This window comes from Ralstonia sp. ASV6, from assembly GCF_016429285.1.
Lineage (GTDB): Bacteria > Pseudomonadota > Gammaproteobacteria > Burkholderiales > Burkholderiaceae > Ralstonia > Ralstonia flaminis.
In genome coordinates this window covers 1-54,426 of record NZ_JAELUI010000017.1, presented here as the reverse complement: position 1 = coordinate 54,426, position 54,426 = coordinate 1, and the positions used below count along the sequence as shown (strand labels likewise).

Below are 54,426 nucleotides of genomic sequence, written 5' to 3'. Positions count from 1 at the left end.
CCGCCAGCCTTGTCTGCGGCAGCGCGCAGTGCATCGGCCAGGCTGGTCACGTCACGCGTGTCGAGCACTTGTTTGTCCACAGAGTAGACGCCGTTGGCGGTGACGGACACGACGATCTGTCCTGGGCGCTCGGTTGCCTTTTCGGCGTCGGCAGTCGGCAGGTTGACCTTTAGTTCGGTATAGCGGGAATACGTGGTCGTGATCATCAGGAAGATGAGGATCACGAGCAGCACGTCGATCAGCGGGATCAGGTTGATCTCCGGCTCTTCGCGAGCGTGGCGCGGGCGGAAGCGCATGGCGTTCTCAGGAATGCGTTGCCCGGATCAACCGCGCCGCGGCGGCAGGATCGCGTCAAGGTACATGGTCGACAAGTGTTCCAGCTCGGCCACGTAGTTATCCACCACGCCACGGAAGTAGCGCCAGAAGATCAGCGTCGGGATGGCTACGACCAGGCCCAGCGCCGTGTTGTACAGGGCCACCGAGATACCGTGTGCCAGCGTTTGCGGATTGGTGCCCGCAGCGCTCTGGCTGCCGAAGATCTCGATCATGCCGACCACGGTGCCGAACAGGCCCATCAGCGGCGCCACCGAGGCGATGGTGCCGAGCGCGTTCAGGTAGCGCTCCAGGCGATGGGCGACATTCTGGCCGGCTTCTTCCACCACTTCCTTGGCGGCATCGCGCGTGGTGTTGGGGTGCAGCACCACGTGACGCAGCGCGGCAGCCAGCAGGCGGCCCAGCGGCGAGCCCTGTTCCAGCGTGTTCACCACTTCCGGTGTGGCCTTGCGTTGGTGCGCGACGGCCAGCGCCTCGTCATAGACCTTGGGCGGAATGATCTTCTTGCGCTGCAAGGCGACGAAGCGTTCGATGATGAGCGCGAGGGCGAGCACCGAGGCGATCAACAGCGGCCAGATCGGCCAGCCGGCGGCTTGAATGATGGAAAACACTGGACAACCCGTTTTGTCGTTGTGGAAGGAATTTGATTCAGGACGCCGATTCGCGGTGCATTTGGCGCCCTGACTGCCGTTCATGCCGTCCGCGTCCCCGAACGCGGTCCGTTGCGGCAAAAACAGGCGCCACTCTAGCGCGTCGGACCTGCCTCGGCAACACGATGGCGTACCGTAGCGACAGGCGCCTCTGACAGTCAAAGGGTCGTCACAGAATTCAGTGCGCGGACAATCCACAACGAAGCGGGACAGTCTTGTGGACGGGTTGTGGACAGTGTCAGAACAAGCAAGCTAAGTGCTTGATGTGAAAGGATGTTCGGTGCTCTGCTTAAAAAACATGCAATGGGTGTTTCTGTGGCCAATTCATGCGCAAAACGTCTGACGGCCCTTGAAACTGGCGAGTAATCCACACCGCGGTGGGACAGTTGTGTGGACGGGTTGTGGACATTCCCAGAACAAGCGCGCTAAGTATTTGATATGAAAGGGCGTCCGATGCCGTGCTCAAGAATTGTGCAGCCGGGGTTTCTGTGCGGATTTTGGGAAAATTCCGGGCGTGGCCCGCAAAACCGGCGGGAAATCCACAACGAAGCGGGACAGTCTTGTGGACGGGTTGTGGACATTGCTCGGACAAGCACCTTAAGTGACTGATTAAAAAGGGTGTTCGGTGCGCCGCTTAAAAAATGGGCAGTAAGGTTTTCCACGAAAGAACAGGGGTGCAAGCGCCGGACATGTGAGAATCGGCGGCCGATTTATCCACTGCCCAGGCGTCACATTCGGGTTTTCCAGCGCAGCTGTGGATAACTTTGTGAACATCCTCGGGAGCCCTGCGCTAAATGCTTGACGCAGAACGAAATTACTTGCGCTGCTGAATTTTTAACGCGGGCAGATTTTTCATAAAAATCAAAGGGTTGCGTCAAAATGCCGAGAACGCGTCACGTAACGTCTGTCAAGCTTGACAAGGGCGTTATGCTGTGGACAGGTAGCCCGATAGACGCGAAATCCCTCCCTCATTCAAGGTAGAAGTTGCCCCGAAGCCCCATCGCATTGCGCCGCCACGACCACTTATGACCACGCCACCGTCTTCCCGCCGACCTTTCTGGATGGATGCTCCGGCCGCTGCGCCGAGTGCATCAAAGGCCACTCAAGAGACTCCGGCATCGCCTGCGCCGGCGCGGAGCGGGCAGGATGTATTGACCGTCAGCGAGGTCAACCGGCGGATTGCCGGGTTGCTTGAACGCAACTTTCCGCTGGGCTGGGTGCGCGGTGAAATCTCCAACTTCACGCGCGCGGCCAGCGGCCACTGGTATTTCTCGCTCAAGGATGCCGGCGCGCAGATCCGCTGCGTGATGTTCAAAGGCCGAAACCAGTACGCCGATTTCACCCCGCGCGAAGGCGAGGCCGTGGAGGTGCGCGCGCTGGTCACGATGTACGAGGCGCGCGGTGAGCTGCAACTGAGCGTAGAGGGCATCCGTCGTGCCGGGCTGGGCAATCTGTACGAAGCCTTCCTGCGACTGAAGGCCGCGCTGGAGGCGCAAGGCTTATTTGACCCCGAGCGCAAGCGGCCGCTCCCGCGCCACCCCCGCGCGATCGGTGTTGTGACGTCGTTGCAGGCGGCAGCCTTGCGCGATGTGCTGACCACGCTGCGCCGTCGCGCGCCACATGTGCCCGTGATCGTCTATCCGGTGCCGGTGCAGGGTGCAGGCGCCTCCGAGCGCATAGCCGCCATGCTCGATACGGTCAATGCCCGCGCAGAAGTCGATGTCGTCATCCTGTGCCGGGGCGGCGGCGGCATTGAAGACCTGTGGGCCTTCAACGAAGAGCTGGTCGCACGCGCGGTGGCCGCTTCCGGGATTCCTATCGTGGCGGGCGTCGGGCACGAGACGGATGTGACGATCGTCGATTTTGTGGCCGATGTGCGCGCACCCACGCCCACCGGTGCCGCAGAACTCGTCAGCCCCGACCGTGCTCGCATGCTGCGCGACGTGGTGCGTGACTGGGATGCGCTCTCAGCGCAGTTTCGTCGCCAGCTTGACCGCCGCGCCCAGACCGTCGATTGGCTCGCGCGCCGCCTGCGTAGCCCGCAGGCGCAGATGCGCGAGCGCCGCACGCAGCTGTCGCATCTGGAGGGGCGCCTGCGCTTTGCCCTGACCGGCCGCGTGCAGCGTGCCGAGCACGTGCAGCGCCTGCTCGCCATGCGCCTGGCGGCCGCCCGCCCAGACGTCTCCCGCCAGCGCGCTGTGCTGCAACAGGCCGAAGCTGCGCTGGCACGCGCCATGCGTGACACGTTGGCCCGGTCGCAGGAGCGCTTGGCGCGGCAGCACACCGGCCTGGAGCTGCTGGCACCGCAGCGCACACTGGAGCGCGGCTACGCGGTGCTGCTCGACGCGAAGGGCCACGCCATCCGTGATCCGAACGCGTTGCATGCCCGGGCACGCATCGAGGCACGGTTGGCGCAGGGCGCGGTCGACATCGAGATCGCCCAGGTGCAGCCCAAGCTCGATATGTGACCGGCGCATGTCCACATAACGGTCATTGCTGCGATTCCGCACGTGTTTCGCGGGTATTCCGAGTATTTGGCACGCTGTTTGCGCCGGTTTTGCAACTCTCCTACAATCGTCGCTCCCGACTCACGCAACCCCGCACACAACCCACAGAAGGGAAAAACACATGGCCCACACGCTCCCCCCGCTGCCGTACGCACTCGACGCCCTGGCGCCGACCATCTCCAAGGAAACCCTGGAGTTCCACTACGGTAAGCACCACCAAACCTACGTCACGAACCTGAACAACCTGATCCCGGGTACCGAGTTCGAGAACCTGAGCCTGGAAGACATCGTCAAGAAGTCCTCGGGCGGCATCTTCAACAACGCCGCACAGGTGTGGAACCACACGTTCTACTGGAACGGCCTGAAGCCGAACGGCGGCGGCGCTCCGACCGGTGCCCTGGCTGACGCCATCAACGCCAAGTGGGGCAGCTTCGACAAGTTCAAGGAAGAGTTCACGAAGACGGCCGTTGGCACCTTCGGTTCGGGCTGGGCCTGGCTGGTGAAGAAGGCTGACGGCTCGCTGGACCTGGTGTCCACCTCGAACGCCGCTACGCCGCTGACCACCGATGCCAAGCCGCTGCTGACCTGCGACGTGTGGGAACACGCCTACTACATCGACTACCGGAACGCTCGTCCGAAGTACGTCGAGGCGTTCTGGAGCCTGGTCAACTGGGACTTCGTCGCTGCGAACTTCGCATAAAGCGAAACCAAGCAAGCACAGTACCAAGAAAAAACCTCCGCGCTTGGACTTATACCGTAACCGTACATAGTTCGTGGGTGGGTATCGCGGAAGGCTTCATTTGTAAGGCTTCTGTGTCCCAAGGCTTTCGATGTATGGATACATCCCATTGCATCGTATCTATTGGCGCCGACGATTTTTTGTCGGCGCCTTTTCATTGTGTTGGTCAATCACCTAGCACTTTGCGAATCGCACGCGCGAATCCCACCTCGAAGATGGTTCGCCCCCGCTCATTCACGATTTCGCCGTGGCTACCCTCCCGGAGCCCACGTTCTTCGAGGTAAGGTGTCGATACAGCCTTTTGCAATGCTTGGCGCTCCGAAGGCGTGAACTGGGCGGCCATGGCGAGCACGGCGACCGAACCAGGTGCGGCGACATCCGCGCCAAGTGGCCGCCGGTCCACGGTCACTTGCACGTTAGCTTTCAACACGTTGAGTTGCGCCTTGAGCTTGTCGCGTTCCGCAACGATGGCCTGCATGATAGAGCGGATAGCGGGGTCTTCGATGCGCATGAGGTAGTCATGGCTCGCCAGCGTCCTTGGCGCTTTCGGTGAAGGCGGTCCAGCATAGGCTGACCAGGCCAGAATGAGTTCGCGGTAGTCCGCAGACTGAGCGTTATAGAGGGCTCGGCCTTTCATAATGCCCTCGGCTTCGGCCAGCCGGCCAACAGAGGGCAGCGAGAAGTCGCGCCCGCCTGTCTCATGCTGCCGACGGCAAAGTTCGTGCATTCTCGCGAGATTTGCGCGCCGGTGCGAGCGTCCGCCCTTGGCGAGCAGTGATTCAAGGACTGCGTCCGGGTGGATGTCCGTCCTCATATTCATGCTTCGACCTCCACGAGGAACCGATGCGCAGCAGGTAACGATTGGCTGCGAGTTGTTTTAGGCAGCAGCGAGGTGAGGTCCACGTCGAAGTGCCGACCAAGGCTCGCACCCGCGTCCATCAAGCTAATCACTTGGCGCTGGCCGAGCGCGGGATTCGCTGGGTTCATCTGCTCGGCCAAGCGGCGCATGAAGGCGTTGCCGGCGAGGAGTTGCTCCTGTTCACTCAACAGCATGAACACAGGTGGCAGGTCTTCGTTGAAGAGGACCGCATCGAGCAACTGGCTGCGGCGGAATATGGCCTTGCCTGGTTCGAGGTCGGGGTAGACCTCGACGCTCTCACACACGCCGGTGAGTTGCAGCAATTCTGACTCTGTTTCCTCGAAGCCGACATGGACGTCTCGCACCGTGCCGGCGGCCACCAATTGCGTGCCGTCGCCCTGCGGGGCTTCCAGCGCGACCTTGCAACGTTCGATGAGCCGCCAACAGGCCACCAGGTCTTCGGCAAGGTCGCTGAATCGCTTCATGGCACTCTCCCACACCCGTTCCGCCTGCCGGTAGGCGTCCAGTCCGGTGAACGGCCGACCGGCGTCTTCCGCATCAGCTTTCTGCTTCTTCAGGTCTTGAAGCTCGTTTTCCCGAATGAGACAGGAGTTTCGCGCCTCGTCGAAGCAATAGGCGAGCGTGTTGAAGTGGGCGGCCAGCGCCGGCAGGTGGTGCGGCTCCGTCACGAACCAGCGACAGCGGACGCAGTTACGGCTGCCGCCCGGAACGGGTCCGTGCCTGGGGGCTGAAGCTGAGCCGATGTTTGGACCGCCGTTGTAGCAACCTCCCACCGCGCCGTTTTCCTCGACCTCGCTGGTGCTGCCGCCGACAAGACACAGGCCGTGGTGCATCGGCATCCAGCCTGCCGGATTGCGCGCGGCCGGATGCTGTGGGATGCAGGCGGCGAGGCTCGGCACGCTGTTACAGATGGCATTCTGCAGGAGTTCGTCATGCTCGGTGTCGAGTAGGAAGTTCTGGATGCTCACCTCCTTGTTCGCCTCGAGCCGCTCCGCCGCGCCATGGAGCACTTCGCGGATGCGCGACGCGCCGGGCTTCGTGTAGTACAAGGTCATTAGCAGGCGACTGTGGCCGACAAGTTTTTGCAGGACGGGGAATGGTACTTGGCCTTCAAGTGCCAACGCAGTGATAAGGGAGACACGTAGGCTGTGCAGGGGGAAGAGAGTTGTCGTTCCATTATTGTCCTCCTCCGGCGGCGGGAGGAAGCGAATTGGCGTGCCGTTGCGATGAGTCTCGCCCCGGGCTGCTAGCCGCAGCTCCAGTGCGTCTAGCAGGCGGAACCAGCAACTATCCAGCCCCCTGTTTCGGATAGGAAGATGGCGCTCTCCTTCGACGGCCTCTGGCGCTCTAAAGAGGAAGCACGTGTCCGGATATTCAGCCAATTGCACGGCGCTCTTCGCCTGCATATGGCGGCCATCCAGTTCTGTCCAGGCAGTACGCCTCCCGACGGCGTTGTACTTTGCTTGCCAGTCGCGGAGTTTTTCAAGCCAGTAGAAGACGTCCTGATGTACCGGTCCGCCAAAGGACCACGGCAACACGTACCCCTTCTCCGGCCCGGACTTTGCGATGTCGGCGGTCTTATTGGTGTTGATGTAGAGCACGGTCGAGACCGCCTCGCCTTCGACTAGCGAGGCGCTGCGGCGGAACACGCCCTGTTGCAAGGGCCGGCGTTCGCTACCCTGTGCGAGCTGGCTTAGGCTCAGCGTCCATTTCCCCGCCGTGTAGCGCCAAGTATCGGCTTCGCCCGAGTCGAGCATGCGAACCTGAAACGTACGGAGTGGCAGGATGAGCTTCACGAGCAGAGCCACCCAACGAACTGGGCTCCACATCTCCAAGCGCGTTCCATTCGCCATTGGTCGCTCGCGCCATACGCAGTCCGGGTCGTGCCGGTCAATCTGCTCTTCGCTTACCTCGAACCAGTCGGGCCCACCAGGCCCGCGCTGACCGATTTCGGCTCCCAACGCACTCTGCGCCCACTGCCAATCGCGGAAGTGAGGCCCAGCAGCGAGCATCTGCCGTAATTCGTCAATGTAGCCGTATGGAAGCGGCGAATGCACGCTCTCGTCGCGACGAGGCAGGCCGCTCTTGGACATCCGGGGCACGGGGTTGCGAAACGCCGGCGAGACTACCAGTTGGCCGTCGTCGGCGGCGTGGCTGAACTCGTGCAGTAGCACGAAGTTCAGAAAGGCGTGGATGATATTGTTGTATTCGATGCCTTGCCTTGAATCTGGGCAGGTCGTTCGATAGAAGTCGGGCAGAATTGCGTCGCGTTTCAACAATGCTGCCAGGTCGAGCGGCAGACCTTGCTGGATTAGATAGCGAACGAAGAATATCCCTAAGGCTTGGAGTCTTGGAGCAATACCTCGCGTTTCACCCTTGAGCCACGACACAGCCAACTCACGCCAAGCAGCGAGTTGCGGATAGTCGCGCTTGACCCAACCGAGGGTAGTATCCGTTTCTCGCCTCACCCCTTTCTCCTTTGGAGGAGCTTCAATGACGGACGTCTTGTGCATTTTCGTTATGTTCTTTTCTGGCATGAGATTACTCCGTCGTAGTTTTGATATTGCTCAGCACTAGGCCCCCCCACTGCCTTGTCCCGCAATCGCAGCGCGGCAACTTCGAGCGCCACCAGAGCCTCACGGTTGTTCGATTGCGTGTAGACCTCCTGGCTCTCCAGCGAGCCGTGATGCATGAAGCGCCGGATATTCGCCTTGTCGACACCAGCATTTCTAAGGCGCCGGCCATAGGCGTGGCGGTGACCGTGCGGTGTAGTCCCGAGCGCCTTGCCAACCTTGAGCCCGATGCGCTCACAGGCAGCTGCATGCGCCTTGTTGTATTGGGCCAGCTTGTACATAGCGCCAACGGGCTCACGGCCTAGGTTTATGAAGGCGAACGGATGGCTGCGGTCAACACGGGCCACCTGTTCGAGATAACGGTGCCAGAGCTGTAGGAACCACTCTCCATACTCGGGTAGGAACCAGTACGCCTGCTTGTAGTACGCCGCATCGTGCGTGCCGCCTTTCCAGCCTGCTTGTTGGCGGCTCAGCAATTCGGTGCGGGGCGCGAGGCCGAACTGATGCGCGAGGTATTCCGTCCGATTGCCCTTGCGCGGCCGGCCCTTTTCGTCACGCCAGTCAGCCGGCGCTGCGCCATAGCTGGGATGGTGGATGTGGACTCTAGCTTGGCGCGGGTTGGCCGGGTCCGGGAACACGTCCGAGATGAAGAGATGGAAGGGTTCCGATTCGCGGAAGCCTGCGCCGTGCAATAGCAGGGTGATAAGCATGCCGCGGTAGTCATGGCGCCCAGCTGCGCAGAACCCCTTGACAAGCAACTCCTCGAATCGCTCCTCCGGGAAGGCCGGAGGCTCGCCTTTCTCGACTTTCGGCAGACGCCGACCTCGGACACGGTGCCCGGTTTCGGCGGGGGATGCGTTCGCCGCCCAGGTGTGTCCGAGGAAGGCCTTGTTGCGTCGATACTGGTAAGCAGTCTCGTCAGTCTGCCGGTCGAAGGCGCCGCCCGCATAACGCGGGTTCACTTTAGCGGCTTCAGGGCGCATTTCTCCAAGCCAGTCGAAGAAGTCGGAGAGGTTCGTGATGATGAGCTCAGCGTCATGGGGTGACATCGGCGCCCAGCACAAGCCACTGGGGTCAAGCCCAGTATTTCGGTCGAAGGTTCCGGTGTAGAGGCGCTGAGCGAAGTTCTGAAAGAGCTGGTAGGTATCGCGCTCAGCCGGATTTGCTTGCAGATATTCGAGGAACATCCTCACCGCCCGCGTGACCTTCCCCATCCATGCCAGGCTGCGGTCATGGCTGCGGGACAGGCAATAGTCGAGCAAGGGCTCGAGCACGCCAGCAGGGGTCAACAGCGCCGGTATCTCTGTATGGACGCCGGTCGCATCTGTGAATACTTTGCTTCGAACAGTAACGAACATCAGACGCCCCGCGCGTGGAGCAATCCGATTGCTTCGTTGAAGCTCAGGCGATACAGATGGATGGCGAGGTCAATAGCACCCCCGCCGCCGGCTTGTGCCCGGGTATCGAAGAATTTCGGCCCGTTCAGCAGTAGCTCGAAGTGCAGAGTGCCAGCGGTCGCGTGCCAGCGCTGTGTGCCTGCAGATTTCGTTGGGGTGAATGTAGAGTCGCGCTTGGCATGTGTAGCAAGGGCCAAGAGCGCGGTGACAGCTTGAACGTCGCGTAAGCGAGCGAGTTCTTCAGACGATGGACGAGCCACGGCGAATCTCCTTGATTGAGACTTAAGTCAAAGGGATTCGCCTGGCTTGAAGCCGCCCGGGTTCGAGTTGCGGGCGCAAGTCAGACGGGTACTGCGGTGCAAATGAGCAGGACTACTAAGGATTCCTCACCGTACTCTCAGAAGAGAGCTTCGAACAGTGCTGAAGGCCTCCCAGCCCAACTGCGGGTGCCGATAGTACGCCGCCTTGCCAGAATTTGTAAACAGGCGCCGTTACGAACGCGGTAGCAGGTGTGTTGCGGAAAAGCTGCTACTCGTCTTTCAAAGAAAGACTGCTACTCAACTACATCGGCATGCATACGATGTGGCGTTAGGGGATAACTTGTAAATTCAACGCAAAGAAAACGCCCCTGATGTAGGGGCGTGAGACATCGATTTCCACCTCTCCGGCTCTGCTTCACCTCAATCTATGTATCTGTGCTTGGGGTAAAGAACATTTGCGGAGGTTTTTTTATGCGCGCACGCTGCCCAGCATGTCGTGCAGCTCGTGGCTCATCATCGCCAGGAAGACGACCAGGCCGATGTAGTACACGGTGTAGGTCAGGCGCGACTCGTTGGAGATGCTGTAGTACGCGCGGTTTTCCGGCGCGTCCGGATCGTAGCGCCATGCCTTCATCAACTGCGGCACGGCCAGCACGGCGATCAGGATCAGGATCGGGCTCGGTTGCCACATGAACAGCGCCACCAGCACTGGCACCCCCAGAAACCAGATGCGCGGCGACAGCACCGCCGTGATGCGCCCGCCGTCAAACGGCGACATCGGGATCAGGTTGAACAGGTTCAGGAAGCAGCCGGCGTAGGCCAAGGCGAGCAGCAACTGGCTATCGGTATAGCGCGCGAGACCGTAGCAGAGCATTGCCCCGACTGTGCCCGCGACGGGGCCTGCCAGGCCGATGTAGGCCTCGGTCTCGACATCCATCGGTTGCTCTTTGAGGTCGATCCACGCGCCCACGAACGGGATGAAGGTAGGTGCACCTACCGCCAGCCCGCGTTGGCGTGCCGCCATGAAATGCCCCATCTCGTGGATGAACAGCAGCACCACGAAACCCACCGCATAGCGCCAGCCGAACGCAAAGGCATACACCACCACCGACAGCAGCATCGTGCCGCCGGTGGTCAGCAGCTTGCCGAACTTGAGCCCCGAGAACAGCAGGATCAGCAGCTTGGCCATGATGTCCGTGCTCGCCTGATCAGGCGCTCGGCTTGCGCTTGAAGAACTTGGCAATCGCTGCGCCAAAGCCCGCCACGGCAAGGATCGCCACCTTGGCAAACTTGGCCAGGAAAGCGGCAATCACGGCAAACAGGCCGAGCTTCTTGGCGGCGATGCCACCGACCAGCGCAGCCAGGCCGTACTCGGCCACCTTGTCGGTCTTGGCGTTGAAGTCGGTGTAGCGCTTGCCGTCCTTGAAGTCGAGGTCGGCCAGGAGCTTCTGCACGGCGGGCTTGTCGGCGGCCACGTGGTCGCTTGCGGTGATCAGGTTCAGGCTGATGTAGCCGTCGCGGCCCAGTGCGTAGGTGTTGTAGTTGACCGATTCCGGCTCGTTGGCGGGCTGGCCCTTGGAGCGCGCGGCCATCGACCAGATCAGGCGGTGCGTGGCGGCGTCATAGTGCGGGCGCTCAACCCAGCCCTGGATCTCCAGCGCGGGGATGCCACGCTTCTCGCGCTCTTCGTTGGCGGCAGCGGTGCCTTCCTTGAGCGACTTGAACAGGTCGTCGACGTTCCAGTCTTTGGCGTCGTCGTCCTTGATATAGCCCGACGCCTCGTACTCGGCGATCACCATCCAGTCGCTCTCTTCGTCGGTGGGCATGACCAGGCCGAGCAAGTCCTGGCTGTTGCCGTTGCCCATGGCGTGCATGAGCTGGCCGGCGGCCGGCTGCGGGATGAAGACTTCGTTCGCGCCGATCTTGAGCGTGGCCTGGTCACGCAGTGCAACCGACGTGGGCCCCGCCTTTGCACTGGCCTTGGCGGCAGCCCAGGCCTGCTTGATTTCCTGTTCCGGATTGCTGGCCTGTTGCGCGTGGGCAGCCGTGGCGCTCATCAACCCCATGACCGACATGCAGGCAAGTGCGCCTGCCCAGGCGCGCAGTGCGCCCTGAAACCCCATTCCCATGTGCTTCTCCTGAAGACGTTTTGTTGTATTCGCTGGCTCGTTTCTTCTATCGCTCTGGCAGCCGCTAAGCGGCTTGCAAGCTGGGGCGAAGCATAGCGGGAGTGGGGTGCAAGCTTGTTAAAGGGCGTTAATAGATTCGTGCGAATTCAGGGCTGCAATCCCATCTGTCCAAGCAGCGTCTGGTTGTCTTCCAGGTGCCAGTTTTCTGCGATCTTGCCGTCGGCCACGCGGTACAAATCGAATGCCTGGAAGTCGATTGGCTGGTTCTGTCCGTGCGTGTGCCCGAACTCGCCGGTGAAATGTCCGCGAAAGCGCAGATGCACGGCTACACGGTTGCCGGCCACAACCATGTCTTCGATTTCCACACGCATGTCGGGTACAGCGGCGCGGAAGGCCTTGGAAGCGTCAAGCGGGCCTTGCGGACCTTGCACGCGCCCTGCCGGCAGCGTGCGGTCGGCAAAGTCGGTCGACAGCGCCTGCGTGGCATAGCGCGCATCGCCGGTATGCCAGAAGGTGGCGTAGCGGCGCGCCGCCAGCACGGCGGCGGCAGCCTGCGGTGTGTCCGGGGCAGCCAGATGTTGCGGGCGGACCAGCTCGTCGTCTGCGGCGAATGCCGGTAGCGCGGCAAGCAGCGCCAGCGCGGTGGTGGCCAGCAGGGCGGGGCGGAGGACGGGGTGAGTGGGCATGGAAAGCTCCGGTGGGTTGAGATGCGCCGCACTGTAGGCTTCTATCCGGAGGCGATAAACGGGTTGTGAGTCGATCTGGTTTCAACTCGCATTTGATGATCGACGCGTGCGTCGGTCCATCCTGCAAATGCAATGCCGCGCACGTGATAGTCGGTATGCCGCGCCTGACCGCGTTCAAACGGTCCGCGCTGCGCCGCGTTTTTCTAGACTGACCCTTCATCGAACAGACACATAAAAAAAGGGAGGGGAACGATGGACCTGAGCCATATCCTGTCGCGCACCGAGCGCGGCACGCAGGAGCTGCAGACGCGCAGTGGGCATGTCACGCATCGCCAGCGCGCGATCCTGCTGCTGGTCAACGGCGAGCGGTCAGCCGCGGAGATCCTGGCGCAGTTGAGCAGCGCCGGCCCGGACATGGAAGATCTCATGCGCCTGGCTGCCGACGGCTACGTGGTCGGACGTGCGCCCGTTAAGGTGGCACCGAAGCCCAAGGCGCCGCCCAAGCCGGTGGTCACCACGCAGGTGGCAACGCGCCATGTGCGGCAGGCCTCGATTGCCGACTGGCGCCTGAGCCAGGCGGGTGCGTTCTCGGCGTTGCAGCGCTACCTTGCCGAGGGGCCGGAAGCGCCGCTCGATTTTCTCAACGGCCTGGCCGCGCCCTTGTACGCCGCGCTGGCCACGTGCCGCAGCGAGGCATCCGCCCACGCTGTCGTCGCGTTCCTGGAAGCACGCTTGGACGAAGACAGCTGGAATGTGACCGAGACGTCCTAGGTGTAAGTACTGAATTTGCGTGCTTTTCTCATCCAACGGGAATTGCGCGTTGATGATTTGAGAAAACCGTCGCATTCTCCGTTGCATTCCACGCCACGGAGCTTTTGCGATGGCCGAGCCCGGTTCCCCACAACTTGCAGCACAACCCACCGCCGGTGCGGACCGTGTGCTGATGGTGCTCGCCACCATCGCACGCTACGGCCGGCCGGTCGCGGCGCGTGAACTGGTTGAGCTGACCGGCCTGCCGCAGAGCACGCTGTACCGCCAAGTGGCGATGCTCAAGCGCTGGGGCTTCGTGCTCGAATCGTCCGGCACCTACGCGCCGGGTCCGATCAGTCTGCAGCTCGCACTTGGCTTCGACCACGCGTCGCACCTCGTGCAGGAAGCGCGCATCGGCATGGCCAAGCTCGTCGCCGAGTCGGGTGAATCGGTCGGGCTGGTGGTGGCCGTCAAGGACCAGGCTGTCTGTCTGGAAATGGTCGAGAGCCAGCAGTCGCTGCGCTGCTCGTTCGAGAAGGGGCGCGGTGTGCCACTGCTGGCCGGCGCCTCGGCAAAATCGTTGCTCGCGTTCATGCCGCCGACAGCAGCGCGCGCCATCCTCGCTGACTTGCTGGCCATCGATACGGACCAGCAAGCGCAACTGCAAACCGAACTTACCGACATTCGCGCCGCGGGCTACGCGCTGTCCGAAGGTGAAGTCGACCCCGGCGTCTGGGGCGTGAGTGCACCGGTGTTCCGGATGCCCGGCCACGCGCTCGGCTCCATTACGTTGATGGCGCCTGCCACGCGTGTGCGCGGCAAGGAGCAGCGCCTGATCGACATGACCGTTGCTGCCGCTGCGTCCATTTCGGCGCGGCTGCAGGACAGTTGAATCTTCGAATTCTTCAAGTCGCCCGAATTGTTTTTTCCACCCCACATGCACATTAGGAGACCACTCATGGGGAATCGCCGTCGTTTTATGCTGGCTTGTGCCGTGGCGTTGTCCGCTGCGGCGTCCTTCGCTACTGCTGCGCACGCTGCGGGCGAACCGCTGCGCGTGGCCACCGATGCCACCTTCGCGCCGATGGAGTTTGTCGAGAACGGCAAGCGCACCGGCTTTGATGTGGACCTGATCGAGGCGCTGGCCCGCACCATGGGCCGCCCGGTCGAGTGGACCGACATCGACTTCAAGGGCCTCGTGCCGGGCCTGATCTCGCGCCGCTTCGACGTGGCCATCTCGGGCATCTACATCACCGAGGAGCGCAAGAAGGTCGTGGACTTCACGGTGCCGTACTACCACGGTGGTCTGGTTGCACTGGTCAAGCAGGGCAACACGACGGTCAAGACGCCGGCCGACCTGAACGGCAAGAAGGTGAGCGTGCAGGTGGGCACCAAGTCGGTCAACTACCTGCGCGAGAACTACCCGAAGGTCGATCGCGTGGAAGTCGAGAAGAACAACGAGATGTTCAACCTGGTCGAGATCGGCCGCGCTGACGCTGCGGTCACGGGCCGCCCGGCTGCCGCGTACTACGTCAAGGCACGCCCGGGCCTGCGCATCGTCGAGCCGGCGCTGACGACCGAGGAATACGGCATCGCCGTGCGTCGCGATCAGCCTGAACTCACCAAGGCGCTGAATGCTGCGCTGGAGAAGATCAAGGCCGACGGCACGTACGACCAGATCCTCAAGAAGTGGTTTGGCGCTGCTGCCAAGTAACGACAAACGGACACGCTGATGGAATTGGATTTTTCTCCTGTCTGGGCGGGATGGACGGACATCCTCCACGGTGCGCTGGTCACTGTGGAGGTGACGGCTGTCGCGTTGATGCTCGGCTGTGTGCTGGGCCTGCTGGTCGGCATCGGTCGGCTGAACCCGCGCCGGCGTTTTGTCTACGGCATCTGCACGGTGTACGTGACGTTCATCCGTGGCACACCGCTGCTGGTGCAGCTCTTCCTGCTGTTCTTCGGGCTGCCGCAGTTCGACATCCTGCTGCCGGCCTTCGTGTGCGGCGTGCTGGGGCTGGGCGTGTATTCGGGCGCCTATGTGTCGGAAATCGTGCGCGGTGCGATCCAGTCGGTCGATCGTGGGCAGATGGAAGCGGCGCGCTCGATCGGCATGTCGTCGGCGCAGTCGATGCGCGCCATCATCCTGCCGCAGGCCGTAGTGCGGATGATCCCGCCGCTGGGCAACGAGTTCATTGCACTGATCAAGAACTCGGCGCTGGTGTCGCTGCTGACTATTCACGACCTGATGCACGAAGGGCAGAAGATCATCAGCGTGTCGTACCGCTCGCTGGAGGTGTACCTGGCGATTGCACTGGTGTATCTGGTGCTCACCAGCGCCGCGAGCTATTTGCTGCATCGGCTTGAACGCAACATCCGTGCGGGAGGCATGGTGCAATGAACATGGCAAACGCAAATCCGCAAACGCTCAAATCCGCACTGGATGTGCCGATGATCCAGATCCGCGGCCTGACCAAATCGTACGGCGATCACACCGTGCTCAAGGGCATCGACTTCGAGGTCGACGCCTCGCAGGTGGTGGTGGTGATCGGCCCAAGCGGCTCGGGCAAGAGCACCTTCCTGCGCTGCTGCAACGGGCTGGAAGTGCCCGAAGGCGGCACCATCGACATCTGCGGCAAGCGGCTGATCGACAACGGCACGATGCTGCCCGAGAACGACCTGAACCACCTGCGCCAGCAGGTCGGCATGGTGTTCCAGTCGTTCAACCTGTTTCCGCACCTTTCGGTGCTGCACAACGTCACCATCGGCCCGCGCATGCTGCGCAACAAGTCGAAGAGCGAAGCAGAAGCCGAAGCGCGCGAGCTGCTGCAGAAGGTGGGCCTGGCACACAAGGCTGATGCGATGCCAGCGAGCCTCTCCGGTGGCCAGAAGCAGCGTGTGGCGATTGCCCGTGCGCTGGCGATGCGGCCGAAGGTGATGCTGTTTGATGAGCCGACGTCTGCACTGGACCCGGAACTCGTCGGCGAGGTGTTGCAGGTGATGAAGCTGCTCGCCAAGGAAGGCATGACGATGCTGGTCGTCACGCACGAGATGGGCTTTGCGCGAGAAGTGGCCGACGTGGTGGTGGTGATGGATGGTGGCGGCATCGTCGAGGCCGGACCGCCGTCGGTCATCTTTGGCGAGCCCAAGGAAGCGCGTACGCGATCGTTCCTGCAAGCGGTGCTCACGCGTTCATGACCATGATGTTCGATGCTTCCATCTGGCAGGGTCGACAGGACAGCGGCGAGCGCGGCGACGTGACGCGCCTGTTCCAGATCGCACAGCCTGCCGGTGCGATGAACTTGTCGGGCGTGGCTGCCGTGCTCGGCTTTGCCTGCGATGCAGGCGTGGTGCGCAATCACGGGCGCGCCGGTGCGGCGCAGGGGCCGCGCGAGATTCGCCGCGCGCTGGCCAATGTGCCGGCACACGGCCTCGCGCGCCTGGCCGATGCCGGTGATGTGACCTGCGACGACGGCGATCTCGAACGCGCGCAGACCGCGCTCGGTGAGGCTGTCTCCGGCCTGCTCGATGCCGGCGCGCGTCCGGTGGTGCTGGGTGGTGGCCACGAGGTTGCGTTTGGCACGTACCAGGGCCTGCGCAAGCATTGGCAGCAACAGGGCTGGTGCGGGCGCCTGGCCATCGTCAACTTTGATGCGCATTTCGATCTGCGCACGAGCCGCCCTGGCAACTCCGGCACGCCGTTCGACCAGATTGCTGAAGACTGTGCAGCGCACGGTATCGACCTGACGTATTGCTGTCTGGGCGTGAGCCGCTTGTCCAACACGCCTGCACTGTTCGATCGTGCCGATGCGCTGCATGCGCACTATGCGGAAGACACCGACGTGCAGGAGCGCCACCTCGACGCGCGCATGGCCGATCTGGATACGTGGCTGGCCGATGTCGATCACGTCTACTTGACCATCGACATGGACGTGCTGGCCGCCGCAGTCGCACCCGGTGTGTCCGCGCCCGCCGCATATGGCATCACGCTGCCAGTGCTCGAAGCGCTCGTGCAGCATGTGTGCGCCACGGGCAAGGTGCGCGTAGCGGACATCGCCGAGACCAACCCTGAATACGACCAGGACCGCCGCACCGTGCGTGTGGCAGCGCGCCTGGCGTATCACCTGCTGCGCCGCCAATGAAGCTGATTCCTGCAGACGCAATGCGCCGCATGCCGTGGAAGAACGGCGGCGGCGTCACCACCGAAATCGCCATCGCACCCGAAGGTGCCACGCTCGACAACTTCGACTGGCGCATCAGCACTGCGCAGGTCGATGCTGCAGGGCCGTTCTCGCGTTTTACCGGGTTTGACCGCTCGCTGGCTGTGATCGCGGGTGGTCGGCTGACGATGCACCGCGCAGACGGCAACGTCATCTCGCTCGCACCGGGCGAGGCCCCCGTGCGCTTTCCGGGCGAAGTGGACATTCACGCGACAGTGGATGCGCCGTTGTCAGACTTCAACGTGATGACGCGCCGCGACACCTGGGTGCATCACGCCGAGCCGATCACGCTGGCCGCCGGTGAACGCCGGTCGCTGCCGACTACGCGCGCACGCATGCAGTGGGTGGTCTATTGCGTGCATGGCGCGCTGTCGCTCGATGGCGCGGATGTGTCGCTGTCGCAAGGTGCGGCGGTGTGGTTGGATGCGCCGTCGGGCAACGATACGCTGGTCGCGCGAGTTGGGTCAGTCGGCTATCTGGTGGCGCTCTGGCCAGTCGCCTGATCTTTTCGCGCAGGCAAAAAGCAGGCAAAAGAAAAGGGACCCAACAGGGTCCCTTGCAAGTCTCCCGGCTCCGTAGAGCGCGGCAGAAGACTCTTACTTCTTCTTGTTCACGGCGTCCTTGAAGCCCTTGCCAGCCGTGAACTTCACGGTCTTGGTTGCCGGGATCTTGATGGCTTCGCCGGTGCGCGGGTTGCGGCCGGTGCGTGCAGCACGCTTGCCCGACGAGAACGAACCGAAGCCAACCAGCGTGATGGTGCCGCCCTTGGCGACGGTCTTCTTGATGTTTTCCAGCGCGGAGTTCAGCGCGCGCTCGGCGGCGGCGTTGCTCAGTTCTGCGTCTTTTGCAATGGCGGCTACGAGTTCGGATTTGGTCGTCATGTCAGTTCCCCACATCAGGTTTGTTGGACAGCGTTGTACTGCGACCCGTTTTATATCACCGTTGCGCAGGGTTGCACATCCCCTCCCTGCAAGGCTTTGCGGGCCGTTGCTCGTAACCGACACTTGTCCCGTCTACGTTTGCGGGGCGGGCATACGGGAAACACCTGATATCGACGGGGTTTGTTTGCATTTCCGTCAGCCTTGCTCGCACCCGGAATGCACCGAAAGCGCGCAAGCCCGGCACCGGAAATTGGTGCGAAAGCCGCCGTACACTGTGTATTCGCAGCCCATGCAAACCTTATGGAGAACATCATGTCGAGTTCGCAAACGCCTGTCGCACAAGGCTTCGCGGGCGATGGCGATGCCGCCGAACAGCCACGCGGACCAGCCGTGCTTGTCGCTGGCGCCAACGGATTGGTGGGCCGCGCGGTGGTGCGCCGCTTGGTCGCCCAGACCTGGGCCGGTAGCGTAACGGCGTTGGTGCGCCGCCAAGGGGCCTTGACAGCAGGGCAGGCAATGCCCGGCAGGTTGCGTGAACGCGTGGTCGATTTCGATCGGTTGGATGCACCCGAAGCGCGCGCCGCCTTGGCTGCAAATATCGTGATTTGCGCGCTGGGCACGACCATTCGGCAGGCCGGTTCGCAGGCGGCATTCCGGCGCGTTGATGTTGAGTATCCGGCGGAACTGGCGCGGCGCGCGTTCGCAGCCGGGGCGCATCATTTCTTGCTGGTCAGCGCGCTGGGCGCCGATGTGCGCTCGGGTGTTTTTTACAATCGGTGCAAGGGTGAGGTGGAAGCGGACATCCTGTCGATCGGCTTTCCATCGGTCACGATCGTGCGGCCATCGCTGTTGCTCGGCAAGCGCAGCGAATTCCGCTTCGGCGAACGCATTGCGCAAAATCTGTCGCACGCAATCGGATGGATGGTGCCGACCGCGTGGCGGCCCGTGCCGGCGGAGTCGGTGGCGGCGGCGCTGGTGAGCGCCGCACGTGTGGATGCACCCGGCGTGCGTGTGTTGGAGAACGGCGCATTGCTGGCCGCAAAAGACGAACGGCCGGTGGGTTGAGCCACCGGCCGTTGCCGAGTCGAGTGATTTCCGTTGCTTACTTCTCGATCGGCTTGCCTGTGCGATCGTGCATCAGCGACAGTGCACACACGCTGATGATGGCCGCGACCATCACGTAATACGACGGCGCCAGCTTGCTGCCCGTGCTGGCGATCAACCACGTCACGATCAGCGGAGCAAAGCCGCCGAAGATCGTCACCGCCAGATTGTACGAAATGGACAGGCCGGTGGAGCGCACCGCCGTCGGGAACTGCTCAGCCAGTACGGCCGGTGCCGGGCCGGTGAACGCTGCCAGCAGCACACCCAGGATCACCTGCACCTGCAGCAGCGTCTGCACGGTCGGGTTGACGTTCAGCCAGTGGAAGAGCGGATACGCAGCGGCAGCGATGATGAGTGCCACGGTGCCCAGCATGCGCTTGCGCCCGATGCGGTCAGACAGCGTACCCATGATCGGGCACAGCACGAAGATGATCGCGCCGCACAGTGCCGTCGACTGGAACGTTGCACCCAGCGGCAGGCCGAGTTGCTGCTTGGCGTACGTCGGCATGTAGAACACCAGCGTGTACGTGCAGACCGTCCAGAGGATGGTCACCCCCAGGCCGCCGAGCACTTCACGCGGATGGTCGCGCAGCACCTGCGAGAGCGGCGCGAGGCGCGACTCCTTCGCGGCCTTGGTCTTCTGCTCTTCAAATGCGGGCGGCTCGTGCAGGTGCGAACGGATGTACATGCCGACCGGGCCGATCAGCAGGCCGAACAAGAACGGAATGCGCCAGCCCCAGGCGTCGATCTGCTCGGGCGACAGGCCGTTGGTGACGATCGCACCCATGGCTGCACCGAGGATGAACGAAATGCCCTGGCTTGCCTGCTGCCAGCTGGCGAAGTAGCCGCGGCGCTCGTCCGGCGAATACTCGATCAGGAAGGCCGTGGCACCGCCGACTTCACCGCCGGCAGAGAAGCCCTGGATGAGCCGTGCGATCACGATCAGAATCGGCGCGCCGATGCCGATTTGCGAATACGTCGGTGCCAGCCCGATGATGGCCGTGCCCAGCGCCATCAGCATGATGGTGAGCGTGAGCGCTGCCTTGCGACCCACGCGGTCGGCGTAGACGCCGAGCACCACGGCGCCGACCGGCCGCATGAAGAAGCCCACGCCAAACGTGGCGACCGTCAGCATGAACGAGGTGAAGTCATTGCCGGTGGGAAAGAACAGCCTGGCGATGATGACGGCAAAGAAGCTGTAGACCGTGAAGTCGAACCACTCGAGGCCGTTGCCGATGGTGGCGGCAATGATGGCCTTGCGTCGGGTAGCTGCGGAGATGGCCTGGGCCGGTGCACGATTGCCCTGGGCGGGCGCAGTCGTGGCTTCGGTGGCTTGCATGGATGTGTCCTCCAATATATGTGTGGATATCGTCCGCCGCGCTTTCTCCCCCGAGCTCCCCCGCGCAGCAGCGAAGCGGCCATGGTAAGTGATTCAGCAGCGATTGGCAGCGCCAGTATCAGAAGTCCTTGGAATCGAATGGGCCAAACGCTGTCCAATGCATATGCACATGCATCTGACGGAGCACATCATGGACCCGACATCGCAACGCGCCCGGCTGAGTGCCATCCTGCCCGGTGCGCTGGCCGTGTGCGCAGCGGCCCTGCTGAGCGGCTGCGTGGTCGCGCCGTACTACGACGCCTATGGCAATCCGATTGCCCCGGCGGCGGTTGCGCCGGTACCGGTCGCCTCATACCCGGCCTACCCGGCCTACCCGTACGACCCTTACTACTACTATGGTCCTGCGTTCTATCCAGCCCCCGTGTTTGGCAGCGTGTGGATTGGCGGCGGCGGATGCTGGGGCTGCCATCGCGGCTGGGGCGGCCGGGGCTGGGGACGTGGCGGCTGGGGCCATCGTCACTGATCTGTCACATCTGTCTCACGAAGACGCACGTCTGGCGCGGCGCAACGCCAGTTCTGCCGACAGTTCAATACGCGTGATTGCGTAACGGAATCTGCTGCATTGCGACATACAATCCTTCGCTCCCAAGAACCTGTTTCCGGTGTCGTTTGCTGCGGATCGGGCAGGTTCAAAAAAGAAGAATGCGAGGAGATTGTTCATGTCCGTCATCATCGTGCTGGCTGCGCTGGCATTTCTGATGTTCGCCGCATACCGTGGCTATAGCGTCATCCTGTTTGCACCGCTGGCCGCCTTGGGCGCGGTGCTCCTGACGGACCCTTCGGCCGTGGCACCGGTGTTCTCCGGCATCTTCATGGAGAAGATGGTCGGCTTCGTCAAACTGTATTTCCCGGTGTTCCTGCTCGGCGCCGTGTTCGGCAAGGTGATCGAGCTGTCTGGCTTTTCGCGCTCGATCGTGGCGTCGGTCATCCGCGTGGTGGGTGCCAAGCGTGCGATGCTGTCCATCGTGCTGGTTTGTGCGCTGCTGACGTACGGTGGTGTATCGCTGTTCGTTGTGGTGTTTGCGGTGTACCCGTTTGCGGCGGAGATGTTCCGCCAGGGCAATATCCCCAAGCGCTTGATCCCGGGCACGATCGCGCTGGGCGCGTTCTCGTTCACGATGGATTCACTGCCGGGCACGCCGCAGATCCAGAACATCATCCCGACCACGTTTTTCCACACGACCTCGTGGGCCGCGCCGTGGCTCGGCACGATCGGTGCGCTGTTCATCATCGTGGTGGGCATGGCCTATCTGGAGTGGCGCCGCCGCGTAGCACTGCGCAATGGCCACGGTTATGACCATGGCCTCACCAAGCTGGTGAACGAGCCGGAAACGGCCGAAACCGGCACGCTGGCGCATCCGCTGATTGCGCTGTCGCCGCTGGTGCTGGTGGGCGTGATGAACCTGCTGTTCACGCGCTGGATTCCGACGTGGTACGGCAAGGTCGTCACCGTTGCGCTGCCGGGCCTGCCCAAGCCGCTGACGGTCGAGGCTGACAAGCTGACCGCGATCTGGGCCGTGGAGGCCGCATTGCTGATCGGCATCATCGTGGTGTTGGTATTCGGCTTCCGCGCCGTAAAGGGCCGCTTTGCAGAAGGCAGCAAGTCGGCCGTGTCCGGCGCCCTGCTGGCTGCAATGAACACTGCATCGGAATACGGCTTTGGGGGCGTGATTGCCGCGCTGCCGGGCTTCCTGGTGCTGGCCGACGGGCTGCGCGCGATTCCGAACCCGCTCGTCAACGAAGCGGTGACGGTGAGCACGCTGGCGGGTATCACTGGGTCTGCGTCGGGCGGCATGAGCATTGCACTGGCGGCGATGGCGGATCAGTTCGTGCAGGCTGCGCAGGCGACGGGCATTCCGATGGAGGTACTGCACCGCGTGGCGGCGATGGCCTCGGGTGGCATGGACACGCTGCCGCATAACGGCGCCGTCATCACGCTGCTGGCCGTGACCGGGCTTACGCACCGCGAGGCGTATCGCGATGTGTTTTGCGTCACGATCATCAAGACGCTGGCTGTGTTCTTCGTGATTGCTGTGTTTTACGCGACGGGTATTGTTTGATTGGTTTGGTGTGAGTTCTGGTGCAGCAGGGAATGGGCCTTTGTGGTGCGTTCCCTGTTTTTTTTGGGGGGGGTGGTCCATCCCTTGTTTCATCCCCTGCCGGGGCTGACTCACTTTTCTTTGTCTTGCCAAAGAAAAGTAAGCAAAAGAAAGGCGCGCCCGAGATGGCGACTTCCCCTTGGATTTTTGTAACCGGGCGGAGATGGGGAAAACTCGCTTCGCTCAGACAGTTCCCCATCTTTTTTCCGCCCGCTCACAAAAATCCAAGGCGCCATCAAGGGCCTAACGTCAAAAGAAAAAGGCCAACCCCTCGCGAGGTTGGCCTTTGTCGTTCTGGCTGGCATCCAGATGGTTTGTCTTTTTGCCTTTGACTTTCCCTGCCCTATGCGGCGCCTTGAATTTTTGTGAGCGGGCGGAAAAAGGAAGGAGGCTTGTTTGAGCGTAGCGAGTTTGCCTCCTTCCCCGCACGGTCACGGAAATTCAAGGAGTCTTTCGCCGCATCGGGCGCGCCTTTCTTTGCTTACTTTCTTTGGCAAGACAAAGAAAGTGAGTCGGTCCCGGCAGGGAACGAAAGGGAGGTGGACCACCCAGTCCAAAATCAAGGCTCAAGCACGCACAAACAACCAAACCGTCAACACAACCCCAACCACCACCACAAAGCCGCGCAGCACCTTCTCCGGCAACCGGTGCAGCAGCCACGCCCCTGCAAACCCGCCCGCGATGCCGCCAATGCCCAGGGCCAGCACCGCCAGCCAGTTCACCTGCGGCGAGAAGGCAAACACCGCCACCGCAGACGCGTTCATCGTCATGGCGAGCACGTTCTTGGTGGCCACCGCCATGCGTACCTGCTGTCCTGCTACGGTGAGTGCCGCCAGCATCAGAAACCCGATCCCGCCGCCGAAGTAGCCGCCGTAGATGGCAATCGCAAACTGGATCGTCGCCAACGTCGTGCTCGACAGGCCGGTGGCGGCATGCAGCGGCTTGCGCCGGAAGCTTCCCCACGCAAACACGCTGGTGGCAAACAGCACAAGGTACGGCACCAGCTTGGCGAAGAATGACGGCGGCGTCGCCAGCAGCAACAGCGCGCCGAGCACGCCGCCAATCAGGCTGATGATGATGAGCGTCTTGAGCGAGAGGTGGTGCTCGCCGGCATCCACGCCACCAGCCAGTTTGCGCCCGGCTACCGACGTGGTGATCTGGCTGGGGAACAGCGCGATCGTCGAGGTCATGTTGGCGGCCAGCGGGTTGAGCCCCGCCAACAGCAACGCCGGAAATGTGATGAACGATCCGCCGCCGGCTATGGCATTCTGCGCACCGGCATAGACGCCGGCCGCTGCAACGAGCAGGGCGGTGGAGAGCGAAAGCGTGGACATGAGCGGGGAGGCGAGCGATCGAATGGTCCGCGCATGGTAATGGAACGTCCGCGCTCGCGCTTGCTACCGATTGGGGGGGGTGCCCCCATGCCGGCGCAGCTGCCATTCGATGACCTCGAATACCCCCTGCACGAGCAGCGCCAGGATGGCAGCAGGGATGGCGCCAGCCAGCAGCGTTGCGCTGTCGTTGAGTGCAAGCCCGGTCGCAATGCGCTCACCATAGCCGCCTGCGCCGATGAACGCGGCGATGGTCGCGGTGCCCACGCTGATGACGGCGGCCGTCTTGATGCCGGCCAGGATGACCGGTAGCGCCAGCGGCAGATCCACCACGCGCGTGCGCTGCGCGGGCGTGAAACCGAGTGCCAGTGCCGCATCACGCAGGCCATCGGGCACCTGTTCCAGGCCGACGATGGTGTTGCGCACGATGGGCAGCAGCGCATACAGCGCCAGTGCGATCAGCGCCGGCACCACGCCGATCGACCCGACAATGGGGATCAACATGGCCAGCAGCGCCAGCGATGGAATCGTCTGCAGCACGCCCACCACGGCAAGGATCGGCTGCTTGATCCGCTGCCGTGCGGCAGCCAGACCCAGCGGCACGCCAAGCAATACCGCAACGCCCGTTGAGATGCCGACCAGCATGAGGTGCCGTTGCGTCAATCGCCACAGGCCATCGGTCAGTTGTGCGAAGAACGCCCGGGCCGGCGTGGCGGCCGGCGCATTGTGCTGCCCGGCGACAAACTGGCGCGCGACCTGCGAGAACGATTGGCCCTCCAGCTCGACCGCTGCGTTCATCGCCACCATGTCGTCTCGCTGGATACGGCCGGTGAGTGCCGAGATGGCCTGCCATTGCGCCGCGTGTTTCTGCGCAACGTCGCTGCGGTAGAGCAGCACCGCGTCGTAGCGCGGGAAGACGTGCGCGGTGTCGTCGAGCACGCGCAGATGCTCGCGGCGGATCTTGGCGTCGGTGGAGTAGATGTCGATCACGTCGATTTGCCTGGCACGCAGCGCGTCATAGGCAACGCCATGGTCGAGGCCGGTTGGATGTTGTGGCAGCGCGTAGTGTGCTGCGATGGCCGGCCAGCCGTCGGTGCGGCCGAGAAATTCGTGCGACAGGCCGAGGCGCAGCGCCGGGTGGGTCGCCAGATCGGCGAGCGTGCGGATGTGCTCGCGTTCGGCATCGGCCTCGCGCATGGCGAGTGCGTAGGTATCTTCAAAACCGAGCGGCACGCCCGCAGCCAGGCCCATGGGGCCAAGCGCACGGTTCACGTCGGCCAGCAGTGCGGTCTGATCTGGGTTGGCAGCTTGTGCCTGCGGCAGGTGGAGGATCTCGGCGGCGATGGTGCCGAGGTAGTCGGGGTAGGCGTCAATGCTGCCGTTCTGGAGCGCCGCGAAGACGATGGCGGTGTTGCCCAGGCCGGGTACGTGTTCGGCGGGGCCGACTTGGCCGGCGGTTTGCGTCAGGATTTCGCCCAGTACGTACGACTCGGTGAAGCGCTTGGAGCCGATGCGCAGCGCAGGCTCTGCAATCGCCGATGCGCTGTACGCCAGCCAGCCCAACGCGAGCCACACGAGGCAACGCCGGAGGGGAAAACTACAGGTCAGTCGCCGTGTATCCAAAGTTCGTTGAGGTCGGTCAGGCCCCAGTCGCTGGGTTCTTCTCGTGAAACGATCTGGTCGCCGGTGTGCGCCAGGTCGATGAGCTCGGGCGCAATCCGCGTGCCCGACGATATGGAGAAGAATACCTTGACCGTGGGCGTGAGCAACGCGCCCGGCGTGTGTTGCATGACCACAGCCAGCCTGCCCGAGCGCAATCGCACCAGTGAGCCCACCGGATAGATGCCCACGCTTTTGACGAAGGCGTTGAACACCATCGGGTCGAAATGGTTGCCGCGCCATTCGACCATGCGCTGGATCGCGTAGGCAGCCTCCCATGCCTTCTTGTAGGGGCGGTCGGAGGTGACCGCGTCATACACATCGCAGATGGCGCCCATGCGCGCAAACAACGAGATGCCCTCGCCGGCCAGCTTGTGCGGATAGCCCGTGCCGTCCATGCGCTCGTGGTGGTGCAGGCAGACGTCCAGCGCGATATCGCGCATCTGGGTGTCGCCCACCAGGATGTCGTGCCCGGCCTGCGGATGAACGATCACGGTACGGAACTCATCGGCGGTGAGCGCGCCCGGTTTGTTCAGCACCTCGGGCGGAATGGCGATCTTGCCGATGTCGTGCAGCAGGCCGGCCAGGCCCGCGTCACGGACTTCATCATCGGACAGGCCGAGCTGGCGGCCGAGCGACACCATCAGTGCGCACACGGCCACGGAATGCAGAAACGTATAGCGATCTTTCGTCTTCAGGCGCGCGAGGCTGATCAGCGCGCTCGGGTGGCGGTCGACCGAGCCGGAGATCGCCTCGACCAGGGGCAACGCGTCGCGCGCCTCGATGGTGCGGCCCATGCGGGCGTCGGAGAACATCGCCTTGACGGCAACTTCTGCCTTGCTGATCAGTCGTCCGGCGCGGCGCATCTCCTCCGCGTAGGTGATCGGGCGCGGCATGATGCCGGCGTCCGGCTGTGCGGACGGCGGGCTGGGTGGTGCGGGTGGCGCAGCGTTGGCTGCTGCCACATCGGTGCCGCGCGCGGTATCGATCCAGACTTCTCGGATGCCGCTGGCACGCAGGCGTTGCAACTGGGCGGAATCTTCAACGCGAAAGCGGGCCCGCCAGAACGGGTGGTCCAGCCACGAGCCGACAAATTCCTCCAGATACATTCCCACCCGCAGGTGTTCGATGGCGATGCGCTTGCGCATGTTGGTGTCTAGACAATCGGATGCCTTGGCAGGGCACGTCCTATGCAGCGGGCGCAAGGGGGCGCTGCTGTGCCAATGGTTGCCATTCATCTTATCGGACGTAGCGGGCGCGGCTTGAGGGGGGGAAAGCCCGGTAATACCGGGTACGACCGCGTGAGGCGAGGCGGTGTGGCGAACACGCCTTGCTATGTATGCGTGGCGCAGCAAAGATGGCGCCACACGCATGCTGTCGCCGGTAACGGCGCGGCAAAAAATAAGGCGGCCGGAAAGGGCCGCCTCAGCAAACCGGCACCGGCGCCGCTTGGGCGCCCGGCATCGGGGAGGGAGATGAATCAGGGGTGATGCAGATGTGCTTACAGACCGTCGGTGAACGGGTCGCGCTTGCCGGCCAGGGCGCCATCGGTGTACGGGTCTGCCTTGCGCAGGGCGCCATCGGTGTACGGATCGGCCTTGCGCAGTGCGCCGTCGGTGTACGGGTCAGCCTTGCGGGCACCATCGGTGTACGGGTCGCCCTTGGTCACGGCTTGGCCATTGGTGTACGGGTCTTTGCTCTGCACGCCGGCTGCGAAAGCGGGCACAGCAGCAATAGCGATCAGCGAGGCGATAAGCAGGTTCTTGGTCTTCATAATGGACTCCACAACAGGGGGGTGAGCATTGCTACAGGGCAGATTCGCTGCAGTGCAGTAACGCGATGGCATAAGCTTAGTCGTTGCTTGGGCGGGTAAAAAGCAGTTCTCTTAAACTCTTTGTTCAAAAAACACGAACAATTGTGACCCCTCAGGCACCGCAATCTGCACATAAGTCATTGATATGACACATGAATATGAGATGCGGGATAACCCTTACAGCGAACATCTGACGGTGGCATCCAGCAAAAAATTCCGTCCAAGGGTGCGACAGATTGTTGCGTCGCATTACAGACCTGGGGATTCCCCCTCCCTCCAGTAAGGCGGTACGCCACTAAACATTCCACGCGAACGGTCGTTGAAGCAGGTGAGGGGCGACGCTTTCCGCCCCTGCTGCAAGGAAGACCATCATGACCATCACCACTGCGTCCATCGCCCGTTTCGAGATTGACGGCGTTGCCTACCAGGCGAGGCTGTTTGCCATGCCGTTTCACGTGCCGGAAAACGGCCGCGTGCGCGCGCATGCGATCGGGCGCCCGGAGATGCCGTTCAGTGGTGTGCATGTGCTCGCCCGGTGGCTGGAGGCGCGTGTGCTGCCCGAGGGCGTGGGCTTGGTGATGGCCGATCGCCTGTTCTCGCATGGCGCGGTGGAGCAATGGTCTGGCGCCGACGGCGCGCGCGCGGCCAAGGTGCTGTCGCAGGTGGCGTTGGGCAGCAAGAGCAGCCACCGCCTGTGGCGCAACACGGCGGCGGGCGGGTTTCGTGATGAGACCGCGTTCTTCCTGGGCGCTGCCTTTGTGCAGACGGATACCGCTGTCGACGACGTCCGCCTGCTGGGCGATCTGATTCCTGCCGCCGAGTGGTCGGGCGTGGCCGATGCTGCATCCACCATGATGGGCCTGCACCTGTATCGTCCGGACGAGCCCGAAACGCTGGTCGATTGCGCGCTGCTGGCGCCGTCTTGGACGGAAGCCGCGGTGGAACGTGCCGACGGCTATCGCGCGCTCACCCTGCTGCATTCCTTTACTGAAGACGACGAGGACATCCACGTCGACATTGAACTGCTGCCGCCGGGTCAGGTCGTGCTGCAGGTGGAGTCGTGCTCGACGCGCTTTTCTGCGCGCTTCGACCCTGCACTGCTGGGCCGTGACATGACCGATGCGCTGCTGCGCGACGCACTCGCCCTGCAGCACGGCCTCCCCGCCAACCTGCACTGACCTGAGCGGACGCTGAACCCGCCGGCAAGCTTGCGCTTGCCTTGCGCACCCGCCGTACCCGCTGCACAGCGCCACCGCTTGGGCGCATCATCGCGACTTTCTTTCCTCATGCGCCGCCGCCCGCCTGGGCCTGCGGCGTGTTCGCATGCCTGCCTTTGCCGTCATTCTTTCCACGTTGGCGCTCGATGCCATGGGCGTCGGGCTCATCATGCCCATCCTGCCGAGCCTGCTGCGCGAGCTCGATCACACCGGTGACATCGCATTCGAATTCGGCCTGCTGATCGCCGCCTATGCGGCCATGCAGTTCCTGTTCGCGCCGATCCTGGGGGCGCTGGCGGATCGGTTCGGGCGCCGGCCGGTGCTGCTGGTGTCGTTGGCAGGCGCGGCAATCGACTATCTGGTGATGGCGCTGTCGCCGCATGCGTGGGTGTTGTACCTGGGGCGTGTGGTGGCGGGCATCACGGGGGCCAACTACGCCGTGGGCACGGCCTATATCGCCGACATCACCGCACCGGCGGACCGCGCACGCCGTTATGGGCTGATGAATGCGTGCTTTGGTCTGGGCTTCATCGCCGGGCCCGCACTGGGCGGCCTGCTGGGTGACTGGTGGCTGCGCGCGCCGTTTCTGCTGGCGGCGGTGCTCAACGGCGTCAATTTCCTGATCGCATGCGTGGCGCTGCCGGAATCGCGCCGTACCGAGCGCGCGCCGTTTGCCTGGCGCACGTTGCTGCCGGTGCAGTCTCTGCGGCGCATGGCGCGTGTGCCGACGCTGCTGCCTTTCCTGATCGTGCTGGCCATCATCGAGATCGTCGGGCAGATTCCGCAGACGCTATGGGTGATCCACGGTGAAGCGCGCTTCGGCTGGGACACGCGTGCGGCCGGCCTGTCACTGGCCGCCTACGGATTGATGCATGCGCTGTCGCAGGCGTTCTTGACCGGGCCGATTGCACGCGCCGTGGGTGAGCGCCGCGCCGTAGTGTTGAGCGTGATGATGGACATGGCCGGCTTTGCAGCAATGGCGTGGATCAGCGCCGGCTGGATGGTCTACCCGACCATGGTGCTGCTGTGTATGGCCGAGATCGGCATGCCCGCCATGCAGGCGATGTTGTCGCGCCAGGTGAGTGAGCACGAGCAGGGCGAACTGCAGGGCGCGTTGGCCAGCATGGCCAGTGTCGCCGCCATGATCGGGCCGCTGGCAGCAACCGCAGTCTATGCGGCCACCGCGCAGTTCTGGTCCGGCACGGTTTGGCTGATGGGCGCTGTGCTCAATGGCGTCTGCCTCATCGTGCTGATGCAGCGTGCGGCCCGGCGTGCGGTTGAGGCGTAGCGCGCCGGAGCCGGCGGGACTTGGCTTACTTGGCGACCGGCGCGTTCCACGGGTAGGTCAGCCACGCATCAAAGCGCTTGGCAAACTCTCCGCTTTCCATGGTCTGCCGCAGCCATTGGTCGACGAAGTTCTTGAACACCACGTCGCGCGGCAGCAGGTAGGCCTTCTCCGAGAAATCAAACGGCGCCTCTGGGTGCACGGCGCACAGTTCCGGGTGTAGCTTCTGCTGCAGCTTGGTTTCCACCGCGTCGGTCATCATCAGGTCCGCACGGCCGGCAACGATCTCGTTGAAGATCGTCACGTTGTCCGGATACACGCGGATCTGCGCCTGCTTCAGATTCGCGCGCGCGAACTTCTCGTTGGTACCGCCCGGGTTGACGATGGCGCGCACGTTCGGCTGGTCGATCTGCGCCAGCGTTTGGAACTTGGCCTGGTTCTCGCAGCGCGTGATCGGCGTCTTGCCGTCGCGCTGATACGGGATCGAGTAGAACGCTTTCTTCTGACGATCCAGCGTCACCGATACGCCGCTCATGGCGATGTCGTAGCGGTCCGCCGCAAAGTCCTGCATCAGGGTCGACCACGTGGTTGGTACCACCTCCAGCTTCACGCCGAGCGCGCGGGCCAGGCGCTCGCCCATCTCCACGTCCAGGCCGATGAAGTGGCCGTCGGCGGGGTTCTTGTAGCTGAAGGGCTTGTAGTCGCCGGTGGTGCCCACGCGCAACGTACCGCGGGCAATGATCTCGTCGAGGCGGTTGGCGGCTTGCGTGGTTTGGGCCAGGGCAGGCACAGCCAAGGCGGCGCACAGCACGAATGCGCTGGTGCGGATGAAGCGGTTAAGCATGAAAGTCCCCATCTGAAAGACAAGCAAAAAGGCGCGGCCGCCGTGGCGCCGCGCCTTGCGTTGGCGATTCGCCGATTATTGTCCGGCCGCGGGTCCGGTGGTCTTGTTCCACTGCAATGCATTGAGCACCGCCAGCGACATCGCCGTCACGCCCGTCTTGATGGAAGGCTCCGGCACCGGCGCAAACAGCGGCGAGTGGTTGGTCGGCAGCGGCTTGGCACCCGGCTTGAGCGAGGCAAAGAAGGTTTGCGGATCATTCACGCCGATGAAGAAAAACATCGACGGAATGCCCGCGTCAACAAATGCCGAGAAATCTTCGCTGGCCGTGATCGGCGGCACGCGCAGCACGCGGTCGTTACCGAAGGCGGTCTTGAACATCGCCTCGGTGCGTGCCACCACGGTCGGGTCGTTGTTGACGGCCTTGCCACCCTCCGTGATCTTGATCTCGGCGTCCGGCGCACCCGACATCTCGGTGACCGCCTTGGCCGTGCGGCGGATGCCGTCGAGCATCTTCTGGCGTACCGCCGGCTTGTACGAGCGGATCGTGCCTCGCAGCAGCACGCTGTCGGGGATGATGTTCTCCGCGCTGCCGCCCTGGATGGCGCCGATGCTCACCACGCCAAACTCTTGCGGGTCTTTCTCACGGCTGATCACGCTTTGCAAGTCCACCACGAAGCGCGCTGCCATCATCACCGGGTCGATGGTCTTGTCAGGTGCGGAGCCGTGGCCGCCGCGGCCCTTGAAGGTGATCTCCAGCCCATCGGAGTTGGACGTGATCGGGCCGCTGTTGAAGACGATCGAACCGTACGGCCCTGGGCCGGTGTGCAGCGCAAACGCATAGTCCGGTTTCGGGAAGCGCTTGAAGAAGCCATCGTCGATCATGCTCTGCGCGCCCGACACGGTTTCTTCGGCCGGTTGCGCCACGAACACCAGCGTGCCGTGCCAGCGGTCCTTGAGCGACACCAGCGTCTTGGCTGTGCCCACCCACGATGCCATGTGGAGGTCGTGCCCGCAGCTATGCGCCACCCCCACGTCTTCGCCACGCCATTTGGTGTGCACGTGGCTGGCGTAGGGCAAGCCGGTCTTCTCTTCCATCGGCAGCGCGTCGAGCTCGGTGCGCACCAGGATCGTCGGCCCCGGGCCATTGCGATACACCGCCACCACGCCGGTCTTGCCCACGTGCTCCGTCACGTCAAAGCCGATCTTGCGCATCTCTTCGGCCAGCTTGGCGGCCGTGCGCGTTTCCTGGAAGGCCAGTTCCGGATGTGCGTGGATGTCTTTGTAGAGCGAGTCGAGCTGGCCGTATTCGGCATTGACCGCGGCGTCTACCGCCGGCTTGATCTGCGCCACGTCGATTCCGCCACCTGCAGCAACCGACGCCTGTGCCGGCGCAGATGCACTGCCGGCGGGGCTGAACGGAATCTGCGCAAAGGCTGGCAGTACGGTCCCGGCCATCAACCAGGCGAGGGCTGTCCGTCTCAGGCGCTTCTGGCGGTGGGTCATGGGCATCTCCTTGTTGGCATGTCGTAGTGGGCAAAGTCGTTGCTTCGTCAATCGATTCGATTATGCAGGGGGATGCCGCTGTGCGCACCCGGGGTATCCCCAAGTCGACGGCAACGTGCCTGTGTGGGCCATCACGCTTGGCACTCGATAGGCGTTTTCCTAGACTGGGTTGGGTGTGCCGTTCCAGAGATCGAAACGCGGATGAATCCGACGTCCTGTCTACAGCTTGCGTTTCGCGACGCCCCGCCCGGTGAAACGGCGATTCGTGCGGCATTGGAAGCCGCGCAGCGGGTGCTTGAGCGCAGCGGCGTGTCGCCGCGCGACGCCTACGAAGCCTATCAAGCCTTTGCCACCGGGGCTGGCAGCCCCGATGTGCTGGCGCTGACCTTTGCCCGCGCTGAAGCCGAGGCGATGGACACGCTGGCCGCACACGGCTACGCCCGTTACGGCACGATCAGCCTTGCCGTTCTATAGCCCGTTCGATCGCCTGTTGGCCGATTTCGGCCCCGCGTCAGATTTCAGCTGTTTTTCCACCCAGCCGCCGGGCCGTTTCCGATACGTGACGATGGATGCGTGCGAGGAAATCGATCTCTGCGGCGCGCGTGGGCGAATGCCCCAGTGCTTGCGACAAATGTGTCGCCACGAACGACGATTGTGGCGCCAGCATGCTGATCAGGCGCAGGAGTTCACGCCGGGCCTGGGCCGCGTCGTAGCCGAGGTGATCGGCCAGGGCCAGCAGGGCATCCTGATCGATGGCGTCGTAGCGGGCTTGCGCATCGGGGGTGCGTTCGCCGTCGAGCGACAGCGCATTGGCATCCCACTCGTTGGCGTAGACGGCGGCGCAGAACAGGTGATCGTGTGCGGCCAGGCGGACGCCATCCGGGCCGATATGAAAATGCAGCGTGCCGGCAGAGGCGTTGCGCCCGCCGATCAGCAGGCAGAACACCATCCAGCGGAACAGCGATGCCGTGGCGGCTGTCGGGTCGGCGCACATGCGTGCGCATTGCGCGACCTGCTCAACGGTGATCGGCAGGAAGCGATGCTCGGGTGAGAGCCCGAGCAACTGCACAGCGGACACGACATAGCGGGCTTGCACGAGCGCGGTGTCGTCGCTCTTGCAGCGCAGGGTGCGATCCAGGCGCTGCACGACGGCGGCGGTTTCCGGAAACTGCCGCAGGCCGAGGAAGGGCGTTTCCAGCCCGATGCTGCGGCCGAGCAGCGTGGCCCAGCAGTGGTTGATGGTGGCGTAGGGCAGGTTGCTGCCTTCGCCCAGATCCAATCGCACAAAATGGCTGGATTGCGCAGCGTTGGCTGGCGCGGCAAAGCGGCCCAGCCACATCGACACCGGCAAGCCATTGGAGGCCAGGAAGGGCAGGCTGATCTCGCTGGATTCCGGCGCGGCACTCACGCCGTAGTGCGCGCGCGGCTCGGCCACGCGCAGCGGTGTGGGCTGGCGTGGGCGCCCAACGCTTTGCTGGAACTGCAGGACCAGATCGCGCTCGGACAGGCCATCTGCTCGGCCGTTGCATGGCTTGAGGCCGGTGGGCACCAGCGATAGCGGGCCATCCAGATGCGGCGCAGCCTGTGCGAGATGCTCCAGCGCGGCCGCCGCGGCCTTCGGGGCAACGCGTGCCGACTCAGGCAGCAGATATTCAAAGAAGTGACGTACCGGCTGCGCCTTCGCCGTATCGGCAATGTTGCCTGCGGCGCGCGGCAGATGCGGGCTCAGGTCAAAACCCTGCGAGGAGGTCCGCCACCGCGAATCGTATTCGAACGCCCAACCGCTGCGGTCGCACGACAGTTGACCGATCAGATGCTTGTTCAGGTAGACGTCCAGCATGCGCGTATCCAACGTATTTGACTGGAGCGTGCGCGGTTGGCCGCGTAGCGGAGGATCCGCCAGCCACCGGGAATTGCCATGCGCAAATGCGATTGCGCGATTCCCTTGCACGCCCCTCTTCGACCGAGGCCCGAGCATAGCAAAGAAAATCTACGCAACAATCGGAAAAACCCGATTTCGGTGTTGCAGTTTTCTGAAATCGGATTATCGAATGGTTAAGATCGATTGCGCAAAATTAGATGTTTATGGCGTCTATCTCAGTTTTTAGAATTTTTAAGTTCTGGCTGTAGAACCTTTGCTGAGGCCATGGAAGAAGTTTCTATGACGACTGGATGGCAAGGTATTTATTGCAAAGCGAGGATTTATCGCATTCGTGTCAGCAATTTGTCGCGGTGCACGAATTGGTGCCAAAGCGCCCCCACAATGTGAAGGCCAACGATGAAATACACCGCATTGCCGACAAACTCATGTGCCGATTTAAGTGTCGACTTCAAATCGGGGTTTTCTGCCACAAATCGGGGTAGCGTCCACGTGAGGAAGGTGACGTCCTTGCCGGCGGCCTGCACGAACAGGATGCCGCTGATGGGCATGGCAAACATGATGGCGTACAGCACCCAGTGCACCAGTTTGGCGCTGGCGATCTGCCAGGCTGCGCCGATGTTTGCCGGCGCGGTGTAACGCCAGCGCGCCCAGACGCGTACGCAGGCGAAGAGCAGGATGCACTGTCCCAGCATCATGTGGATGGAGGTGAACAGTGCGCGACCGGCGGAGCCCTTGGGCAGCGTGCCCTTGTATTCGATGGCCGCCAGCGCACCCGCAAACAGCAGGAACATCAGCCAATGCAGGACGACGGAAGGGCGGGCGTAGCGCTCTGGGGAAGGGGGCATGGTGACGTCTTCTCTAGTGAGGAAACGTCACCCTAACGCACGCGCCGGTCAAACAGATTGATCTCGCCCGGCTGGGCGGGCGAGATTTCACAAAAAGAACATCATCAGCGGCCCGAACGCGAAAGCGAATCCTTCTCGTTGGCAGTACTCGCCTTTTTGCCCAGCGCCAGTACGCCAGTCGACAGCGACGTGCCAAGCAGGATCACCGCGCAGCCCAACACCATGTTGAGCGTGAGTTGTTCGCCAAGGAACAGGATGCCCCACAGCACGCCAAACACCGGGATCAGGAAGGTGACCGATACCGCGCGCATCGGCCCCACGTGGGCCACCAGGCGGAAGAACAGGATGTAGGCGATGCCTGTGCAGGCAATGCCCAAGGCAATCACGTGCAGCCACACGCTGCCGGTGGGCGTATGCGCGGGCCATAGCCACACCGCCAGTGGTGCCAGCACGATGGTTGCCGCCAATTGGCTGCCGGTGGCGACAGCCAGCGGGGGCACACCGGTCAGGAAGCGCTTGGTGTAGCTGCTGGCCACGCCATACAGCACCGTGGCTGAGAGCGCCGCTGCCACCGCCACGCCGCCCTGCGTAGCATCGATGGCGGACGACCCACCCACCAGCACGATCACGCCGACAAAGCCAATGGCCAGCCCCAGCACACGCAGCGACGAGATGCGCTCGCCCAGCCACGCAAACGCAACGATGGCTGCGAACAGCGGCGCTGCGGCGTTCAGTACCGACGTGAAGCCGGCCGTGAGCGTCAGCTCAGCATAGGCGAACAGGCAGAACGGAATGGCCGAGTTCAGTACCCCAACGGCCAGCAGATGCGGCCAGTGCGCACGCAGCGCACCCATGCCTCCGCGCCAGGTCAGCACTGGCACCAGGAAGCACGAGGCGATGGCCACGCGCAGCGCGATCAGCGCAACCGGTCCGAACTGCGGCGCAGCAACACGCATGAATAGGAAGGAGCCGCCCCAGAGGGCAGCAAGCGTCAGGAGTTCCAGCACATCGGAGCGGCGCATGGGGTTGTCTCGTTATCGTTGTCGGGTGAGTGAAATCGGGAGGGGGCGGACGCCATTGTCCGCGCTTCAATCGTTTTACGCTGATACCAGATCCAGCGTGCCCTGGCGGTTGTCGTCAAGCATCGGCAGCCGTTCACCCACCTGCGCGGGGTGGCCTTCGAGCCGCAGCAGCGCGGCCTTGCGCGGCAGGCCGCCGGCATACCCGGTGAGGGCGCCGTCGGCACCCACTACGCGGTGGCAGGGGATGGCGATCGAGATCGGGTTGCGCCCCACCGCCGTGCCCACGGCACGTGCGTGCTCGCGCGTGAGGCCCAGGTGCGCTGTGATCTGGCCATAAGTGCTGCGCTGGCCGAAGCCAATCTCGCACAGCAGGCGCCAGACATCCTGCTGGAACGAGGTGCCCGTAGGTGCCATCGGCAGATCGAAGACGTGCAGCTTGCCGGCAAAGTACGCCTCGAACTGCGCCTGCGCTTCACGGATGATCGATAAGTCAGCGCCCGGTGCCATGCACGCGGCGTTCACGGGAATCGTCTTCTGGCCGGTGAAGAACGCGCCGGTCAGATGCGTGCCCGTGGCAGTCAACAGCAGATCGCCCAGTGGGCAGGGGAAGGTGTGGCGGTACATGGCGGTCAGCTCGTCACGGCAACGGGTGCGTCGGCTGGCTCAGGGTGGAGCGCATCGTCGCGGTGCCAGAGATGCATGGCGGCGTAAGCGCGCCACGGGGCCCACGGTTCGGCGCGCTCGATCATGGCGCGGCGCGTGGGTAAGGCGCCATCGCCGTTGGCCAGGCGCTTGCGCAGCACGTAGTCGCCCAGCGGAAACGCGTTGGGCCAGCCGAGCGCACGCATGGCGACGTACTGCGCGGTCCATTCGCCGATACCGGGCAACGCCTGCAGTGCGGCCAGCGTGGGGGCGAGCGGCACCAGCGGCTCCAGCCGCAACTGGCTGCTATCGATGGCGCGGGCAAGTTCAACCACCGCAGCGGCGCGGCTGGCCTGCAGGCCGGTTTCGACAGACAGCGCGTGCGGGTCGACCCGTGCCAGCGTGGCAGGGGATGGAAATGTCATCGAGAGACTCTCGCGCGGTTGCGCCAACGCGGTGCCATGCGCAGCCGTCATGCGTGCCAGGATGCGCCGCGCCTGCGCCAGTGAAATCACCTGCCCCGCGATGGCGCGCACCGCAATCTCGAAGCCGTCCACTGCACCGGGCACGCGCAGGCCCGGCATGTCGTCCGCCAGCGCGCCAAGATGCGCGTCCACCATGTCAGGCCGGCAATCCAGATCGAACAGGCGCCGTGCGCGGGCCAGCACGGGTGGCATGGCGTGCAGCAGGCTGGCCGACAGGGTGAGTGCGATGGCATGGCGTTGCGGCACGTTGCGCGCATGCAGCCAGCCGGTATGCCGTGCACCGGCATAGTCGACGGTGATCGTGCGTGCGTAGCTGTCGGCATCGGCCACCTCCACGCCATCGACCGCACGGGCGCGCAGGAAGTCGAGCAGTGCGTGCCACGCGAACGGTGGGCGGTAGCCGAGCATGAGCGTGGGGCCGTCATCCGTGGCCGCTGCAACGGCAGTGCGGGTGCGCAGGCGCGTTGGGGCAAAGCCGTAGTGTTCGGCAAACCCGCTGTTCAGGCGCCGCACGCTGCCAAAACCGGCGGCAAAGGCTACGTCGCCGACGGGCAGGGTCGTATCCGTCAGCAGTTGCTTGGCGAGCAGCAGGCGCTGCGTTTGCGCATATTCAATGGGGGAGACGTCGAACTCCGCGCGGAAGATGCGTCGCAGATGGCGATCCGTCACGCCCACGGCAGCCGCCAGTGCCGCCAAGTCGTGCTCTTGCAGGAAACCCTCGTCGATCATGCGGGCGGCCGCGCGCGCGAGATTGGACGACATCTCGCCCAGGCTGTGCCCTGGTGCCAGCTCCGGCCTGCAGCGCAGGCACGGGCGAAAGCCCGCGCGCTCGGCCGCGGCGGCTGCGATGAAGAAGCGGCAGTTCTTCTGCTGCGGTGTACGGACTGCACAGATCGGCCGGCAATATACGCCGGTGGAAGTCACGCCCACGAAGAACCAACCGTCAAAGCGCCGGTCGCGCGATTGCACGGCGTGGTAGCAGGCGTCGTGGTCGAGATGCATGGTGGTGGTCGGGGAGTTTGGAGCCTAGTCTAGCCCTGTCGGGTCGCATGTGTTCGCCGGATTCGGACAACTCCCTCTGTGCCTGAAAACCGATCCCCCGGCACAATGCGAACACAACAACACATCGGGAGACAAGCATGTCCAAGACCATCGTCATCACCGGCGGGGGCCGGGGTATCGGCCGCGCCACGGCAGTGTTGTGTGCGCAGTGCGGTTGGTCTGTTGCGCTGCAGTACCGCGGCAATCGCGCCGCAGCCGAGGAGACGGTCGGCCTGATCGAACAGGCCGGCGGACACGCGCTGGCGGTGCAGGGCGATGTATCGAGCGATGAGGATGTGATCGCCTTGTTCGAGGCCGCCGCCGGGCGCTTCGGGCCGCTACACGGTGTGGTCAACAACGCCGGCATCGTGGCCGAGGCGCAGGACGTGGCCGACATGACCACGCACCGCTTGCGCACGATGTTCGAGACCAATGTGCTGGGCGCCTTTCTGGTGGCGCGTGAGGCGGCGCGGCGGTTATCGACGTCGCGCGGTGGCGTAGGCGGTGCGGTGGTGAATGTGTCGTCTGCGGCGTCGCGGCTGGGCTCGCCACACGAGTATGTAGACTACGCGGCGTCCAAGGGCGCGGTCGATACCATGACGCTGGGCCTGGCGCGCGAGCTGGCCCGCGACGGCGTGCGCGTGAACGCTGTACGCCCCGGCCTGATCGAGACCGACATCCACGCTTCGGGCGGACAGCCTGACCGCGCACAGCGGCTGGGCTCCGCCACCCCCATCGGCCGCCCGGGCAAGCCGGAAGAAGTGGCCGAGACCATCGTCTGGCTGCTCTCCGACGCAGCGTCGTACGTGACTGGTGCGCTGCTGGATTGCTCTGGCGGGCGCTGATTCCCAGGCGAGGAATCCCCCCTCCGTTGTCCGTTTGCACCATCCCCAAAATTGGGGATGCGCTGCCCGGCTGGCGTTTCTACGATGACCGGCGTGTCGTTGTGGCTAGGACAGCCATCACGGCATCCGGCATGCGCCGTCAGAGCGCACCCGGCTGAATCCACGGGAAATCGGTAGAACCAACGCACGGGGGTCTCATGCAAACGAACAGCACCGGCCGCGGCCGGCATACGGGCACTGTTGTCTTGACAGCGGCAGCATTGGCAGTGGCGCTCCTGGTCGCTGGCTGTGGTGGATCGGACAGCAGTTCGACCAGCGCCGGCGGCGGCACCACCACACCTGCCTCGGCATCGTTGACCGGCACGGCCGCCACCGGCAGCGCGTTGCCCAACGCCAACGTGGCTGTGACTGACAGCGCCGGCAATTCGCCGTGCGTAGAAACCGCCATCACCACCACCGCGCTGGGCGCGTACACCTGCACGTTGAAGGCGGGCGAGACCGCACCGTTCTTCGTCGTGGTGACCGACCCGACGGGCAACACTGCACCGCTGGTGAGCGTGACCACCGTCACGCCGCCGGCTGGCTCGCCACTCACGCTCAACGCCACGCCGCTGACGACCGCCATCGTTGCGCAGCTCTCACCGGACGGCAATCCGCTGACGGTGGTCAACGCCAAGACAGTGGACGCGACGGCGCTCAAGACGGTGACGGCCAACGTGGTCGCACAGTTGGCGTCCGTGCTCAGCGCCATTGGCGCACCGGCCAACTATGACCCGTTCGGTACCAGCATCTCGGCCGCCACGGCGTCTTCCAGCGGCAATACCGCCGACCAGGTGCTTGATATCGTCAAGGTGTCGAAAGACCCGAGCAGCGGCCAGTTACAGCTGTCGACGGTGGGTAGCACCACACCCCCGGTGCCGCTGGCCACGGCCAGTGGCGGTGGTTCCACGCTCCCCGCACCGGCTGCCAATGTTTCGACCCTGACGCAGGGTGTGCAGGCCATGGCGAGCGCATTGACCACCTGCTTCGCGCAGCCCGTCGCGCAGCGTGCGGTGGCCACCGACACCACCGTGCCCGCCACTCAGGGTGGCGCCACCGTGACGTCGTTTGGTGCGGCCTGCCAGAACATCGTGTCGGACACCAGCAACGCGGGCGGCATCGCCTTCCTGCACAACGGCTACAACGGTGGACAGTGGCTCTACAGCCTGCTGACCAGCAGCACGATGACGGGCGCGCAGTTCAGCGTGCCAGAGATCATGTCGTTCTCTCCGGCAGCGTCCAACGCATCCGGGCTGGATGAAGCGACCGTGAACATCAAGTACCTGGACGCCAACGGCAACCCGGGCAACCTGATCACGACGGCACGCTTCATCACGGCGGGGGCATCGAGCGCGCATGCGTCGAATTGGTGGCTGGTGGGCAATCAGCAGCCGGTAGACATCACGGCCAAGACGGTCATCCGGCGCATCGAGCAGTTCAACCCAAGCTCCGGAAACTTCAGTCATTTCCGCAACGGGGTCCAGTTCCTGATCAATGCGGCCGGTCCTGGCACCGTCATCAACGGCAAGGGCAATCTGAGCTATGCGATCGTGACGGGTCCAGGGTTGCCGCAGGCGGGGCTGGTTTTCATTCCGCCGGTGGTGAGCGGCCAGGTCTACATGGACCTGGCCAACAAGACAGGAGCGATTCCCGCCACCTACCAGTGCGGGAATACATCCACCACCAAAACGCCAACCTACAACTGCCCGAACTTCTGGATCTCCAAGACCACTGGGATCAGCGGTTCAGCGGCCTCTCAACTGGTGAGCGCCAACCCCAGTGGCGTCACCTGGGCGCAGTCTGCAGACAACCTCGACCCAACCGCCGTTACCAAAGGGGTGAAGTACACGATCGCACTGTTCTACGGCTCGAATACAAATGTGGCGAGCCCGGATCTGAGCATCCGGAAGACGCTTCTGACGGACCTCGTCGCGGCAACGCAGGGCGTCAATCTGCCGTGGAATACGCCCGGGAACCAGTCGCTGGCAGCGCTTGATCCGACCAACAGCAGTCTGAGCGGCGCCCTGACGTCGTTGACGGTGGATTGGGTGCAGAACGTTTCGGCTCAACAAATCGGCGGCGTTGCGGTCACCATTGATTCTGCCGGCACATACAGCGCACAGACAGCAGTGCCCAAGGGGGCCACGTCGGCGGTCATCAGTCTGCCGAGTGGACAGCAAGTTCCCGCGCTGACGACCAGCACCTCACGTTCGCTGAACTTCAGCTATCGCATGCTGGACAACAGCGCCAAGAGCACGATCTACACGTACAACTAAAGGGGGAAGAAGCGGGCGCCACACCAGAACGGTGTTGCGCATCGATCAAGCTCTGTACAGCAACGGATAAGTCGGCCGTTGTACAGATCGTGGGCGTGCCTGTTGCGGGCACGCCCTTTTTTCATGTGCGCCGATCAGGCGTCTGCCCCGGCCTTGAACGTATCGCACTGGCGGATATCGCCGCCATCAAAGCCCTGGCGGAACCAGTGCATGCGCTGTTCCGACGTGCCGTGCGTAAAGGCATCGGGCGTGACGCTGCGGCCGGCGTTGCGCTGCAGGGTGTCGTCGCCGATGGCGTGGGCCGCGGTGAGCGCCTGTTCCAGGTCACCGCGCTCCAGCAGGCCACGCTTCTGTGCGTAGTGCCCCCATACGCCGGCCAGGCAATCGGCCTGCAGCTCCAGCTTGACCGACAGCGCATTGGCCACGCGCTCCGACTTGCCTGCCTGCGCACGGCTGACCTTTTCCGACACGCCCAGCAGGTTCTGCACGTGGTGGCCCACCTCGTGCGCGACGACATAGGCCGCCGCAAAATCGCCCGGCGCACCAAATTTGCGGCGCAGCTCATCGAAGAAGCCGAGATCCAGGTAGACCTTGGTATCGGCCGGGCAGTAGAACGGGCCGACGGCGGAGGTGGCGTCGCCGCAACCCGAGCGGATGCCCTGGCGGAACAGCACGAGCTTGGGCGGCTGGTAAGCACGGCCGGCCTGCTTGAACAGTTGCGACCAGGTGTCTTCGGTATCACCCAGCACGTGCGAGACCAACTGCTTGCTGCGGTCGTTGTCGGTCTCGCCGGTGGGGCGGGCGGGTGCGTGCTGCGTGCTCTGCGTGGTGGGCGCGTTTTGCGACACCTGCATCACCATGCCCAGGATTTCCAGCGGGTTCTTGCCCATCAGCAGGCCAACCACCGCCACGATGGCGATACCGCCGATACCCAGCCGCATGCCGCCACCGCCAAATCCACCACCCGAGGATGCGCGTTCATCCTCAACGTTGTTGCTTTCGCGCATGTCATCCCAACGCACGTCTTTCTCCCATGATGTGCAGACTCGGGTGTCACACCCGGTAAACTTTGCAAAGTCTACCTGCCTTGCATGCACACGGGCACTCCGTCGGATGGCCAAATCGTCTGTTCCTGGGGCGAGCGCCAGCACTGGCAAGGGTTGGCGGGTGTTTGCCGCAACGCACAACACCCGGCAAGGAACTTGCTAACCAAGGCTGATCGCCGCAACGGAGCCACCCGGCAGCGCCATGCTGTCACGTGCGTGTCTGCGGCCATTCCCGAATAACGATCGGCAACGTGCGATGTTGCCGACCCACGATCTCGAGTTCTCGCCATGCGCTTGCCCGCTTCCGTTACCACCCAGCCACCCGAACCCGCGGATACACCGCAACTGGCTGCCACCTATGTCGACCCTGCAGAGGTGTCTGACGTGCCGCAAGCGCAGCTTGCGCGCAAGCCGTGGTGGACGCGTGCTTCCCGCGCCATCGTCAGCGGTGCATTTACCAATGTGGCGGCCGCGTTCATTGCCGTGACGGGCGCAATCTACGTGGGGATGGTGCACGCGCCGTGGGTGCGCGGTCTGGCTGGGCATACGTCCACCGCCGTGCAGGCCAGCGACGCGATGAGCGCGGCGATGGCGGCGACCCCGGCCAGCGCTGCAACCATGCAAGCTGGGCAGCCTGACCCGGTCGAGGCGGCACGCGACCGCATGGAGCAGCGTGTCTACTCGCAGGTGTCGCCTGCCGCTGCGCACACCGTAGCGGCGACGGAATCTGCCAACGACGTTGACAGTGACGGCCCCGTCGCGAGCACGCCGCGCCGCCACCATCGCGGCACGCGGCACGCCACGTACCGCAGGGCGGTCAGCGCTTGGAACGCGCACTGGTACAAGGGCGCGTAAGAGGCGGCTTGAACGCAGAGATCAGGCCAGTCGCAGTGCGCGGTCGGCCTCGACAGGCTCCAAAGCCTGCAAGGCTGCAACCAGACGGCGCCGTAACGATTCCGTGACCGGCAGGATCGGTGCGCGTGTCTGCTCGCCGATGTGCCCGGCTTCGGCCAGCAGCGCCTTGACCGGCGCCGGGTTGGGCTCCGCAAACAGCAGCGCAGCCAGCGGCGCGAGTGCGTGGGCCAGCCGCCTGGCCTCGTCGATGCGGCCTGCGCGGTGGTGTTCCACCAGCGCCACGAACAACTCGGGGCGGATATGCGCTCCGGCCAGAATGCCACCTGCGCCGCCGTGCGCGAGGCAGTCGAGCAGCGCGCTGTCATCCCCGCTCAGCACATCCAGTGGACCGCCTTGCAGCGCGCCAAAATTGTCGGCCACGCATTCTTTGATGGCGACGATGTTCGCCTGCTCGGCCAGTACCAGCGAGGTATGCGGTGCGATGGCCACGCCCGTGCGCTTGGGCACGTTGTAGAGCACCACCGCCCGCGACGTGCTGGCCGCTACCTGCGTGTAGTGCCAGCGCAAGCCCGCCTGCGACGGGCACACGTAGTACGGCGGTGGCACGAGGTAGCCTGCGCTGTTCCAGCGCTCGTAGTGGCGGATCTGCGCACAGACCTCACGCGTGTCGGCCGCACCCACGCCGATCAGGTAGGGTGTGCCGCCATCCTCGCTCTCGCCACACGCCTCTGCGATGGTCTCCAGCACGGTGTAACGCTCAATCTGTGAGAGCAGCGCGGCTTCCCCTGTGGTGCCCAGCGCGACGAAGCCAGCCACGCCTGCCGCTTGGTAGTGACGCACCAGACGGCGCAGTGCAGCCGTATCGACCTTGTCATCGTGAAAGGGCGTGACCAGCGGAATCCAGATACCTGAGAACATGACGTGCCTCAGTGCAGCAGGTGGGTATGCCCGCGTTTGAGCGGGGTGATGCGGCCGAGCGTAGCGCGTGGCAGGCCGCGCAGCAGCGCGCCCATGACGGCATCCACATCGGCTTGCACGAGTTCCAGGTCAACGCTGATGATGTGACGGCGCGCGTCATGCTGGACGATGTACAGGCCCAGCGTTTCGCCCAGCAGCGCATGCAGCTGACGGCGGACCGCATGTGGTGCATCGCTCGGTACCGTGACACGCAAGCACACGTACTGGCGTGCAGGTGTAGCCGCAGGTGTCGCGGCCACACGGGGCGCTGCTGCCGGCGAGGGCGGCAGCAGATGCGGAACGAGCGAAGACAGGAGCATGGATCGGCCCATGATGAAGGGCGACGGCTCGCGTCGCCATGTCGTTGAACATGGCGACACCGTATCGGTTCGCTCGTAAAAAGCGTGAAAAAGGGCAGCGGGGCGGTGTAAAGAATGAGTAAATGCTCAGGGAGCACGCCCCGCTTTGCGATGGCGCAGCGCGATGATCGTGAGCGAGATGCCGCTCACCACAGCTGCCGTCAGCACGTAGTAGCTCGGCGCCAGCGTATCGCCCGTCGTATGAATCAACCACGTGACGATGAATGGCGCGAACCCGCCAAACAGCGTCACGCCCAGGCTGTAGCCGAGCGAGAGCCCCGTTGAGCGCACGCGCGTGGGGAAGATCTCCGACATCAATGCGGGCATTGGCCCCGAGTACGCCGCCTTGAAGATGCCCGATACGGCCTGCAGCGCCAGCAGTGCGCCGATGGTCGGGTACGCACGCAGCAGCGCAAACATCGGATAGATCAGCAGGATCATCAGCACCGACGTGGTGAGCATGATGCGGATGCGGCCGATGCGATCCGACAGCGCGCCCATGACCGGCGACAGCAGGAACTGCAGCCCGCCGTTGAGCACCACCACGGCGAACGACTGCGCCGCCGGCAGATGCAGTTGCTTGACGGCATACGTCGGCATGTAGAGCTGCAGCACGTACACCGACACGGTGGACTGCGCCACCACGCCCACCGCCAGCAGCAGGTTGCTCCACTGCGCCTTGAACGATGCCTGCGGGTCGACCGTGGTCTTCTTCTGTTCGGCAACGAACTCGGGCGTCTCGTCGAGATGGCGGCGGATGTAGAAGCCGACCGGGCCGACCAGCAGGCCGAAGATGAACGGTAGGCGCCAGCCCCAGCCCTCCAGGTCCGCCGGTGTGAGCGATGCCGTGAGCAGTGCGCCCAGCCCAGCCGCAAGGATGGTCGCAATGCCCTGGCTGGCGAATTGCCAGCTTGCGTAGTAGCCGCGCCCGCGCGTGCTGTGCTCCACCATGAAGGCTGTCGCACTGCCGAACTCGCCACCCACCGCAAAGCCTTGCACCAGGCGCGCCAGCAGGATGGTGACCGGCGCAACGATGCCGATCTGCTGATAGCTCGGCATGACGGCAATCGCCAGCGTGCCGACGATCATCAACAGGATCGACAGCGTAAGCGCGGCCTTACGCCCCTTCCTGTCGGCATACATGCCGAGCACGATCGCGCCCACCGGCCGTGTGATGAACGACACGCCAAAGCTGCCCACCGCAAACAGCAGCGATACCCACTCGTCATCCGCCGGAAAGAACAGCTTGCCGATGATGGACGCGAAGAACCCGTAGACGAGAAAGTCGTACCACTCCAGCGCATTGCCGATCGACGACGAGATGACGATGCGGCGTGTGTGGGCCGCATCGGTTTTTACAGGACGAGCGGGCGCAGCAACGCCTGCCGCAGTGGGGGCGGTCATGATGAGGGTTCCTTTGGTGCCGGCCGGGTCGTGTTTTTATGGGAACTGCAACACGCTGCTTCGGCCCAGCCGACGAAGCAGCGCGCTCGTGTGGCGTTGTCTAGAAGCCCACAGCGTGCCCGTCGCGGCGGCTGTCGCTGGCAGCCACGTAGCCATGGTCAGCGTCGTCCGACAGGCGCCAGATGAACTGGCCCGAGCCGAAATCCATGTACGGGTCGGCCACCGATTTGAGCTTGTGCCCGCGGGCTTCCAGTGCGGCGACGGTGGTGGCATTCATGGTGGCCTCCACGTCGAGCGTGAAATCGCGGTTGACCTTCCAGCGTGGCGCATCGCACGCGGCCTGCGGCTGCTGCTTGTAGTCGAGCATGCGCACCAGCGTCTGCAGGTGGCCTTGTGGCTGCATGTCGCCGCCCATCACGCCAAAGCTCATCTGCGGCTTGCCGTCTTTGGTGAGGAAGGCTGGGATGATGGTGTGGAACGGCCGCTTGCCGCCTTCCACCACGTTGGCCGAGCGCGCATCCATCGAGAAGCCAAAGCCGCGGTTCTGCAGGCTGATGCCGGTGCCCGGCACCACCACGCCTGAGCCGAAGCCCATGTAGTTGGACTGGATGAACGAGACCATCATGCCGCTCTCATCGGCGGCCGTCAGGTACACCGTGCCGCCGGCGCGCGGCATGCCGAAGGTCGGCACCTGCGCACGGCCCATGTCGATCAGCTTGGCGCGCGCATCGAGGTACGCATCGTCGAGCATCTGCTCGGGCGTGACTTCCATCGAGCGCGGATCGGCCACGTACTTGTAGAGATCGGCAAACGCCAGCTTCATCGTCTCGATCTGCAGATGCTGCGAGTCGGCGGAGTCGACGGGCAGGGCGCCCAGATCAAAGCGGTCGAGAATGCCCAGCGCGATGAGCGCGGCGATACCCTGGCCGTTGGGCGGGATCTCGTGCAGGTCGTAGCCGCGGTAGCGCTTGGTGATCGGCTTGACCCACTCGGGCTGGTAGTCGCGCAGGTCTTGCGCGGTCATGGCGCCGCCGCATTCGTGCGCATACGCGGCAATGCGCTCGGCGAGTTCGCCTTCGTAGAAATCGCGGCCGTGGGTCTGGCCGATGCGGCGCAGAGTGGCGGCGGCATTGCCGAGGATGAACTTCTCGCCCACTTCCGGCGCGCGGCCGTGCGGCATGAAAGCCTGTGCGTAGCCCGGCTGGTTCTGCAGATCAGGAATGGCGGCCGCCCACTTGTGCGCGACGATGGGCGAGACGGTGTAGCCGCGCTCGGCAATCTCTGCGGCCGGTTCCAGCACGTCGGCAAACGGCAGCTTGCCAAAGCGCGAATGCAGGGCCGCCCAGGCCGAGATGGCGCCGGGCACCGTCACCGCATCCCAGCCGCGCGTCGGGCGCTTGGGCGTGCCGTTTGCGTCTTCGCCGTACTTGTTGCGGAAGTACTCCAGGTTCCACGCCTGCGGTGCCGTGCCGGAGGCATTCAGGCCGTGCAGTTCTTTACCGTCCCACAGGATGGCAAAGGCATCGCTGCCGAGGCCGCACGAAACGGGTTCCACCACGGTGAGCATGGCCGCCGCAGCAATCGCCGCATCCACCGCGCTGCCGCCCGCGAGCAGCATGCGTAATCCGGCCTGTGCAGCCAGCGGGTGCGAGGTGGAGACAACATTGCGCGCAAACAGCGGAATGCGCACGGTGGGGTAGGGGTTCTGCCAATCGAAGCGGTGGGCCATGGCTCAGGGATGGGGGCGGGTTCAGTGGATCGGATGATTATTTGCGGTGAACGAAATTTAATAAAGCTAAAATTCGTTGGATATTGCTTAAGAAAAACTTGAGAGTCGTCCACGCATTACCGTGAGCACCGTCCGCTTTCTCCGCACCTTTGTTGCCGTGGCGCGCCATGGCTCGTTTGCCGCCGCTGCAGAGCGCGTGGCGCTCACGCAGGCTGCCGTCAGCCTGCAGATGCGTGCGCTGGAGGCCGAGTTGCGCCGTGACCTGTTCGACCGCTCCGGGCGCACCGTCACGCTCAACGCGCATGGCCGCGCACTGCTGCCCCAGGCCGAGCACCTGCTGTCGTTGTACGACGCCATGCGCATCGGCGATGAACCGCAGACCGAGTTGGCCGGCGCGGTGGCGATTGGCGCGGTGGTGTCGGTGATGGGCTCGCTGGCACACGCCGTGGCTGGGCTCAAGCAGGCGCACAAGGGGCTCGATGTGAGGCTGATCACGGGCAAATCCGGCGAGCTTGCCGAGCAGGTGGAGGCAGGTGAGCTGGATGGCGCGCTGGTGGTCGAGCACTTGGAGCGCCTGCCCGCCAACCTGGCTTGGCACCCGCTCTATACCGAGCCGCTGGTCGTGGTGGCGGGGCGTCAGACGCGCGGCCGTGCAGAAGAGGTCTTGCGCACGCATCCGTTCCTGCGCTTTGACCGCGCGGTACGCACGGGCGCACTCATTGACCGCGCCCTGCGCAAGACGCACATGGGCGTCAACGAATTCATTGAGGTCAACTCGATCGAGGCGATTGTCGAACTGGTGCGCCAGCAGGTGGGCGTGACGCTGGTGCCGCGCCTGCGCCGCGCGAGCTGGGAGAGTGACCCGGCCTTGCGCGTGCTACCCATGCCACCGCAAACGCCTGTGCGCACGGTCGGCATGATCGAGCGACGCGAGCACGTGCGGCACGGTGTGATTCAGGCGGTACTCGATGCGCTCGAAACCACACTTGGGGCTACAGCGCCTAAACTTTAGGCATCATCAACAGGCCCCGGAGGCCGACATGAACGCGTTTGTCGAACGTTGGCGCGACGAGTTGATCCTGCTCGGTCGCGTGCTGATGATGCTGCTGTTCCTGATTTCCGGCTGGGGCAAACTGACTGGTTTCCAGGGCACCGTCGGGTACATGGGGACGGTGGGCGCACCGATGCCGATGCTCGCCGCCGCCGTCGCGGTCATCATGGAGTTCGGTGTGGGGATCGCGCTGCTGATCGGCTTCTGGGTGCGGCCGCTGGCCTTGCTGATGGCGCTGTTCGTGCTGGGCACCGCGCTCATCGCGCACACCTTCTGGAATGTGGACGGCGCCATGCAGACTGCCAATATGGTGCAGTTCTACAAGAACCTCAGCATCATGGGCGGCCTGTTCCTGCTGGCTGTGACGGGGCCGGGGAAGTACGCGGTGCAGAAATCCTAGGGCAACGTTTTTAGCGCAGCGACCGCTGCACCAGCACCACCACCGCCAACACGCCGCACGCGACCGCAAACCAACTGAACAGCTGCGTACCCGCCAGCAGCGTCGCCTGGCGGTCGATTTCGGCCGACAGGCTGGCCAACCGCTGCGGCGTGAGCGGGTTGGCTGCCTGCAGGTCCGACGTGAAGCGCGTGACATGCGCGACGATCAGCGAGCGTGATTCCGCCTGCTGGGTCTGCAGCGACACCACGGCCAGCCCCGTGCCCACCGCGGTGGCGAACTGGCGCGCGATGTTCTTCATCTGATAGCCGTGCGCGAAGTCTTCGCGGTCCAGATCGAGGTAGGTCATCATCGCGATCTGGATCATCACCGTCCCCGGCGTCATCCCTTCCAGAAACGACACGGGGAAGAACGCGTAGTCCGGCGCACCGGGCATCAGGCTCGTCGCCAGCAGCAATGCCGCCGCCGCATAGATGGCAAAGCCGATGGCGATAAAGCGGCGCTTGCGGAAGAAGAACGGCAGCCAGATCGTCATGACAACGGCCACCACGGTCGACACCGCGCCGCTGATCATCAGGAACAGCGTGGTGGTGCGGAACGTGAAGCCCAGCCCGCCTTGCGACACCGCCGGAAACAGGTACGACCAATACCCGCTCATCAGGTAGTACACGCCGTAGAAGCCGATGCCCCACAGGTAGCGGCGGCCGCTCAGGCGCGAGAGATCGAGCCACGGGTCCCGGTGCGTGCGCAGGCGGTGGATGGCCAGCAGCAGCGCAGCGGCGCCACCCAGCAGCAAGAGCGGAATCACGGGCGATGCGGTCAGCCGGTTATAGCGCAGCTCCGACAAGCCCATCAGTAACGACAACGCACCGATGGCGATGGCACCCACGCCAATCCAGTCCCATTCGCCATCTGCCGGCGGGGCTTCGTGCGGGCGGCGCGCGGCACGTGTGCGCGGCTGATGGCGTTCCGGTGGCAGGAAGAACATCGCAATCCACGCGATCACGGCCAGCACCAGTTCCAGCCAGAAGATCACGCGCCATTCGCTGTATTCCAGTACCTCGGCGCAGATCCACGGCGCGATGGTCGTCAGCCCGAACAGGCCGACGCTGAACATCAGCATGGGCGGGATGCGCTCGTCGGGCTCGGTGGTGAGCTGTACCAGAATGCGCGAGGCCGAGAACAGCCCGCCCGCGCCCAGGCCCTGGATGGTCCGGCCGATGACGAGTTCGCCAATATTGTTGGAGGTTGCGCAGACCACGCAGCCGATGCCGAACAGCACAATGCCCGCCAGCGCGAACATCCGGTAGCCCACGTGCGCGGCAATGCGGCCGATGGCCAAGTTGGCCACCACGGCTGCCACGGCATAGGCGGTGACGGCGTACAGATACGCATCCGGGCTGGCATGCACGCCGCCCTGGATATGCTGGCCCGCCACGGCCATCATCTGAGAAGAGACGAAATCGAGGCCCGTGGCCAGGCCCACCGCCAGGCCAAAAGCGTGGATGCGAGCCGAAGAAAAATGGGGAAACGCCCGCAGAGAGGCGGGCGGAAGGATTTGCAGCGACATGTGCCCGAGCATAAACTTGCCCGCCAGCCGGATAAACGGCCAACTCTAGGAACACTGTCCAGTCATGCGAACAATGGAGTGGAACGACTGGGAAACCTTCTGCCGCGTGGTGGAGGCCGGCAGCTTTACCGCCGCCGCCGAGGCATTGGGCATTCCCAAATCGACCGCCAGCGCCGCCGTATCCCGGCTGGAGGCCGCGCTCGGTGTGCGGCTCATGACCCGCACCACGCGCCAGCTGCGCCTGACCGAGGCCGGCTCGCATTTCTACGATGACATCGCGCCACTGTTCGAGCGCCTGCGTGAAGTCCACGCCGACACCACTGCCGCCAGCGAGACCGTGGCCGGCACGCTGCGCATCGCCGCGCCGTACGAGGTGGGCGCGCAGCATCTGACCGAGCCGGTGTGCCGCACGCTGGAGAAGTATCCGCACCTCCAGATTCAGGTGCACATCTCGTGGGAGCAGCCGGATCTGCTGGCCAGCGGTTACGACATCGTCTTTGTGATGGTCGATCAGGTGTTGCCGGATTCGTCCTTGGTGGCGCGGCGTGTGGTGCTGATTCCGCGCGGTTTGTACGCATCGCCGACCCTGCTGGCGGAACGCCCGCCGCTCAAGACGCCTGCCGATCTGGCGGGCTGGCCGTGTCTGTCCGGCCCCGACGATGCAAGCTGGGCCTTCCGCCCCGTCGGCGAACCCACGGCCGAGCCCATTGAAATTCCCATCCAGCCGCGCCTGCAGACCTTGAATGCCGAGATGCGTGCCCGCGCCGCCGTGCGTGGCCTGGGCGTGGCGCGCATGGCGCGCTCCGTGGGTGATACGGAAGTCGCCGCCGGCCGCCTGGTGCGCGTGCTGCCCGATTTCGAACTGACCGCGCTGCGCGTCTACGCGCTGATGCCGGCCCGTAAGCTGGTGCCGCGCAAGGTGCGCGTGTTCCTGGATGCGCTGGAGGCAGAGGGCGCGCCGGCCATGCCTGCCTAGCCGGAGACCGGCGCCGGATGTCACAATCGGCGCTTTCAGACTCGGATTGTGAGGATCGGCGGCCATGCGTTTGCGCCAGATCGAAGTCTTTCGCGCGGTGATGCTGGTCGGCACGGTCAGCGAAGCGGCGCGCATGCTGAACGTGTCACAGCCGGTGGTGACGCGTGTGCTGCAGCATACCGAGCTGCAGCTCGGCTTTCGCCTGTTCGATCGCACCAAGGGCCGCTTGCAGCCCACCGCGGAGGCGTTTGAACTGTTCTCCGAGGTCGAGCGCCTGTATCAGGAGGTCGAGCGCGTACGGCGCGTGTCGGCCAACCTGCGGCACAAGGGGGCAGGGCGCCTGCGCGTGGCAGCCACGCCCAGCCTGGCACCGAGCATCCTCGCGCCCGCCGTGCGGCGTTTCTCGCAGCGGCATCCCGATACGCTGGTGCGCGTGTTCACACATCACACGGCCGAGATCGTGCAGGGCCTGCTCTCCCAAGACATCGATGTGGGCTTCGCCTTTGCGCCACCCGTGCATCCCGCCATCAGCACCAGGCCCGTTGCGCAGGGCCGCATCCTGCTGGCCGCGCCGCGCGCCTGGGTGGGGGGCAAGACGGATGGGCGCGCGCTGCACAAGCTGGTCGCGGAGAAGCCGTTCATCGGGCTGGAAGATCAGATCTCGCTCGGCTCGCTGGTCGGGCAGACGCTGGCGCGCGGCGGGCTGGCACCGCAATCGACGCTGGAGGTGCAGACGTATTCGCTGGCGCGCTCGCTGGTGGAGGAGTCATTGGGCGTGACGATGCTCGATCAGTTTACGGCTGCGACTGGCAGCATGGACCGCATCGCGCTCTTCGCGCTGGAGCCGGCGCAGACGTTTGAGGTGCGCGCCATGCGTGCCGAGCACCATGCACCGTCTTCGCTGGCGGATAGCCTGGTGCAATGCTTTGCCGAAGCCGCCCGTGCGTTGTCTGACGAACTACCGCAACGCCTGGAGCCGACGCCGTTCGTCCTCAAGACCGGTGCAAACGTGGACGCTGCCGCAGCCGACTAACTTTTTTGGTGCACGCGCGTCTAACGGGTTCTGTTGACCTTGCAAGGAGACTGATCGATGCGACGTTCTGCAACTGCTTTGATCTTTGGCGTGGCGTTGTCTACGGGTGTTTTCAGCGGCGTGGCCGTGGCGCAGCAATCGCCGGTGCCCGGCATGTCGTCTGATGATCTGAACACCGCGCTCGACTTCGCCAAGGCCGGCCTGAACAAGGCCATCGACCAGGCACGTGCCTACACGGCATTGCCGATCAAGGACCCGCGCGATGTGCGCTACACCTGCGAGGGTGGCAAGACGCTGACCGTGAAATACATGACAGTGGGGGAGTCGCCGCTGGCGTCCATGGTGCTCGACGGCAAGACGCTCGTCTTTGCCAATGTGATTGCGGCCTCAGGTGCGCGCTACGCGTCGGGCCAGTACGTCTGGTGGACGAAGGGCCCCACCGGCTTCCTGACCGATGAGACCCTGCCCGGCAATCGCAACATGCTCTACCGCGACTGCAGCGAGACAACGCGGTAATCAGCCGCGTCAGACTTCCAGCAAGTCACGCCCGACGATGATCTCGCCCTTGAAGTGCGGGCGCACCGCATCCAGCCAGACGGAATCTTCCAGGAACGGATAGCCGCCCGGCACGAAGTGCGACAGCACCAGCGTCTTCACCTTGGCCTCGGTGGCGATGCGGCCGACGTCTTCGGTGGAGGTGTGGCTGGCCAGCAAGTGCTCGCGCAGCGTCTTGGCGTTGGGCTCGGTGGAGAGCAGCTTGTCGAGTGAGGGCAGGTGCATGACCTCGTGCACGAGCACGTCAGCGCCGTAGGCCAGGCGCACGAGGTTTTCGCTCGGCGCCGTATCGCCCGAGATGACGATGGAGCGGTCCGCCGTATCAAAGCGGAACGCAAATGCCGGCGATACCGGCGGGTGCTTGACCAGTGCGCTCGTCACTTTCACGTTGGCGTCTTGCATCACCAGCCCACCTTCGGTCAGTTCGTGCGGGTGGATCATCGGCGCCAGCGGCGGGCGGCCTTCGTCGGCGATGCGGGTGCGGATGTCGTAGTCGTACAGTTCAAGGAACTTGGTCGTCATCGCGGCCAGCGGGGGCGGGCCCCAGGCGTCGACGGGGCCGGTCAGGTCGGTGGCCCAGGCGAGCAGCATCAGCGTGCCGTAGTCGGCGTTGTGGTCAGAGTGCTGGTGCGTGATGAAGACGTGGCGGATGTCCTTGAGCTTGAGCCCGGCACTCACGTACTGGCGCCCCACGCCGTTGCCGCAATCGACCACGTACGACACGCCGTTGATGACGATCACCTGCGCCGGCGCCGAGCGGTTCTTCTTGGGCGTTGGCCCGCCGCCGGTGCCCAGCAGGATCAGCCGCGTACCCTTGGGTTGGTCGAACGCGTTGGCGGCGGAGGCTGCGAGCGGCCAGCCTGCAGACGCTGCACCGGCGCCCACGGCCAGCGCGCCGGCTTGCCGCATCCAGCGGCGACGGTTGTTGTCGAAAGCGTGCATGCGGCGGTCTCCTCTCTGTTGTTGTAGGTACTTGCGCTTTAGCGGGGCAGCCCACCCACCTTCATGCCGGGCTTGATCCCCTTGCGTGCGAACCAGCCCTTGTTCATTTCCAGCGCATAAACGCCGGCCTTGGTCGGGCAGTGGTTGTCTTCCGTCTGCGGTTTCATCTCGGCAATGTCGGAGATGGTGCCGTCGTCGGTGATGAAGGCGATCGAC

General features: G+C 64.0%; 53 protein-coding genes. 23 read left to right on the top strand and 30 right to left on the bottom strand.

The window, feature by feature from the left end; genetic code table 11:
* Positions 1–296: biopolymer transporter ExbD (locus JHD73_RS05070; protein WP_199028425.1), on the bottom strand; the 296-nt coding region annotated here is incomplete at its 3' end.
* A 27-nt stretch (positions 297–323) separates the two neighbouring features.
* The gene (locus JHD73_RS05065; RefSeq protein WP_199028423.1) at positions 324–944 is read right to left on the bottom strand and encodes a MotA/TolQ/ExbB proton channel family protein; all 621 of its coding nucleotides are present in this window, start codon (positions 942–944) and stop codon (positions 324–326) included.
* Between the two features lie 1,100 nt (positions 945–2,044).
* On the opposite strand from JHD73_RS05065, the gene xseA reads away from it, so the two are divergent.
* Both xseA and sodB read left to right on the top strand, forming a co-directional pair.
* Positions 2,045–3,451 carry an exodeoxyribonuclease VII large subunit gene (gene xseA, locus JHD73_RS05060; protein ID WP_199028421.1) on the top strand — a complete coding sequence of 469 codons (1,407 nt, stop codon included), beginning with the start codon at positions 2,045–2,047 and terminating at the stop codon, positions 3,449–3,451.
* Positions 3,452–3,611: 160 nt separating this feature from the next.
* Positions 3,612–4,190, top strand: a complete 579-nt coding sequence (sodB, locus tag JHD73_RS05055; RefSeq protein ID WP_199028419.1) for a superoxide dismutase — start codon at positions 3,612–3,614, stop codon at positions 4,188–4,190.
* A gap of 205 nt (positions 4,191–4,395) precedes the next feature.
* On the opposite strand, the gene gmtX is transcribed toward sodB, so the two are convergent.
* The 7 genes from gmtX to JHD73_RS05020 all read right to left on the bottom strand — a co-directional run bounded on the left by gmtX (position 4,396) and on the right by JHD73_RS05020 (position 12,154).
* Positions 4,396–5,049: a gamma-mobile-trio protein GmtX gene (gmtX, locus tag JHD73_RS05050; protein ID WP_199028417.1), complete on the bottom strand. Its 654-nt coding sequence runs from the start codon at positions 5,047–5,049 to the stop codon at positions 4,396–4,398.
* Positions 5,046–7,646, bottom strand: a complete 2,601-nt coding sequence (locus JHD73_RS05045; RefSeq protein ID WP_199028415.1) for an integrase family protein — start codon at positions 7,644–7,646, stop codon at positions 5,046–5,048. Before JHD73_RS05045 ends, gmtX begins: the two co-directional genes overlap by 4 nt.
* The gene (gene gmtY / locus JHD73_RS05040; protein ID WP_199028413.1) at positions 7,628–9,040 is read right to left on the bottom strand and encodes a gamma-mobile-trio recombinase GmtY; all 1,413 of its coding nucleotides are present in this window, start codon (positions 9,038–9,040) and stop codon (positions 7,628–7,630) included. Before gmtY ends, JHD73_RS05045 begins: the two co-directional genes overlap by 19 nt.
* On the bottom strand, positions 9,040–9,339 hold the full coding sequence (locus JHD73_RS05035) for a hypothetical protein (protein WP_199028411.1): 300 nt from the start codon (positions 9,337–9,339) through the stop codon (positions 9,040–9,042). The genes gmtY and JHD73_RS05035 overlap by 1 nt, the downstream gene beginning before the upstream one ends.
* Before the next feature lie 469 nt (positions 9,340–9,808).
* Complete coding sequence (locus JHD73_RS05030; RefSeq protein WP_199028409.1) at positions 9,809–10,528, bottom strand: site-2 protease family protein; 720 nt, start codon at positions 10,526–10,528, stop codon at positions 9,809–9,811.
* Positions 10,529–10,547: 19 nt separating this feature from the next.
* On the bottom strand, positions 10,548–11,468 hold the full coding sequence (locus JHD73_RS05025; protein WP_199028407.1) for a DUF2167 domain-containing protein: 921 nt from the start codon (positions 11,466–11,468) through the stop codon (positions 10,548–10,550).
* Positions 11,469–11,614: 146 nt separating this feature from the next.
* Positions 11,615–12,154, bottom strand: coding sequence for an ester cyclase (locus JHD73_RS05020; protein ID WP_199028405.1), 540 nt, complete (start codon positions 12,152–12,154; stop codon positions 11,615–11,617).
* Between the two features lie 252 nt (positions 12,155–12,406).
* On the opposite strand from JHD73_RS05020, the gene JHD73_RS05015 reads away from it, so the two are divergent.
* The 7 genes from JHD73_RS05015 (at position 12,407) to JHD73_RS04985 (ending at position 17,627) form a co-directional block, all read left to right on the top strand.
* Entirely contained in the window at positions 12,407–12,925 is a 519-nt protein-coding gene (locus JHD73_RS05015) for a hypothetical protein (RefSeq protein WP_199028403.1), read from the top strand.
* Between the two features lie 109 nt (positions 12,926–13,034).
* Positions 13,035–13,796, top strand: coding sequence for an IclR family transcriptional regulator (locus JHD73_RS05010; protein ID WP_199028401.1), 762 nt, complete (start codon positions 13,035–13,037; stop codon positions 13,794–13,796).
* A 66-nt stretch (positions 13,797–13,862) separates the two neighbouring features.
* Positions 13,863–14,618, top strand: coding sequence for a glutamine ABC transporter substrate-binding protein (locus tag JHD73_RS05005; protein ID WP_199028399.1), 756 nt, complete (start codon positions 13,863–13,865; stop codon positions 14,616–14,618).
* 18 nt (positions 14,619–14,636) lie between these two features.
* Complete coding sequence (locus JHD73_RS05000; protein WP_048934972.1) at positions 14,637–15,305, top strand: amino acid ABC transporter permease; 669 nt, start codon at positions 14,637–14,639, stop codon at positions 15,303–15,305.
* A complete protein-coding gene (locus JHD73_RS04995; protein ID WP_269848263.1) occupies positions 15,302–16,102 on the top strand; it encodes an amino acid ABC transporter ATP-binding protein in 801 nt (266 codons plus the stop codon). Before JHD73_RS05000 ends, JHD73_RS04995 begins: the two co-directional genes overlap by 4 nt.
* The gene (hutG, locus tag JHD73_RS04990; protein WP_199028397.1) at positions 16,099–17,046 is read left to right on the top strand and encodes a formimidoylglutamase; all 948 of its coding nucleotides are present in this window, start codon (positions 16,099–16,101) and stop codon (positions 17,044–17,046) included. The genes JHD73_RS04995 and hutG overlap by 4 nt, the downstream gene beginning before the upstream one ends.
* Positions 17,043–17,627, top strand: a complete 585-nt coding sequence (locus tag JHD73_RS04985; RefSeq protein WP_199028395.1) for a HutD family protein — start codon at positions 17,043–17,045, stop codon at positions 17,625–17,627. The genes hutG and JHD73_RS04985 overlap by 4 nt, the downstream gene beginning before the upstream one ends.
* Before the next feature lie 93 nt (positions 17,628–17,720).
* Here JHD73_RS04985 and JHD73_RS04980 read toward each other — a convergent pair whose 3' ends face one another.
* Complete coding sequence (locus tag JHD73_RS04980; RefSeq protein WP_003272088.1) at positions 17,721–18,005, bottom strand: HU family DNA-binding protein; 285 nt, start codon at positions 18,003–18,005, stop codon at positions 17,721–17,723.
* Between the two features lie 312 nt (positions 18,006–18,317).
* On the opposite strand from JHD73_RS04980, the gene JHD73_RS04975 reads away from it, so the two are divergent.
* On the top strand, positions 18,318–19,070 hold the full coding sequence (locus JHD73_RS04975; RefSeq protein ID WP_199028393.1) for an oxidoreductase: 753 nt from the start codon (positions 18,318–18,320) through the stop codon (positions 19,068–19,070).
* A gap of 37 nt (positions 19,071–19,107) precedes the next feature.
* Here the strand turns inward: JHD73_RS04975 and JHD73_RS04970 are convergent, their stop codons facing one another.
* The gene (locus tag JHD73_RS04970; RefSeq protein ID WP_199028391.1) at positions 19,108–20,448 is read right to left on the bottom strand and encodes an MFS transporter; all 1,341 of its coding nucleotides are present in this window, start codon (positions 20,446–20,448) and stop codon (positions 19,108–19,110) included.
* Positions 20,449–20,638: 190 nt separating this feature from the next.
* Here JHD73_RS04970 and JHD73_RS04965 point away from each other — a divergent pair, with 190 nt between their 5' ends.
* Together JHD73_RS04965 and JHD73_RS04960 are read left to right on the top strand one after the other, a co-directional pair.
* Complete coding sequence (locus JHD73_RS04965; RefSeq protein WP_199028389.1) at positions 20,639–20,971, top strand: hypothetical protein; 333 nt, start codon at positions 20,639–20,641, stop codon at positions 20,969–20,971.
* 196 nt (positions 20,972–21,167) lie between these two features.
* Positions 21,168–22,568, top strand: a complete 1,401-nt coding sequence (locus JHD73_RS04960; protein ID WP_199028387.1) for a GntP family permease — start codon at positions 21,168–21,170, stop codon at positions 22,566–22,568.
* 605 nt (positions 22,569–23,173) lie between these two features.
* Here JHD73_RS04960 and JHD73_RS04955 read toward each other — a convergent pair.
* The 4 genes from JHD73_RS04955 to JHD73_RS04940 form a co-directional block, all read right to left on the bottom strand.
* Positions 23,174–23,941, bottom strand: a complete 768-nt coding sequence (locus JHD73_RS04955; RefSeq protein WP_199028385.1) for a TSUP family transporter — start codon at positions 23,939–23,941, stop codon at positions 23,174–23,176.
* A gap of 63 nt (positions 23,942–24,004) precedes the next feature.
* A complete protein-coding gene (locus JHD73_RS04950; RefSeq protein ID WP_199028383.1) occupies positions 24,005–25,561 on the bottom strand; it encodes a glycine betaine ABC transporter substrate-binding protein in 1,557 nt (518 codons plus the stop codon).
* Positions 25,543–26,745: an HD-GYP domain-containing protein gene (locus JHD73_RS04945; RefSeq protein ID WP_199028381.1), complete on the bottom strand. Its 1,203-nt coding sequence runs from the start codon at positions 26,743–26,745 to the stop codon at positions 25,543–25,545. The genes JHD73_RS04950 and JHD73_RS04945 overlap by 19 nt, the downstream gene beginning before the upstream one ends.
* 353 nt (positions 26,746–27,098) lie before the next feature.
* Positions 27,099–27,371, bottom strand: a complete 273-nt coding sequence (locus JHD73_RS04940) for a hypothetical protein (protein ID WP_199028379.1) — start codon at positions 27,369–27,371, stop codon at positions 27,099–27,101.
* Positions 27,372–27,781: 410 nt separating this feature from the next.
* On the opposite strand from JHD73_RS04940, the gene JHD73_RS04935 reads away from it, so the two are divergent.
* Together JHD73_RS04935 and tet are read left to right on the top strand one after the other, a co-directional pair.
* Complete coding sequence (locus JHD73_RS04935) at positions 27,782–28,588, top strand: hypothetical protein (RefSeq protein WP_199028377.1); 807 nt, start codon at positions 27,782–27,784, stop codon at positions 28,586–28,588.
* Between the two features lie 145 nt (positions 28,589–28,733).
* Positions 28,734–29,915 (top strand): Tet(A)/Tet(B)/Tet(C) family tetracycline efflux MFS transporter, encoded by a 1,182-nt coding sequence (gene tet, locus JHD73_RS04930; RefSeq protein ID WP_199028376.1) that lies wholly within the window; start codon positions 28,734–28,736, stop codon positions 29,913–29,915.
* 25 nt (positions 29,916–29,940) lie between these two features.
* Here tet and JHD73_RS04925 read toward each other — a convergent pair whose 3' ends face one another.
* Positions 29,941–30,756: a transporter substrate-binding domain-containing protein gene (locus JHD73_RS04925; protein ID WP_199028374.1), complete on the bottom strand. Its 816-nt coding sequence runs from the start codon at positions 30,754–30,756 to the stop codon at positions 29,941–29,943.
* 75 nt (positions 30,757–30,831) lie between these two features.
* Positions 30,832–32,259, bottom strand: coding sequence for a M20 family metallopeptidase (locus JHD73_RS04920; RefSeq protein ID WP_199028372.1), 1,428 nt, complete (start codon positions 32,257–32,259; stop codon positions 30,832–30,834).
* 201 nt (positions 32,260–32,460) lie between these two features.
* Between JHD73_RS04920 and JHD73_RS04915 the strand changes: the two genes are divergently transcribed.
* Entirely contained in the window at positions 32,461–32,733 is a 273-nt protein-coding gene (locus tag JHD73_RS04915) for a hypothetical protein (RefSeq protein WP_199028370.1), read from the top strand.
* A gap of 37 nt (positions 32,734–32,770) precedes the next feature.
* Here JHD73_RS04915 and JHD73_RS04910 read toward each other — a convergent pair whose 3' ends face one another.
* From JHD73_RS04910 to JHD73_RS04890, 5 genes are all read right to left on the bottom strand, one after another.
* The gene (locus tag JHD73_RS04910; protein WP_199028368.1) at positions 32,771–34,099 is read right to left on the bottom strand and encodes a HipA N-terminal domain-containing protein; all 1,329 of its coding nucleotides are present in this window, start codon (positions 34,097–34,099) and stop codon (positions 32,771–32,773) included.
* A 362-nt stretch (positions 34,100–34,461) separates the two neighbouring features.
* Positions 34,462–34,986: a cytochrome b gene (locus tag JHD73_RS04905; RefSeq protein WP_199028366.1), complete on the bottom strand. Its 525-nt coding sequence runs from the start codon at positions 34,984–34,986 to the stop codon at positions 34,462–34,464.
* Between the two features lie 104 nt (positions 34,987–35,090).
* Positions 35,091–36,008 (bottom strand): DMT family transporter, encoded by a 918-nt coding sequence (locus tag JHD73_RS04900; protein ID WP_199028364.1) that lies wholly within the window; start codon positions 36,006–36,008, stop codon positions 35,091–35,093.
* A gap of 75 nt (positions 36,009–36,083) precedes the next feature.
* Complete coding sequence (locus JHD73_RS04895) at positions 36,084–36,632, bottom strand: methylated-DNA--[protein]-cysteine S-methyltransferase (RefSeq protein ID WP_199028362.1); 549 nt, start codon at positions 36,630–36,632, stop codon at positions 36,084–36,086.
* Between the two features lie 5 nt (positions 36,633–36,637).
* Entirely contained in the window at positions 36,638–38,137 is a 1,500-nt protein-coding gene (locus JHD73_RS04890) for a DNA-3-methyladenine glycosylase 2 family protein (RefSeq protein ID WP_199028360.1), read from the bottom strand.
* A 137-nt stretch (positions 38,138–38,274) separates the two neighbouring features.
* On the opposite strand from JHD73_RS04890, the gene JHD73_RS04885 reads away from it, so the two are divergent.
* Both JHD73_RS04885 and JHD73_RS04880 read left to right on the top strand, forming a co-directional pair.
* Entirely contained in the window at positions 38,275–39,021 is a 747-nt protein-coding gene (locus tag JHD73_RS04885) for an SDR family oxidoreductase (RefSeq protein WP_199028358.1), read from the top strand.
* A gap of 197 nt (positions 39,022–39,218) precedes the next feature.
* Positions 39,219–41,336 carry a hypothetical protein gene (locus JHD73_RS04880; RefSeq protein ID WP_199028356.1) on the top strand — a complete coding sequence of 706 codons (2,118 nt, stop codon included), beginning with the start codon at positions 39,219–39,221 and terminating at the stop codon, positions 41,334–41,336.
* 134 nt (positions 41,337–41,470) lie between these two features.
* On the opposite strand, the gene JHD73_RS04875 is transcribed toward JHD73_RS04880, so the two are convergent.
* Entirely contained in the window at positions 41,471–42,358 is an 888-nt protein-coding gene (locus tag JHD73_RS04875) for a neutral zinc metallopeptidase (protein WP_199028354.1), read from the bottom strand.
* A gap of 312 nt (positions 42,359–42,670) precedes the next feature.
* On the opposite strand from JHD73_RS04875, the gene JHD73_RS04870 reads away from it, so the two are divergent.
* Positions 42,671–43,237, top strand: coding sequence for a hypothetical protein (locus JHD73_RS04870; protein WP_199028352.1), 567 nt, complete (start codon positions 42,671–42,673; stop codon positions 43,235–43,237).
* A 21-nt stretch (positions 43,238–43,258) separates the two neighbouring features.
* Here the strand turns inward: JHD73_RS04870 and dapA are convergent, their stop codons facing one another.
* The 4 genes from dapA to JHD73_RS04850 form a co-directional block, all read right to left on the bottom strand.
* Complete coding sequence (gene dapA / locus JHD73_RS04865) at positions 43,259–44,155, bottom strand: 4-hydroxy-tetrahydrodipicolinate synthase (RefSeq protein WP_199028350.1); 897 nt, start codon at positions 44,153–44,155, stop codon at positions 43,259–43,261.
* Positions 44,156–44,163: 8 nt separating this feature from the next.
* Positions 44,164–44,514 carry a hypothetical protein gene (locus tag JHD73_RS04860; protein WP_199028348.1) on the bottom strand — a complete coding sequence of 117 codons (351 nt, stop codon included), beginning with the start codon at positions 44,512–44,514 and terminating at the stop codon, positions 44,164–44,166.
* Between the two features lie 126 nt (positions 44,515–44,640).
* A complete protein-coding gene (locus tag JHD73_RS04855; protein ID WP_199028346.1) occupies positions 44,641–45,957 on the bottom strand; it encodes an MFS transporter in 1,317 nt (438 codons plus the stop codon).
* Positions 45,958–46,057: 100 nt separating this feature from the next.
* A complete protein-coding gene (locus JHD73_RS04850; RefSeq protein ID WP_199028345.1) occupies positions 46,058–47,686 on the bottom strand; it encodes a gamma-glutamyltransferase family protein in 1,629 nt (542 codons plus the stop codon).
* 121 nt (positions 47,687–47,807) lie between these two features.
* Between JHD73_RS04850 and JHD73_RS04845 the strand changes: the two genes are divergently transcribed.
* Positions 47,808–48,698 (top strand): LysR family transcriptional regulator, encoded by an 891-nt coding sequence (locus JHD73_RS04845; RefSeq protein ID WP_199028343.1) that lies wholly within the window; start codon positions 47,808–47,810, stop codon positions 48,696–48,698.
* Positions 48,699–48,726: 28 nt separating this feature from the next.
* Complete coding sequence (locus JHD73_RS04840) at positions 48,727–49,137, top strand: DoxX family protein (RefSeq protein ID WP_199028341.1); 411 nt, start codon at positions 48,727–48,729, stop codon at positions 49,135–49,137.
* A 10-nt stretch (positions 49,138–49,147) separates the two neighbouring features.
* Here JHD73_RS04840 and JHD73_RS04835 read toward each other — a convergent pair whose 3' ends face one another.
* Complete coding sequence (locus tag JHD73_RS04835) at positions 49,148–50,704, bottom strand: MFS transporter (RefSeq protein WP_199028339.1); 1,557 nt, start codon at positions 50,702–50,704, stop codon at positions 49,148–49,150.
* 73 nt (positions 50,705–50,777) lie between these two features.
* Between JHD73_RS04835 and JHD73_RS04830 the strand changes: the two genes are divergently transcribed.
* From JHD73_RS04830 to JHD73_RS04820, 3 genes are all read left to right on the top strand, one after another.
* The gene (locus tag JHD73_RS04830; protein ID WP_199028427.1) at positions 50,778–51,680 is read left to right on the top strand and encodes a LysR family transcriptional regulator; all 903 of its coding nucleotides are present in this window, start codon (positions 50,778–50,780) and stop codon (positions 51,678–51,680) included.
* 64 nt (positions 51,681–51,744) lie between these two features.
* Complete coding sequence (locus JHD73_RS04825) at positions 51,745–52,713, top strand: LysR family transcriptional regulator (RefSeq protein WP_199028337.1); 969 nt, start codon at positions 51,745–51,747, stop codon at positions 52,711–52,713.
* Between the two features lie 57 nt (positions 52,714–52,770).
* A complete protein-coding gene (locus JHD73_RS04820; RefSeq protein WP_199028335.1) occupies positions 52,771–53,229 on the top strand; it encodes an MliC family protein in 459 nt (152 codons plus the stop codon).
* Between the two features lie 9 nt (positions 53,230–53,238).
* Here the strand turns inward: JHD73_RS04820 and JHD73_RS04815 are convergent, their stop codons facing one another.
* Together JHD73_RS04815 and JHD73_RS04810 are read right to left on the bottom strand one after the other, a co-directional pair.
* Complete coding sequence (locus tag JHD73_RS04815; RefSeq protein WP_199028333.1) at positions 53,239–54,210, bottom strand: MBL fold metallo-hydrolase; 972 nt, start codon at positions 54,208–54,210, stop codon at positions 53,239–53,241.
* Between the two features lie 38 nt (positions 54,211–54,248).
* A partial coding sequence (locus JHD73_RS04810) for a DUF192 domain-containing protein (protein ID WP_199028330.1) occupies positions 54,249–54,426 on the bottom strand: 178 nt, incomplete at its 5' end.

Excerpts from the sequence above, each read along its gene's own strand:
- xseA (WP_199028421.1), top strand. The coding sequence starts at position 2,045 with ATGGATGCTCCGGCCGCTGCGCCGAGTGCATCAAAGGCCACTCAAGAG.
- sodB (WP_199028419.1), top strand. The coding sequence starts at position 3,612 with ATGGCCCACACGCTCCCCCCGCTGCCGTACGCACTCGACGCCCTGGCG.
- gmtX (WP_199028417.1), bottom strand. The coding sequence starts at position 5,049 with ATGAATATGAGGACGGACATCCACCCGGACGCAGTCCTTGAATCACTG.
- JHD73_RS05045 (WP_199028415.1), bottom strand. The coding sequence starts at position 7,646 with ATGCCAGAAAAGAACATAACGAAAATGCACAAGACGTCCGTCATTGAA.
- gmtY (WP_199028413.1), bottom strand. The coding sequence starts at position 9,040 with ATGTTCGTTACTGTTCGAAGCAAAGTATTCACAGATGCGACCGGCGTC.
- JHD73_RS05030 (WP_199028409.1), bottom strand. The coding sequence starts at position 10,528 with ATGGCCAAGCTGCTGATCCTGCTGTTCTCGGGGCTCAAGTTCGGCAAG.
- JHD73_RS05025 (WP_199028407.1), bottom strand. The coding sequence starts at position 11,468 with ATGGGAATGGGGTTTCAGGGCGCACTGCGCGCCTGGGCAGGCGCACTT.
- JHD73_RS05020 (WP_199028405.1), bottom strand. The coding sequence starts at position 12,154 with ATGCCCACTCACCCCGTCCTCCGCCCCGCCCTGCTGGCCACCACCGCG.
- JHD73_RS05015 (WP_199028403.1), top strand. The coding sequence starts at position 12,407 with ATGGACCTGAGCCATATCCTGTCGCGCACCGAGCGCGGCACGCAGGAG.
- JHD73_RS05010 (WP_199028401.1), top strand. The coding sequence starts at position 13,035 with ATGGCCGAGCCCGGTTCCCCACAACTTGCAGCACAACCCACCGCCGGT.
- JHD73_RS05005 (WP_199028399.1), top strand. The coding sequence starts at position 13,863 with ATGGGGAATCGCCGTCGTTTTATGCTGGCTTGTGCCGTGGCGTTGTCC.
- JHD73_RS05000 (WP_048934972.1), top strand. The coding sequence starts at position 14,637 with ATGGAATTGGATTTTTCTCCTGTCTGGGCGGGATGGACGGACATCCTC.
- JHD73_RS04995 (WP_269848263.1), top strand. The coding sequence starts at position 15,302 with ATGAACATGGCAAACGCAAATCCGCAAACGCTCAAATCCGCACTGGAT.
- hutG (WP_199028397.1), top strand. The coding sequence starts at position 16,099 with ATGACCATGATGTTCGATGCTTCCATCTGGCAGGGTCGACAGGACAGC.
- JHD73_RS04985 (WP_199028395.1), top strand. The coding sequence starts at position 17,043 with ATGAAGCTGATTCCTGCAGACGCAATGCGCCGCATGCCGTGGAAGAAC.
- JHD73_RS04980 (WP_003272088.1), bottom strand. The coding sequence starts at position 18,005 with ATGACGACCAAATCCGAACTCGTAGCCGCCATTGCAAAAGACGCAGAA.
- JHD73_RS04975 (WP_199028393.1), top strand. The coding sequence starts at position 18,318 with ATGTCGAGTTCGCAAACGCCTGTCGCACAAGGCTTCGCGGGCGATGGC.
- JHD73_RS04970 (WP_199028391.1), bottom strand. The coding sequence starts at position 20,448 with ATGCAAGCCACCGAAGCCACGACTGCGCCCGCCCAGGGCAATCGTGCA.
- JHD73_RS04965 (WP_199028389.1), top strand. The coding sequence starts at position 20,639 with ATGGACCCGACATCGCAACGCGCCCGGCTGAGTGCCATCCTGCCCGGT.
- JHD73_RS04960 (WP_199028387.1), top strand. The coding sequence starts at position 21,168 with ATGTCCGTCATCATCGTGCTGGCTGCGCTGGCATTTCTGATGTTCGCC.
- JHD73_RS04955 (WP_199028385.1), bottom strand. The coding sequence starts at position 23,941 with ATGTCCACGCTTTCGCTCTCCACCGCCCTGCTCGTTGCAGCGGCCGGC.
- JHD73_RS04945 (WP_199028381.1), bottom strand. The coding sequence starts at position 26,745 with ATGCGCAAGCGCATCGCCATCGAACACCTGCGGGTGGGAATGTATCTG.
- JHD73_RS04940 (WP_199028379.1), bottom strand. The coding sequence starts at position 27,371 with ATGAAGACCAAGAACCTGCTTATCGCCTCGCTGATCGCTATTGCTGCT.
- JHD73_RS04935 (WP_199028377.1), top strand. The coding sequence starts at position 27,782 with ATGACCATCACCACTGCGTCCATCGCCCGTTTCGAGATTGACGGCGTT.
- tet (WP_199028376.1), top strand. The coding sequence starts at position 28,734 with ATGCCTGCCTTTGCCGTCATTCTTTCCACGTTGGCGCTCGATGCCATG.
- JHD73_RS04925 (WP_199028374.1), bottom strand. The coding sequence starts at position 30,756 with ATGCTTAACCGCTTCATCCGCACCAGCGCATTCGTGCTGTGCGCCGCC.
- JHD73_RS04920 (WP_199028372.1), bottom strand. The coding sequence starts at position 32,259 with ATGACCCACCGCCAGAAGCGCCTGAGACGGACAGCCCTCGCCTGGTTG.
- JHD73_RS04915 (WP_199028370.1), top strand. The coding sequence starts at position 32,461 with ATGAATCCGACGTCCTGTCTACAGCTTGCGTTTCGCGACGCCCCGCCC.
- JHD73_RS04910 (WP_199028368.1), bottom strand. The coding sequence starts at position 34,099 with ATGCTGGACGTCTACCTGAACAAGCATCTGATCGGTCAACTGTCGTGC.
- JHD73_RS04905 (WP_199028366.1), bottom strand. The coding sequence starts at position 34,986 with ATGCCCCCTTCCCCAGAGCGCTACGCCCGCCCTTCCGTCGTCCTGCAT.
- JHD73_RS04900 (WP_199028364.1), bottom strand. The coding sequence starts at position 36,008 with ATGCGCCGCTCCGATGTGCTGGAACTCCTGACGCTTGCTGCCCTCTGG.
- JHD73_RS04895 (WP_199028362.1), bottom strand. The coding sequence starts at position 36,632 with ATGTACCGCCACACCTTCCCCTGCCCACTGGGCGATCTGCTGTTGACT.
- JHD73_RS04890 (WP_199028360.1), bottom strand. The coding sequence starts at position 38,137 with ATGCATCTCGACCACGACGCCTGCTACCACGCCGTGCAATCGCGCGAC.
- JHD73_RS04885 (WP_199028358.1), top strand. The coding sequence starts at position 38,275 with ATGTCCAAGACCATCGTCATCACCGGCGGGGGCCGGGGTATCGGCCGC.
- JHD73_RS04880 (WP_199028356.1), top strand. The coding sequence starts at position 39,219 with ATGCAAACGAACAGCACCGGCCGCGGCCGGCATACGGGCACTGTTGTC.
- JHD73_RS04870 (WP_199028352.1), top strand. The coding sequence starts at position 42,671 with ATGCGCTTGCCCGCTTCCGTTACCACCCAGCCACCCGAACCCGCGGAT.
- dapA (WP_199028350.1), bottom strand. The coding sequence starts at position 44,155 with ATGTTCTCAGGTATCTGGATTCCGCTGGTCACGCCCTTTCACGATGAC.
- JHD73_RS04860 (WP_199028348.1), bottom strand. The coding sequence starts at position 44,514 with ATGCTCCTGTCTTCGCTCGTTCCGCATCTGCTGCCGCCCTCGCCGGCA.
- JHD73_RS04855 (WP_199028346.1), bottom strand. The coding sequence starts at position 45,957 with ATGACCGCCCCCACTGCGGCAGGCGTTGCTGCGCCCGCTCGTCCTGTA.
- JHD73_RS04850 (WP_199028345.1), bottom strand. The coding sequence starts at position 47,686 with ATGGCCCACCGCTTCGATTGGCAGAACCCCTACCCCACCGTGCGCATT.
- JHD73_RS04840 (WP_199028341.1), top strand. The coding sequence starts at position 48,727 with ATGAACGCGTTTGTCGAACGTTGGCGCGACGAGTTGATCCTGCTCGGT.
- JHD73_RS04835 (WP_199028339.1), bottom strand. The coding sequence starts at position 50,704 with ATGTCGCTGCAAATCCTTCCGCCCGCCTCTCTGCGGGCGTTTCCCCAT.
- JHD73_RS04830 (WP_199028427.1), top strand. The coding sequence starts at position 50,778 with ATGGAGTGGAACGACTGGGAAACCTTCTGCCGCGTGGTGGAGGCCGGC.
- JHD73_RS04825 (WP_199028337.1), top strand. The coding sequence starts at position 51,745 with ATGCGTTTGCGCCAGATCGAAGTCTTTCGCGCGGTGATGCTGGTCGGC.
- JHD73_RS04820 (WP_199028335.1), top strand. The coding sequence starts at position 52,771 with ATGCGACGTTCTGCAACTGCTTTGATCTTTGGCGTGGCGTTGTCTACG.
- JHD73_RS04815 (WP_199028333.1), bottom strand. The coding sequence starts at position 54,210 with ATGCACGCTTTCGACAACAACCGTCGCCGCTGGATGCGGCAAGCCGGC.